Origin of the sequence: Plantactinospora sp. KLBMP9567 (assembly GCF_033446045.1) — a bacterium.
Classification (GTDB): Bacteria; Actinomycetota; Actinomycetes; order Mycobacteriales; family Micromonosporaceae; genus Plantactinospora.
Genome location: NZ_JAWQRR010000063.1, coordinates 1 through 57,671 on the forward strand (window position 1 = coordinate 1; position 57,671 = coordinate 57,671).

Here is a 57,671-nt window from a genome sequence, read left to right on the forward strand (position 1 = left end):
CTGTCATGTCCCGGTAGATGTGTCAAGGGTGTGTCCCGGGACATGTGTCAGTTGATGATGTTCGATATTGGGGTGAGGCGTGTGTAGGTCTTCTTGTCTCGTGGGGCGGTGGTGTGGCCGATGGGGTGGCCGTTGCTGGCGTAGACGGTGATGTGGTTGCCGTCGCGGATGGCGGTGACGGTGTGGCCGCGCCAGATGCAGCCGAGACCGATGCGGGTGTAGCCGACGTTGATTGCGCCGGTGTCGGAGACGGTGGGGTGGTGGACGGTGGCGTCGGTTTGGATGGGTAGGGCTTGTGGTCCGCCGTGGTGGGGTGCGGTGGTCCAGGCGTGGTGTGGGGTGACGCGGCCGGGTAGGGCGCTGTGTCGGCGGTGGTGGTTGTAGTGGTGGCGGTAGGTGTCGAGTAGGCGTTGGAGTTGTCGCAGGGTGTGGGGTTGGTGGGGTTGGGCGGTGAGCCATCTTTTGAGGGTTTGGTGGTGGCGTTCGACTTTGCCGCAGGTTTGTGGGTGGTAGGGGCTGGAGTGGATGAGTCGGGTGCCGTGATGGTGGACGGTTTCGGCGAACGGGGACGGGCCGGCGTTGTCCTTGAGGAGTCGGTGGGTGAAGATCGTGCCGTTGTCGGACAGGACGATCGCGGGTGGGCCGTGGTCGGTGAAGGCCCTGCCGATGGCGGCGATCGCGGCGGTGCTGGTCTCGGCCGGCGCGGCCCGGCAGGCGACGAGCATGCGGGTGCAGTCGTCGAGGACGTCGAAGACCGCGACGAGTTGGCCGTTGGCGAGGCGGATCCTGGTGGCGTCGATCTGGTAGCAGTCGCGGGGCTGGGCGTAGGCGAAGCGGCGCCAGGTGCCGCGGGGTCGTTTCGCGGGGTTGCGGTCGAGCAGGTCGTGGCGGGACAGGACCCGGTTGATCGTCGACCGTGACGGCACCCTCCAGCCAGGGTCGGTGAACGCGTGGATCAGCAACAGCTCGTCACGGATCTGGTCCGCGCCGTTGTCGACACCAAGATCGTTGCGGAGTTTGCAGATCCACGCGTCGAGCTCCGGCGGGGTGATACCAGGACTGTGATGCGGCCGGCGGGATCGCTCCCGCCAGACACCCTCGGCCTGTACCCGGGCGCGGTGCCGGTAGAAGGTGCGTGGGTTGACGTTGTTGTCATCGCACCACTGCTGCACGTTGTCGATCCGCACGCCCGCCGCGAGCAGGGCGTCCATCGCGGTCATGACCTGACGTCGATTCGCCATGCCCAGCAGTCATACCGCCCACCAGACCGATCATGTGACACATGTACCGGGACACAACCTGCGACAGATGTCATGGGACTGAACAATCCACGGCGAACCACAGATCGCCAAGAATCGTGGATTACCCCGCCCCCGTAGCGGCCGTCAGAGGTCGTCCTCGTCGTCGAGTCGGGCCAACCAGGTGGCGAACCGCTCGACCGGCGTCTCGAAGTCGGGGTTCAGGTCGACGAAGTCGCGCAGCCGCGCGCCCAGCCACTCCAGCGTGACCGTCTCGGTGCCCCGGCGCTCGACGAGTTCCTCGATGCCTCGGTCGGTGAAGTACACGACGTCCTCTTTTCTCGTTGCCTGACCCGCGTCCGGCCGCCTGCCCGCCGGCCGGGGCCCGTCCGGAACGAGTCGCGGACGGGCCCTCTGCGGTCGGGGGAGCGGTCAGGGGCGGGGCAGCGCCGCCTCGATCAGCGCGGACTGCTCGACGTCGTGCATCTTCGCCGAACCGACCGCCGGGGCGGCCGCCGCCGGCCGGGAGATCCGGCGCAGGCGTACGCCCTCCAGGTGCTCCAGCAGGTTGAGCGCGACGAACGACCAGGCGCCCTGGTTGGCCGGCTCCTCCTGGACCCAGGCGAAGTCCTCGGCGTTCGGGTACTGCGCCAGCGCGGCCCGGACCTCCTCGACCGGCAGCGGATAGAGCTGCTCCATCCGGACGATCGCGGTGTCGGTGATGCCCCGCTCGGTGCGGGCCTGGAGCAGGTCGTAGTAGACCTTGCCGGAGCAGAGCAGCACCCGCTTGACCGCCTCCGGCGCCACGCCCGAGCTGTCGGTCAGCACCGGCTGGAAGGTGCTGGTGGTGAAGTCTTCCACACTGGACACGCAGAGCTTGTGCCGCAGCAGGGACTTCGGAGTGAAGACCACCAGCGGCTTGCGCTTCGGCGAGAGCGCCTGCCGGCGCAGCAGGTGGAAGTAGTTCGCCGGGGTGCTCGGGATGGCGATCCGCATGTTGTCCTCGGCGCAGAGCTGGAGGAACCGCTCCGGCCGGCCGGAGGTGTGGTCCGGACCCTGGCCCTCGTGCCCGTGCGGCAGCAGCAGGGTCACCGCCGACTGCTGGGCCCACTTCACCTCGCCGGACGAGATGAACTCGTCGACCACGGTCTGCGCGCCGTTGGCGAAGTCGCCGAACTGCGCCTCCCAGAGCACCAGCGCCTCGGTGTTCTCCACCGAGTAGCCGTACTCGAAGCCCATCGCGGCGTACTCGCTGAGCAGCGAGTCGTGTACGAAGAACCGGGCCCGGTCACCGGCCAGGGTGCTCAGTGGGGTGTGCTCGACACCGGTCCGGGAGTCCACGATGACGGCGTGCCGCTGCACGAAGGTGCCACGGCGGGAGTCCTGGCCGGCGAGCCGGACCGTCACTCCGTCCTGGAGCAGCGTGCCGAACGCGATGATCTCGCCGAGGCCCCAGTCGATGTTGCCGGACTCGGTCATCTTGGCCCGCCGGTCCAGTAGCTGCTGGATCCGCTTGTGCGGGGTGAAGCCGTCGGGCAGCGAGGTGTGCGCCGTACCGACCGCGCGGAGCGCGGGGACGGTGGTGGCGGTCTCCACCTGCGGCTCGGGCTCCGGCTGGCGGCGGGGCCGGGTGGCAGGCCGGGCCGACGACGCGGCGTCCCGGGTCGCCTTGAAGACCCGTTCCAACTGGGCCTGGAAGTCGCGCAGCAGCTCCTCCGCGTCCTCCACGGTGATGTCACCGCGCCCGATCAGCTCCTCGGTGTAGAGCTTCCGGACCGACCGCTTCGAGTCAATGATCTTGTACATCAACGGGTTGGACATGGCCGGGTCGTCGCCCTCGTTGTGTCCGCGCCGGCGGTAGCAGACCATGTCGATCACGACGTCCTTGTTGAACGCCTGCCGGTATTCGAAGGCCAGCCGGGCCACCCGGACCACGGCCTCCGGGTCGTCTCCGTTGACGTGGAAGATCGGCGCCTGGATCATCCGGGCCACGTCGGTGCTGTAGAGGCTGGACCGGGAGTATTCCGGCGCGGTGGTGAAGCCGACCTGGTTGTTCACCACCACGTGCACGGTGCCGCCGGTGCGGTAGCCGCGTAGCTGCGACAGGTTGAGCGTCTCGGCGACCACGCCCTGGCCGGCGAAGGCGGCGTCGCCGTGTACCGCCACCGGCAGCACGGTGTAGCCCTCCAGCTTGAGGTCGATCCGGTCCTGCTTGGCCCGGACGATCCCCTCCATGACCGGGTCGACCGCCTCCAGATGGGACGGGTTGGCGGTCACCGACACCTTGATCGAGTGCTCGCCGTCCGGTGTGGTGAACTTGCCGGCCTGCCCGAGGTGGTATTTCACGTCGCCGGAGCCCTGCGTCGAGCGCGGGTCGAGGTGCCCCTCGAACTCCGAGAAGATCTTCTCGTACGGCTTGCCGACGATGTTGGCCAGCACGTTCAGCCGGCCCCGGTGAGCCATGCCGATCACGACCTCGTCGAGGTCGTTCTCGGCGGCCGACTCCAGCACCTCGCCGAGCAGCGGGATCAGCGACTCGCCGCCCTCCAGCGAGAAGCGCTTCTGGCCGACGTACTTGGTCTGGAGGAAGGTCTCGAACGCCTCGGCCGCGTTGAGCCGGTTGAGCACGTGCTTCTGCTCGTCCGGCGCGGGCTTGGTGTATTGCCGCTCGATCCGCTCCTGGATCCAGCGCCGCTCCTCCGGGTCCTGGATGTGCATGTACTCCACGCCGACCCGGCGGCAGTAGGAGTCCCGGAGCACCCCGAGGACCTCGCGCAGCTTCATCTTCTGCTTGCCGGCGAAGCCGCCGACCGGGAAGGTGCGGTCGAGGTCCCACAGCGTCAGACCGTGCTGGAGTACGTCGAGGTCCGGGTGCTTACGGATCTTGAACTCCAGCGGATCGGTGTCCGCCATCAGGTGTCCACGGACCCGGTACGCATGGATGATCTCGATCACCCGGGCGGTCTTGTCGATCTGCCCCTCGGAGCTGACCGCCACGTCCCGCATCCAGCGCACTGGCTCGTAAGGGATGCGCAGCGAGGTGAAGATCTCGTCGTAGAAGCCGTGCTCGCCGAGAACCAGTTCGTGGATGGTCTTGAGGAACTCGCCGGACTGCGCGCCCTGGATGATCCGGTGGTCGTAGGTGCTGGTCAGCGTGATGATCTTGCTGACTGCCAGGTCGGCCAGGGTCTCCTCGGACATCCCCTGGTACGGCGCCGGGTATTCCATCGCGCCGACCCCGATGATGGTGCCCTGGCCGACCATCAGCCTCGGCTGGGAGTGCACGGTGCCGATCCCGCCCGGGTTGGTCAGCGAGATCGTCGTACCGCCGTAGTCCTCCATGGTCAGCTCGTTGCGCCGGGCCCGCCGGATGATCTCCTCGTACGCCTGCCAGAACTGCCGGAAGTCCATCTGCTCGCCGGCCTTGATCGACGGCACCACCAGGGTGCGCGAGCCGTCCGGCTTGGCCAGGTCGATCGCGATGCCCAGGTTGACGTGCTCCGGCTTGACCAGCGACGGCTTGCCGTCGACCTCGGCGAAGGAGTTGTTCATCTCCGGGTGCTCGGCGAGTGCCTTGATCAGCGCCCAGCCGATTAGGTGGGTGAAGCTGACCTTGCCGCCCCGGCCCCGGGCGAGGTGGTTGTTGATGACGATCCGGTTGTCCACCAGCAGCTTGGCCGGGACCGCGCGGACGCTGGTCGCGGTCGGCACCGCCAGCGAGGCGTCCATGTTCTGCACGATCCGGGCGGCCACGCCGCGCAGCGGGGTGGTCTGTGCGCCGGCGGGCTGGGCCGCGCCCTTGCCTGCGGAGCTCGGCGCGGCGGCCTTCGGTGCGCTCGCGGCCGGCTTCGCCGGGGCGGCCTTGCCGTCCGGGGCCGGGGTGCTGCGCTTGGCCGGCGCCGGGGCGCTGGCCGGGGTGGCCGGCGCGGCCTCGGTCTTCGCGGAGGTGCGTGCGGGTGCGGGGGGCTGCTCGACGGCCGTGCCGGAGCCGCCCTTGGCGCCGGTCACCTTGGCGTCACCACCGGCGTCGCCACCGTCCGGGCCGGGCTGCCCGGCCGCGGGTCGGTAGTCGGCGAAGAAGTCGTGCCAGGCTGGATCGACGCTGGCGGGGTCGGCGAGGTAACGCTGGTACATTTCCTCGACGATCCACTCATTGGGGCCGAACCCCGCCAGTGGATTTTCCTGCGAAGTCTGCTGGGTCGACACGGCCGGTAATCGCCTCTTTCACGCGGGTTGTGTGTCACGCGGTCTCCTGCCACCCGGTCCGGGGGGCTGCGTCGAAAGACGGGTCCAAGGCTACGCCGTGCGGTAACCGACAGCATTGTCGCATCGGGCCCGTGTCGCGTTTCACAGGTTTTGCGAGTTGTCGGTCGTTCGGTAACGCCGGAACCCGGCCGGGACCACTGGCCCCGACCGGGTTCCGACGACCCGACGACTCTGCCCGCAAGGGGTCAGGAGACGTCCCGCTTGCGCATGATCAAGGTGCCGATCGTGCCGGTCACCACGGCGTACGCGACCATGACCGCCGCACCCGCCCACCGGGGCGGGCTGCCCGGAAGGTCGGTGCCGGTCGCCATCAACTGCGAGGCGAGCGACGGGACGATCAACTGAAGGTTGTTGATCCAGTCGCCGAACCGCTCGGCCAGGATCGCCAGCACGATGATCGCCCCGATGTAGCCGGCGAGGTAGACCAGCAGCGCCGTGACGGTGGCGCCGATCTGGCTGCGGATCAGCACCCCGAACCCGATCCCGAAGACGGCCCAGAGCAGGTACGCCAGCCCGTTCAGGCCGATCGCCTGCCAGATGGCGCCCTCGCCGAGCTGGCTCGACACGTCCAGGCTGCCCAGGATCAGCGGGGTGAAGATCAGGTTGAGTCCGGTGGTGATCACCCAGAAGATCAGCCCGAGGATGCTGGCGGCGACCAGCTTCGCCACCACCACGGCGGTGCGGTGCGGGGTGGTGAGGAAGGTCGTCGTGGCGGTCTGGTGGAAGAACTCGTTCGTCACCACCAGTACGCCGAGCAGCATCACGATCAGCACGCCGAAGAACTGGCCGTTGGTGTAGAGGTTCGCCGCGATGTTGACGTGCTCCCCGGCCGCCTGGAACTGCGCGTTCTGCTGGTCGGCCTCGGGTACGCCGACGCCGTCCGGGTCGAGCAGCGCCTGGGACTGGAAATAGTTGATCAACAGGGTCAGGGCCCAGAGGGGCAGCGTGATGAGGCCGAAGACCCACCAGGTGTTCGTCGTACGGATCTTCAGCAGCTCGGACCGGACCAGGTTCATCGGATCCCCGCCTTTCCGGCCGTCAGCTCCAGGAAGACCCCTTCGAGGTCGGGTCGCTCCGTGGTCAGTTCGTGCAGCTCGACCTTTGCCGCCAGCGCGGCCCGGCCCACCGCCGGAGCGTCCGTCCCCTCGACCAGCAGCACGCCGTCGTCGCCCCGGGTCACCCGGGCACCGTTGTCGGTCAGCGCCGTGGTCAGCTCGTCACTCTGCGGGGTCCGGACCCGGACCCGGCCCGTCTGCGCCATCGAGCCGACCACCTCGTCGACCCGGCCCTGCCGGATCAGCTTGCCGGCCGCGATGATCACCACGTCGTCGGCGAGTAGCTGCATCTCGGAGAGCAGGTGGCTGGAGACCAGCACCGTACGCCCCTCGGCGGCGAGCGCCTTGAGGAAGCCGCGCATCCACCGGATACCCTCCGGGTCGAGCCCGTTGGCCGGCTCGTCGAGGATCAGCACCCGCGGGTCGCCGAGCATCGCGGCGGCGATGCCGAGCCGCTGCTTCATGCCGAGCGAGTAGCCCTTGAACTTCCGCTTGGCCGCCGGCGTGAGACCCACCAGTGCCAGCGCCTCGTCGGCCCGCTGCTTCGGCAGTCCGGCCGCGGCGCAGGTCACCCGCAGGTGGTTGATCCCGGTGCGGCCCTTGTGCGCGCTCGACGCCTCCAGCACCGCGCCGACGTGCCGGATCGGCTGCGACAGGTCGGCGTAGCGGGCCCCGCCGATCGTCGCGGTGCCCGCCGTCGGAGTAACAAGGTTGAGCAGCATCCGCAGCGTGGTCGTCTTGCCGGCACCGTTGGGCCCCAGGAAGCCGGTCACCCGGCCCGGCTCGACGGTGAACGACAGATCGTCGACCGCTCGGACATTGCGATAGACCTTCGTCAGACCGGAGACCACTATCTGGCCACTTCCGGCTGTTGGGCTTAACCGCCCGTCAGACATCTCTCTCCCCTCCGTGAGGCGCCGCCGTGCCGGCCACGCCGGCACCCAGCGTCGACATTGTGGGCCGCGCGGTCAATCGGGATGATTGCGGAACCCGTTGTCATACCTGGGCAGGAGCCCGTCCTCCTACAGCACGAGCCGCGCGGCATCTGGGGAGGAGGGGGCGAATCTACCAGTTCGGACGAGCTGCCGGGGGGCGGCGCGCGAAGCCGGCCGTGCCGGGCCGATACCACATCCCGTTCACCGGATCGACACGCCGTCGGCCGTCGGTCGACACGTCCAGGGCAGTCCGGGAGCCTACACAGAGACCATGGCCGTTCTGCTCACCGCCCCGGCACAAACCGGGACCAGCGGATACACCCTGCTGATCGCCGACAGCGCGTCGCAGGTAGCCGCCGCACAGCGCCTCCGGCACTCCGTGTTCGTCGAAGAGTTCGGCGCGAACATCCACTCGCCGGTGACCGGACTCGACATCGACGAGTTCGACCCGTACTGCGAGCACCTCATCGTCCGGGAGGACGAGTCGGGTGCGGTCGTCGGCACGTACCGGATGCTGACGCCGGACCGGGCCGCCCGGGCCGGTCGACGGTACGCCGAGGGCGAGTTCGACCTCTCCCCGCTCGCGCCGCTGCGCGACGAGGTCGTCGAGATCGGCCGGTCCTGCGTCGACCCGGCGCACCGGACCGGTGCCGTGATCAACCTGATGTGGGCGGGGATCGCCCGCTACCTCCAACTGCGCGGTCTGCGCTGGCTCGCCGGCTGCACCTCGGTGCCGCTGGACGACGCCGGAGCGACGGCGGTCGGGGTCTGGTCGGAGGTCCGGCGCCGGAACCTGTCGCCGCCGCCGATGCGGGTCCGGCCACACCGGCCCTGGCTGGCCGAGCCGGCCGGCGCGGCCGCGCTGGCGGCCGCCGAGGCGGAGGTACCGCCCGGGGCGCCGGCCGCCGCCCGGGGCCGGGTGGCGATGCCGCCGCTGCTCCGCGGCTACCTGCGGCTGGGCGCCTGGGTCTGCGGGGAGCCGGCGTACGACCCGGAGTTCGACGTGGCCGACTTCTACGTCCTGCTCTCGATGGACCGGATGCCCGACCGGTACCGTCGGCACTTCCTCGGTCCGGACCAATGAACACCCGCACCCGCACCCGCACCCGCACCCGCGTCCGCATCCGCACCCGCGCGGTCCCGGGCCGGTCGCTGCACACCGGCGGGTCGCTCTGGCGGCCGCACTCGACCTGCGGGCCGGACTGCCTGCCTGACCAGGGCAAGCTCCCGAGGGCCTCCGGGCCGCGCCAACTCGGTCGGCTGGTGGCACTGCTCGGGGCCCTGCTCTTCGGCGGGGTGCTGCTGCCGGTACTGCCGGTGCTGCCCCGGTCCGGCCGGGGGGTCGCCGGGCGAGCCTGGGCCCGTACCGTGTTGCGGGCCGGTGGGATCCGGCTCGACGTGCGGGGCCGGCCGCCGCTGCGGCGGGCGCTGCTGGTGGCCAACCACGTCTCCTGGCTCGACGTGGTCACGATCCTCGCGGTGACCCCGGCCCGGCTGCTGGCCAAGCACGAGGTGCGGAGCTGGCCGCTGATCGGGCCGCTGGCGGCGCTCGGCGGCACCATCTTCATCGACCGGACCCGGCCGCGCACCCTTCCGCAGACCGTGGCCGAGGTGGCGGCGGTGCTCCGCGCCGACGGGGTGGTCGCGGTCTTTCCGGAGGGTACGACCTGGTGCGGCGTGCCCCGGGCGGCCGGAAGCTGTGGCTGGGCGGTCCGGTTCCGCCCGGCCATGTTCCAGGCCGCCGTCGACGCGGCGACCCCGGTGGTACCGGTGCATCTCGGCTACCGCATCGAGTTCTCCGCCGGCCGCCCCGCGACCGGCGCACCGGTCGGCCCGACCGGTGCCTCGGCGGCGGCCGGTACGGCGGCGACCGGCCAGGTCCGGGCCGTCGACACCACGGCGGCGTCCTTCCTGGCCGAGGAGAGCCTCTACACCTCGGTACGCCGGGTGCTGGCGCTGCGCGGCCTGGTGGTGACCCTGACCGTGGTCGACGAGCCGTGGTGCGACGGCCCGACGGACCGTCGCCGGCTCGCCACGGCGGCCGAGGCGGCGGTGCGGGCGGCCGGTCCGGCCGGCCCGCCGGAGCGTCCGGCCGGCGGGGCGACGCTGGAGCTGGCGGCCTGACAGCGCTGCCGGGTCGGCCGGGCGGGCGTTCCGGAAACGCGATGTATCGCGTTATCGTGGCAGCACGCACCTCCGCCGTCCGTGCCCGCACCTCCCGCCGGCCGGACCGGCCAGCACCAGGGGAGTCGCCATGCCGAGCTGGACCGTGGACGAACCGCGTCGGCTGACCCTCAGCGAACCGGTCGACCAGCTCGTCGTCCGACTCAGCTCCGGCCGGGTCAACGTGGTCGGCACGGACGGCCCGGCCCGGATCGAAGTCACCCGGATCGACCGGCGGCCCCTGGTCATCGAGCACCGCAACGGCAGGTTGTCCGTCCGGCACCGGACGTTCCGGAGCTGGACCCTCCTGCTGCGCTGGTTCGGGCTGCGCGCCGGACCCGAGATCTCGATCGGGGTACCGGCCCGGGCGCGGGTGGACCTGCGGCTGCACGAGGGCGCGGTGGTCGCGTCCGGACTGGCCGAGGCGACACAGGTAGAGGTGACGGCTGGTCAGGTCACCCTGATGGGGCTGGGCGGCCGGACCAGGGCGCGGCTGGTCTCCGGGCCGGTGGAGGCGCTCGGCGTCTCCGGAGACCTGACCATGGAGACGGTCTCCGGTGAGCTGATCCTGGCCGACGGGACCGCCGAACAGGTCCGGGCCGGTACGGTCTCCGGGGCGATCACCTGTGACCTCGGCAACCCGGGCCGGAGCGACATCCAGCTCGGCGCCACCTCGGGCAGCGTGACGGTACGAATACCCGAGGAGAGCGACCTCGACGTGCACCTGCACACCACCTCGGGGCGGATCAGCACGGACTTCCCCCAGCTCGAGGTGGGCGCCGTGCCGAGCTGGTCCAGCGACCGCCGGGGGACCCTCGGCGCCGGGGGCGGTAGTCTCCGCGCCACCACCATGTCCGGGAGCATCGTGCTGCTGGCCCGGCGGTCGGCGGAGTGAGGGCGAGATGACGACGGTGTTCGGCCACGGCCGGCTCCGGCTCTATCTGCTCAAGCTCCTGGACGACGGGCCGAGGCACGGCTACGAGCTGATCCGGCTGCTGGAGGAGCGCTTCCTCGGCCTGTACGCGCCGAGCGCCGGCACCATCTATCCCCGCCTCGCCCGGTTGGAGGCCGAGGGACTGGTCACGCACGCCGCCGTCGGCGGCCGGAAGGTCTACCAGGTCACCGAGGCGGGCCGGGCCGAGCTGCGGCAGCGCGCCGACGAGGTGGCCAGTCTGGAGTCGGAGATCCGCGCCTCGGTCTCCGACCTGACGAAGCTGGCCGGTGAGATCCGTTCCGAGGTACGCGGCTCGGTGCGCGACCTGAAGCAGGAGCTTCGAGCGGCCGCCCGGGAGACCCGCCGGGGTGACCGGCGGTCCGCTCCGGGTGCGGCGTACCCGGACGCCGCGCCCGGAGCCGCACCGGCCGGCGGTGACTGGTCGGCGGGGCAGCGTGCCGGGGAGTGGATCCCGGGCGGCTGGTCGGCGGGGGCGCGTGCCGGGGAGCAGCCGCCGGGCGGCTGGTCGGCGGCGGAGCAGGGGGACGCCCCGGGCGCCGAGTTCGACCGGCAGTTGCTGCTCTTCGTGACCGAGGTGCGGGCGCTGGCCCGCAGCGGCCGGTTCACCGAGGCCCAGTTGCGTACGGCGGCGCGGGTGCTGCACGGGGCGCTGGACGGGCTGCGCCGGCTGCTCCGCTGACCCCGCCGGCCACCCTGCTGACCCGGGCGGCCGGCCTGTGACCCGGGCGGCCGGCCTGCCGAACCCGGCGGGCGGCGGTCGTCATCCCCGAGCCGAAGTGATCCGGGTCGCTCTCAGAAAGTTTTCAGGGGATGCTCAGCCGAGCCGCAGCGGAGGCGCGGATGATGGCCAGATGGCAGCGACAACGCAGAGCGAGGCACGGCTACTCGTCGTGGAGGACGACCCCAACATTCTCGAGCTGCTCTCCGCCAGTCTGCGATTCGCCGGCTTCGACGTGGCCACCGCCACCAGTGGGAGCGCGGCGGTCAGTGCGGCGAAGGAGCGCCGACCCGACCTGGTCGTGCTCGACGTCATGCTGCCCGACCTCGACGGCTTCGAGGTGATCCGGCTGCTCCGCGAGGGCGGCACCCGTACCCCGGTGGTCTTCCTCACCGCCCGGGACGCGACCGACGACAAGATCCGTGGGCTGACCCTGGGCGGCGACGACTACGTCACCAAGCCGTTCAGCCTGGAGGAGCTGACCGCCCGGATCCGGGCGGTGCTGCGGCGTACCGCCACCGGCGAGCACGCGCCGTCCCGGCTCACCTTCGCCGACCTGGAACTGGACGAGGAGACCCACGAGGTGCACCGGGCCGGCAAGCGGGTGCAGCTCTCGCCGACCGAATTCAAGCTGCTGCGCTACCTGATGCTCAACGCCAACCGGGTGCTGTCCAAGGCGCAGATCCTGGACCACGTCTGGAACTACGACTTCCGGGGCGACGACAACATCGTGGAGTCCTACATCTCCTACCTGCGGCGCAAGATCGACACCACCCAGCCTCGCCTGATCCACACCCTGCGCGGGGTCGGTTACGTGCTCCGCAAGCCGGCGGCGTGAATGTCGCCCTGCCGCTGAAGGGGCGGCTCCGCGCCACGCCGCTACGGGTCAAGCTCGTCGCCGCCGTACTCGTCCTGGTCGCCGCCGCGCTGGTGGTGATCAGCGTGATGACCGCCTTCTTCCTGCGCAGCTACCTGGTCGGCCGGATCGACAACGAACTGGCGAGCTTCGCCCGCGACGCGGACGCGCAGCAGGTCCAGCGGCTCTACGACAACGTGGCGGCCGGCCGCAGCGCGTTGCCGACGGACTACCTGATCGTGCGGGCCGACCGGGAGGCCTGGGTCTTCCAACCGCTCTACGACCGGACGCTCGACCAGAACAACCTGCCGGCCGCGCTCAACGATGCCAACTGGTACGAGCGGCATGCCGGCGGGGACTTCTTCACCATCTCGTCGGCGGACCACCGGTTCCGCTGGCGAATGATGGTGGTGCAGTGGCCGAGCGGCACCTACCTGGCGGTCGGGCAGCACCTCACCGAGGTCGACCTGGCGGTCAAGGAACTGATCTGGATCGACGTACTGGTCGGCGGCTCGGTGTTGATCACGCTCGCCGCCGCGGGGGCGGCGATCGTGCGTACCAGCCTGAAACCACTCGTGGAGATCGAGCGGACCACGGCGGCCATCGCCGGCGGAGACCTGTCCAGACGGGTACCCGATCCGGAGCCGGGCGAGGTCGAGGCGAAAACCGAACTCGGCCGGCTGTCCCGGGCGCTGAACACGATGCTCAGCCAGATCGAGGTGGCCTTCACCGCGCGGGCGGCCTCGGAGTCGGCCGCCCGGGCGGCCGAGGCGAACGCCCGCAGCGCGGCGACCGCGGCCCGCAACGCCGCAATCGCCGCCCAGGCGTCGGAGTCCCGGGCACTGCGCTCCGAGGAGCGGATGCGGCAGTTCATCGCGGACGCCTCGCACGAACTGCGTACCCCGCTGACCACCATCCGGGGCTTCGCCGAGCTGTACCGGCAGGGCGCCGCCGGCTCGGCCGAGGACACCGCCCGGCTGATCCGCCGGATCGAGGACGAGGCGGCCCGGATGGGCCTGCTCGTCGAGGACCTGCTGTTGCTGGCCCGGCTCGACCGGGAACGACCGTTCACCCTGGCGCCGGTGGAGCTGCCGGTGCTGGCCAGCGACGCGGTGCAGGCCGCCAAGGTGGTCGCGCCGGACCGCTCCATCAGCCTGGAGATCGAGCCGGGGGCCGGCTCGCTGGTGGTGCTCGGCGACGACGCCCGGCTGCGGCAGGTGCTCGGCAACCTGATGACCAACGCACTCACCCACACCCCGCCGGAGGCGGCGGTGACGCTGCGGTTACGAGCCGAGCGGGAGGATGCGGTGGTCGAGGTCGCCGACACCGGTCCGGGGCTCTCGGCGGAGCAGGCCGAGCGGGTCTTCGAGCGGTTCTACCGGGCGGACGCCGCACGGACCCGCCAGGCGGGCGGCGGGGTCAGCACGGGGCTCGGCCTGGCCATCGTGGCGGCCCTGGTGGCGGGGCATAACGGCAGCGTCGAGGTGGTTGACACCCCCGGCGGCGGCGCGACCTTCCGGGTCCGGCTGCCGCGCGCACCGGAGGTCGCCGAGGAACCCGAGGCCGCCGAGGAACCGGAAATCGCCGAATCAATCGACGTAGAGTAATTCTCAGCCAATATCCAGGCGGGCTCAAGGTACGTCGCAGAGCGAGGGGGCAAGGTAAGGACATGAGCGACTTCGAGACCGACCCGCAGCGGCGGCCGGTGACCGCCGACCGCGAGCACTCGCACCCCACCGCCGAGCTGCCGCGCGACGACCGCGGGCAGTCCGACTCCGGCGCCTCCACCGCCGACGCGGCCACCCCGGCCGCCGCCAGCCCCGCCGGCTCGACCGACTCGACCGCCAGCTTCGCCGCGACCGGTGCCTCGGACGGCACCCCGTCCGGTGACCGGTCCGAGCCGGCGACCGCCGTACAGCCCGCCGCCGACCCGTACGGCGCCGGGGCGTACGGAGCGACGAGGCCGACCGCCGAGCAGCCCCACAGCGGGGTGCCGGCCTCCGGCCAGCCGTACGCGGGCGCCCCGGCCGCGGGCCAGCCCTACGGTGGCGCCCCAGCCTCCGGACAGCCCTACGGTGGCGCCCCGGCCGCGGGCCAGCCCTACGGTGGCGCCCCAGCCTCCGGACAGCCCTACGGCGGCAATCCCTACGCCGCCGCGCCCGCCTCCGGCCAGCCCTACGGCACCGGCCCGTACGGCCCGGCGCCCGCCTCCGGCCAGCCGTACAGCCTTCCGCCGGCCGGTCGGCCCGGCGGCATTCCGGCGCAGGCCGGCGGCAGCCCGTGGCAGGCGCCGACCACCGGCCAGCCCCACCCGCCATGGTCACCGGGACATCCCGGTGCCGGGGCGCCGCCCCAGCCGCCGCACCTCGGCGGTCCGGTGCCGCCCTGGGCCACCCCGGGCGCTCCCGCACCGGCCTCCTCCGGCCCCGGCCGGGTCGGCAAGGCGGTGGCGGTCGGAGTGGCCGCGCTGGCCCTGATGGTCGGCTCCGGGCTTGCCGGCGGGGCCATCGCGACGGCGCTGGACGACTCGCCGTCGGTGACCAACCGGACCTACTCGGCGGCCCCGGTGATCAACGCGGCCGACCTGCCGAAGATCGCCGCCCAGGTACAGGACAGCGTGGTGTCGATCAGCACCAGCAACACCGAGGGCTCGGGCGTGGTGATGAGCGCCGACGGCTTCGTGCTGACCAACAACCACGTGGTGGCCAGCGCCAACGGCGGCACCGTCAAGGTGTTCTTCGCCGACGGCAAGACCGCCGACGCGGACGTCATCGGCACCGACCCGAAGACGGACCTGGCCGTGGTGAAGGCCAAGGGCGTCGCCGGGCTGTCCCCCGCGAAGTTCGGCGACAGCGACGCGATGCAGATCGGCGACCAGGTCCTGGCGTTGGGCAGCCCGCTCGGCCTGCAGGGCTCGGTGACCGCCGGCATCATCAGCGCCCGGGACCGGACCATCCGGGCCGGTGGCGAGGGCGAGCAGCCGCAGAACCCGTTCGAGCAGCCGCAGCAGCAGGGCGGCGCCAGCTCGATCTCCGGCCTGTTGCAGACCGACGCTCCGATCAACCCGGGCAACTCCGGCGGCGCGCTGGTCAACACCAAGGCGGAGGTGATCGGCATCAACACCGCGATCCTCACCGCCGGGCAGGGCAGCGGCAACATCGGCGTCGGTTTCGCCATCCCGAGCAACAAGGCCACGGCGGTCGCCGAGGCGCTCCAGCGTGGCGAGAAGGTCAGCCACCCGTCCCTCGGGGTCCAGGTCACCCCGGCCGAGAACGGCGGGGCACTGATCAGCGGTGTCGTGCCGGACAGCCCGGCCGCCAAGGCCGGCCTCCAGCAGGGCGACGTGGTCACCCAGTTCGGCGACCGGAAGATCGGTGACGCCGACGATCTGGTCGGTGCCGTACAGGCCGGCAAGGTGGGTGACCAGGTGCAGTTGACGTACACCCGAAACGGGGTCGAAAAGACGGCAACCGTGACGCTCGCCGAAACGTCGTAAGGAAAGAACGCCGTACGCTTTCGAGGTAGACCTTCCGCACGACGGAAGTCAAGCCTCCTCCCCAGAGCGGCGGGCGACGTGACCAAGGGGGTTGGTCAGGTCGCCCGCCGCTCCTCCTTTTCGGGCCCGGAAGGGCGCGTTCGGCCGATGGCGTCCGGGGAAGGAATGTCCGTTCCGGAGCCTGTCGAGCTGGGTGCACGAACGGGGCAACCGGCCGGTGGTTCGGACGGACCGGCCGGTGGTTGGGACGGACCGGCCGCTCCTTCGGCCGGGACTGGCCGGTGGGTGCACAAGCGGGGCAGCTCGACAGTCTGCGCAACGGCTGGTCCCTTCCCTCGGCGAGTGCGCCGGGCGTGGGGTCGGGCGCCGACGTGGACGGCGGCCCAGCACCGAGCGGCCCAGCACCGAGCGCCGGGTCTCGTCCCGCTTCACCCGCTCCGGGTGAGCCCGGCTCACCCGGAGCGGGGCGAATATCGGGGTTGGTCTGGCAGGCACGGACTCGGGTCTCGACCGTGGGTCGGTGACCACGAGGACCCCGGGGAGGAGCGGCGATGAGTACCGCGACCATGGCGCGCAGCGACATCGACATCCAGCGTGACGTGCTGGCCGAGCTGGCCTGGGACGCCCGGGTACGGGCCAGCGAGGTGGGTGTGTCGGTCTCCAGCGGCATCGTGACCCTGACCGGCTGGGTGGACAGCTACGCCAAGAAGTGGGCGGCGGAGCGGATCGCGCACCGGATCCGGGGCAACCGGGCGGTCGCCAACGACATCGAGGTACGCCTGCCGGGCACGGCCGAGCGCACCGACACCGACATCGCGACGGCGGCGAGTCGGGCCCTGGAGTGGGACGCCTTCGTGCCGGTCGACCGGATCCAGGTGACCGCCGCCAACGGCTGGCTGACGCTGCGCGGCGAGGTCGAGCGGGGCTACCAGAAGCGGGCCGCCGAGCGGGCCGTACGCCGGCTGACCGGGGTACGCGGGGTGACGAACCTGATCGCCGTGGCGCCGGCCGGCGACCTGAGCGAGGAGGACCTCAAACGGGACATCCGCAGCGCTCTCGCCCGGCGGATCGACATCGACGCCGTCCTGATCGAGATCGATGTCGACGAGGGGACCGTGGTGCTCACCGGCGAGGTGCGGTCGTGGTTGGAGCGGGAGGAGGCGGAGCGGGTGGCCTGGGCCGCGCCCGGGGTGGGCGAGGTCGAGATGCGGCTCCGCCTCGCGACCTGACCCGTGTCGGCCTCCTCGCGACCTGATCCGGGTCGGCCCGGGCCGACCGCGGCCAGAAGAAGCTTCCACGTCGATCCGCGGCGCCGGACGGCGGAGTCGGTGCCGACCAGCCGACCGGCCGGCCCCGAGGGGAGGACCCCTCCGTGAGCACGAACCCGTCCGAGCGGGCGCAGCCGGAGCGCCGGTTGCGTATCGCGATGGTCGTCCCGCCCTGGTACGAGCTGCCGCCGCCCGGCTACGGCGGGCTGGAACAGGTCTGCTCGGCCCTGGTCGACGGGCTGGCGGCCAAGGGGCACGAGGTGACCCTCTTCGGCGCGGGGACCGGGACGGGTACCGCGGCGCACTTCGTCGGGACCGTCCCGGAGTTGCAGCACCACCGGTTGGGCCAGACCCTGCCGGAGTTGGCCCACCTGACCCGGGTCAACCGGATGATCTCGCCGGAGTCGTTCGACATCGTGCACGACCACACCACCGTCGGCCCGTACGCCACCGACCGGCCGGTGCCGACGATCGCCACCGTGCACGGCAAGCCGACCGGCGAGTTGCGGGAGGTGCTCGCCGACGTCGACCCGAAGGTCGGGCTGGTGGCGATCTCGCACACCCAGCGCCGGCTGGCTCCGGAATTGCCCTGGGCCGCCACCGTGCACAACGGAATCTCGACCGGCAACCTGGTGACCAAGTCGGTGCCGGGGATGGGTCCGGTGCTCTGGCTCGCCCGGTTCAGCGCCGACAAGGGCCCGGACCTGGCCATCGAGGCGTGCCGGGCGGCCGGGCTGCCGCTGGTGCTGGCCGGCAAGTGCGACGAGCGCTCCGAGCGCCGCTATCTCGAACAGGTCGTCGAGCCGATGCTCGGGCCGGACGTGACGGTGCTGCGCAACCCGGACCGGGACGCGACGGTACGGCTGCTGCTCGCCGCCCGCTGCCTGATCATGCCGATCCGCTGGGAGGAGCCGTTCGGCATGGTGATGGTGGAGGCGATGGCCACCGGTACCCCGGTGGTGGCGCTCGACCGGGGAGCCGTGCCGGAGCTGATCCGGCACGGCGAGACCGGGCTGATCTGCGACGACCCGTCAGAGCTGGGGCCCGCGCTGCGGGAGGTGTCCCGGCTGGACCCGGGGGTCTGCGTGGCGCACGTCCGCCGGGAGTTCTCCGCCGAGCGGATGGCCGAGGACTACGAGCGGGTCTACCGGGCCTTCGTCGAGCCGGGCCTCGAACCGCCGGTCCGGCCGGCGTCGGCACCGACCGTCGCCTGGTGACACCGCCGGTCCGGCCGCCGTCGGCCGCGGCCACCGCTTGATTTCGGGTACGACGTGAGCCACGCTCTGCGTCGGGTAGTGGACGCGGGCGCGTCAGGGGTGGCATCGACGCCTTACTCTGCATGCCGCAGCGGGACGCGGAGGGCAGGGGTCGGTGGCTGTCGTCGAGAGCCGGGTGAGCGTCTGGGAGGCTCTGGCCGGCCGTGCCCCGGGCAAACCCCTGGGACCGGCCGACCCGGGGCTGTGGACCGCCGTCGTCGAGCGGCTGAACCCGGCCCGGGCCCGTCCGGTGCTGCGCCCCGGCATCGAGCGCGCCGAACTGGTCTCGGTGCGTGGCGTTTCCTACGTGATGCTCCGCTCGCCGGATTCCCGGGGCGACACCTGCTATCTGCGGCTCTCCCCGGAGGAGTGGCGGCTGGCAGAGCTGATGGACGGGTCGCGCACCGTCGCCCGGCTGGTCGCCGAGTTCGCCCGGATCGCCGGCCGGCTGGCCCCGGACCAGGTCACCCGGGTCGTCGCCGACCTGGCCGGCAACCGGATGCTGGCCGAGCTGCCGGTGGACGCGTTCCGGCCGCTGGACCGGGTGCACCGCCGGCCCTGGCCGCTGCGGCTGGGCCGGGGGCTGCTCGCCGCCGCGAAGGGACAGCGCACGGTGGTGGCCGACGTCGACCGGCTGGTCGAGCTCGCCTACCGGGCCGGCGGGCGGCTGCTCTTCACCCGGGTCGCCGCCGGGCTGCTCGGCGCGGTGGGGCTGGCCGGGCTGCTGCTGTTCGGCTGGACGTGGTGGGCCGGCGACCAGTCGCTGTTCCTCACCGACGGCTCGTACGCGGTCGGCGCGGCGGTGCTGGTCGGGTTGAACGTACTCGCGCTGGCCTGCCACGAGCTGGGTCACGCGCTTGCCACCAAGCACGCCGGACGCCGGGTACCGGCCGCCGGTTTCCTGGTCTACTTCGGCATCCCGTCGGTCTTCGTCGACACCACCGACGTCTGGATGGCCGGTCGCCGCGCCCGGATGCTCACCACGGCGGCGGGCCCGGCGGCCGGGCTGATCCTGGCCGGTCTCGCCCAGCTCGTCGGCCTGCTGGTGCCGGAGTGGGCGCCGTGGACGTTCAAGCTCGCCTTCGCCTGGTATCTGAACGCGCTGTTCAACCTCAACCCGTTCCTTGCGCTGGACGGCTACTACCTGCTGATGGACTGGTTGGAGATTCCCAACCTGCGCGCCCGCGGCCTGTCCTATGTACTGGCCCGGCTGCGCCGCCGGCCGCCGAGCTGGGCCCAACTCGACCGGGAGGGCCGAATCGTCGCCCTGTACGGCACCCTGGCCGTGCTCTGGGTGGTCATCGCGGTGAACCTCGGCTGGCGGATCTGGACCGACCGGGTCGCCGGGCTGGTGCTCGGGCTGTGGCGGTCCGGCTGGCCGGCCCGGCTGCTGCTGGTCGCCGTGATCGCCGGCCTGGCCGCCCCGCTGGTCTACCTGGCCGCCGGCTGGCTCGCCCGGCGGGTCCGGCGGGTCCGCGCCGCCCTGGCGGAGCGGCGGCAGCGGCTGGACCTGCCCCGTCGACTGGACGCGCTGCGGAACTCGCCGCTGGGCCGGCTGCCCGAGGCGACCCTGACCGAGCTGGCCCAGCGGTCCCGTTGGGTACGGCCGCGAAGCGGGTCGCAGCTCGTCTTCGCCGGTGCCGCACAGTCGACGGTCTTCCTGGTGGTCGACGGCGCGATGGAGGGCCGGCGACCCGGCGACCCGGGTGGCCTGGTCCGGCAGCGGCTCGGGCCGGGTGGGGTGATCGGGCTGGCCAGTGCGCTCACCGGGGCGCCGGCAGCCCTCGACTGGCACACCGCCGGGACCGTGCTGCTGGGACTGCCCACCTCGGCGGTGGTCGCCGGGGTCGGGCCGCTGCCCGGCCCGCCACCCGCCGACCGGGCGGAGGCCGAGGCGCTGTTCGCCGAGGCACCGGCGCTGCGCGGGCTGAGTCACGAGGACCGGCTGGGCCTGGTCGCCGGAGCCCGGGTGTCGGCGGTCGCCGCCGGTGACCCGATCGTGCTCGCCGGGCCGAACGACGCGGTGGTGGTCGAGTCCGGGGTGATCGAGCTGCCGGACGGCACACAGCTCCGCCGGGGGACCCTGATCGGCCCCGCCGGGGAGGGCGAGCCGGGCACGGTGGCCACGGCCCGTACGCCGGTCCGGGTCTGGGCCCTGCCGGCCGTCCCCGGCCTGCCGCTGCTCTTCGGCACCTCGGGCGCGACACCTCCGCCGGCCGAGCCCGGTGCGCCGGGCAGCGCGCCCCGGGCCGGCGTACATCCCGACGGGGGCTATCCGCCGCTGGCCGCGCCACCCGGACCGCCGCCGCCCGACGCCGACCCTGACGTCGACCGCCGGTTCGAGCGCAAACTCTGGTGGCTGGTCCTGCTCCTCCTGCTGCTGGCACTGCTCAGCGCGGCGAGCAACCTGATCCCCGGCCCGGCCTGGGCGGAGATGCCCAGCGACCGGGCGCTGCTGCACGCCGACCAGGGTCGGGTCGACGCGACCGTGGACGGCCGGGCCGTGCGGCTGGCCGAGGGGGACCGGCGCTACGTCTCCGAGGGCGACCAGATCCGGGTACCGGTCCGGTCCCGCGCCGTACTCACCTTCCGGGGCGGCGCCACGGCGGTGTTCTGCGCCGGGTCCCGGGCGGTGCTCGGTCCACTGTGGAGCGACGGGGTGCGTACCGTCACCCCGCACGGCCGGCTGACCCTTGACACCGGCCGGATGCTCGCCGACACCGAGAGCCCGAGCAGCGCCTTCGCGCCCCTGTCGCTGCTGGTGGACCGGACCGGCGGTGGGATCGGCAACCGCGGAGCGGCCCGGTACGCGGCCTGGACCCGGGGCATCGAGGTCTCCACCGGCGAGGTACGGGTCACCGGGATACGCCAGCCGGAGAACCGACGCCCGCTGGCCTGCGGTGCCGGTACGACACCGGACGGCACCGGGTCCTCCCCGACCGGTACCCCGGGCGACCCCGGGTCGACGACGCCCGGTACGCCGGTCCCGACCCCCTCGCCGACGCCGTCTCCGACCGCGTCGCCCGGCACTCCCGGGCCGACCCCGACCACTGCCGGCAGCACCCCGACCGAGACCGCCAGCACCCCGGGCAGCACCCCGACCACCACCGGCCCGCCGAGGACCCCACCCCGCACCACACCACCACCCAGCACGGCCGCACCGACCACGCCGCCCGCCAACCGTCCACCCGTGATCAGTTGGCAGCGCGACCCGGGCGGGACGCTGAGCCAGCAGACCGCGACGGGCGGCTGCACCGATCACCCGACCACCACCACGGCCTCGGTGAACGTCTCGGACGACCGGGATTCGGGGCAGTCCCTGGTGGTCACCGTGCACTGGAGCGGCTTCGCGAGTGGCTCGGCCCGGATGTCCCCGGACGGCGCCTACTACGGCACCATCGGTCCGGTGCCGTTCTCGGGGCAGGACAACCGGGGCGGCACGCTCAACGTGTGGGTCACGGCGACGGACAGTCAGAAGGCGGGGTCCACCGTGCAGGGCAGCCCGATCACCGTGGCCGGCTGCACCCAGGTGACCATCAGGTGAGGAGTCGGAGTGCTCTGTTGGTTCTGTCCGAAGGCGGCGCGGGGCGGGTGCCGGTTCTGCGGGCGTGGCGTCTGCGAGGACCATGCCCGGTTCGGCCCGTACCTGTTGCAGGTGCACCGTTCGGAGGCGCGTGGCCGGGCCGAGGGACTGGTGGTGGAGGACGCCCTCCAGTGCGGTACCTGTCGACCCCGTCCGCAACCGGTGCCCATGCCCGAGTTGGACTGACCGTCCATGCCCGCCCACCTGGGCGATGTCCGCCGCTGGCGGTGCACGGCTAGCCTGGGAGCGCCCGGCGTGCTGAGGAGGCGACCGTGAGTGACTTCGACGACGTACTGGAACGGCTGGTCACCGATCCGGCGTTCGCCGCCGCGCTCGGTGTGGATCCGGTCAACGCCCTGGCCGGCTACCGGCTCGACGCCGACGAGCTGGCGCTGCTCCAGCTCCAGCTCGGCGGCGCCGGCGGTCAGCACGGCGTCGAGACCCGGGCCAACCAGTCGAGCCTGTTCGGCATGTTCACCCCGCTCGCCGGGCTGGCCGGCGCGCTGCCCGGAGTCGGGGAGATCGGCACCGCCGGCCCCGGACCGGTCGGGAGTTCCGGTGCCGCCGGATCGGGCCTGACCCAGGGTTTCGGAGCGGCGGCCAACCCCGGCCCCGGAGCACCACCGTTCGCCGAGGCGCCGGGCTGTGCCGCGCCGGTCGGGCAGCGCGGTGCCGGCGTACCGGTGGGTGGGCTGACCGGCCTCGGCGACGAGATCGGTCGGGAGATCGGGTCGGCCACCGACGGGGCGCTGGCGCAGCCGGCGGGCGGGCTGGCCGGCGCACTCGCCGACCCGGACGACGGGCTGGCCGCCGCGCTGGCCGATGCCGAGGTCGGGTTCGGGCCGGCGGCCGAGGTCGGGATCGGGGCCGCCCCGGAGGTGGGACCGCCGGCCGAGGTGGGCTTCGGACCGGCCGGGCCACTCCCCGGTACGGACGCCGAACCGGCCGTACCGGAGGGCTACCGGACCCGGGTCGACGTCGACGGTGACGGCGACTGGGACCGGCACACGTTGCAGGGCCGGGCCGACGGCGGGGTGGACATCCTGGTCGACCTCGACCGGGACGGCCGTACCGACTTCGTCGGGCACGACCTGGACGCCGACGGGTTGGTCGAGATCAGCGAGTACGACAAGAACCGCGACGGCTTCTTCGAGAAGCGGATGTACGACGACGACGGCGACGGCTGGATGGACCGGACGGTACGGGCCGAGCCGCCGCCCGCCGACGGCACCTACTGACCCGCCACCACGGCGCCCCGGTCCGGAAGCCGGTCCCCGACCCACGTCGGGAACCGGTCCCGGTCCGGCCCGGGAGGCCGTCCCCGATCACCTCGGGAGCCGGGGCAGCACGCCGTGCGGTGCCGTGGCATTATGCCGTCCGGCGCATCGGGTCCGGCCGTCCGGCGCAACGGGACTGGCGCGTAGCCCGCCGGCCCGTGACGATGGCGACAGGAGGTGGTCGCCGTGGTCAGCATTGCCACCGACCGGCTGACGAAGGTGTTCCCCGACGGCACGGTCGCGGTGGACGGCGTGAGCATCGAGGTCGGGTCCGGGGAGTTCGTCACCCTGCTCGGTCCGACCGGCTGCGGCAAGTCGACGATCCTGCGGCTGGTGGCCGGGCTGGAAGAGCCGACCAGCGGCCGGGTGCTGATCGACGGGAAGCCGGTGACCGCCGGGCCCGGTCCCAACCGGCAACTGTCGATGGTCTTCCAGGACTACGCGCTCTATCCACATCTGACGGTCGCTGAGAACATCCGCTTCCCGTTGAGCCTCGGCCCGGACTCCCCGGCCGGCGCGTCAGCCCGGGTCGCCGAGATTGCCGACCAGCTCGGCATCACCGGTTTGCTCGACAAGAGGCCGGGGCAGCTCTCCGGCGGGCAGCGGCAGCGGGTGGCGATGGCGCGGGCGATGGCGGGGGAGTCCCGGGCCTTCCTGCTCGACGAGCCGCTTTCCAATGTGGACGCCGGGCTCCGCGCCGAGCTGCGTACCGAGGTGGCCGCCCTCGCCCGTCGACTGGAGATGACCACCCTCTACGTGACGCACGACCAGGTCGAGGCGATGACCATGGCCGACCGGGTCGCGGTGCTGCGCCGGGGCAGACTCCAGCAGATCGGACCGCCGGGCGAGGTCTACCGGGACCCGCACACCCTCTTCGTCGCGGCCTTCCTCGGTACGCCCCGGGCGAACCTGTTGCAGGCCGCCGTCTACGCGCCCGACGGCGGAGTGCTGCTCGACCTCGGATCGCAACTGATCGAGCTGCCACCCGAGGATCCCCGGGTACGCCCACTGCGCGAACGGCACACCGAGCGGGTCACCCTGGCTTTGCGCGCCGACGCGCTCAGCCCGGTGCCGGACCCGTCCAGTCCGGCGCCGGTGCTGCGGGGCGTGGTCCGGGCGGTCGAGAACCTCGGTCACGAGGCGCTGGTGCACGTGACGACCGACACGGTGCCGACCCCGTCGGCACAGGCCACCCTGGACAATCCGACCAGCGGCCAGCACCTGTCCGAGCTGCTCGCCGACGACCTGCCGACCGGGCACCCGGTGCGCGACCGGCTGGCCCGGATGATTCCGCATCCGCGACCCGAGCAGCCGCCCGCCACCGCCCGCACCGAGTACGGCTTCTATCCCGTGTACGACCCGGAGCTTCGCGGCGAACCGGCCGACGCCGGTGAGGTGGTGGTCCGGGTACCCATGCCGGTGCTGCCCCGGGTCGGAGAGTCGATCACGCTCGCGGTCGACCTCGACCAACTGTTGCTCTTCGACAGCTCCGGCGACCGGATCCGGCTGGGTTGACCGTGAGCATGGCGGTGTCGGCGCGGCCGGTCCGGGCGGTGCCGTTCAGCCCGGCGGTGCCGGCGCGGTCGCGGCCGCGAGCTGGTGCCGGGCCCACATCAGCGCGAACCCGAGCAGGTTGAGTCCGCGCCACCGGTCCGGGTCACCGGCCCGGGGATCGTCGGCGGCGAGCCCGATCCCCCAGATCCGGTCGATCGGGCTGGCCTCGACGAGGATCCGGTCGCCGCTGCCGAGCAGATAGTCGCGAAGGTCGGGGTGCCGGCCGAACTTCGCCACGTTGCCCGCCACGACCAGGTCGAACCGGCACTCGTCCCACCGCGCCTGGTCGAAGCCGCGCACCCGCTGGCCGAGCGCCTTGGCCGCGCCCGGGGTCGGTGCCCGGAGGATCTGGTCGACCATCGCGGCGTCGTCGAACAGCCGGGCCTTGCCAGCCATCATGAAGTGCTCGGCGGTGGCGTACCGGACGCCGTCGACCAGGAACGGGGAGGGCCACCACTGGCTCAGACAGCCGGATCCGGTCGCGCCGAGGCGCCCCGGCTGGTGCCCCCAGAAGAAGAGGTACTTCGGCCGCGCGCCGCCGGAGAGCAGCGTACGGAGTTCGTCGACGGTGCGGGGCGGTGTCGTACGGGCGACCATGGTTGGCAGCGTGGCAGACCGTCGGGCCGGCGTACCACCGGTTTCGGCGGCGCGACCGCCGGCTGCCGGGGCCCGCCCGGTTCACACCGCCCTGGCCAGCCGGAGCAGGGCGGCGTCGAGCAGTTCGGCGTACTCGGCTGAGATCGAGCCCTCGTCGCGACGGACCGTGACCTTGTCACGCAGCAGCGACACCTGACCGGCCAGATCCGCCGTCGCGTCGCCGGAGTCGGCCCGGAGGTTGCGGAGCTGGTTGCGCAGGTCCACCCCGGCGTGGCCCCGGATCTCGTTCGTCGCCACCCCGTCGTCGACGATCCGGTAGAGCTGGGCCATGACCTCACTGATCGGCGGCGGCGGGATGTTGGGATTGCCCCCCGTACCCGGTTGCCCGCCCGGGGCCATCGTGGACGGTGGCCCGGCCGTCGATATCCCGGGCGCCGGAGTGCCGGCCGGGGTCGGCGACGGCGTCCCGTCCGGTCCGGCGGTCGTCGCCCCGGTCGTCGGCCGCGACTCCGGCTCGTCCCCGAGTGCGGAGACGAGCACGACGGTGGCGGTGAGCGCGACCAGCACGGCGGCGGCGACCAGCAGGACCCGGCCGGGCCGGGGCGGTTCGCTTACCGGCCCCGTCCTGTCCCGCGGTGCAGCCGTCCGCTGCGGATCCGTCGCGGGCCGATCCTCCGGCGCCGCGTGCGGTCCGGCCGGGTGCACCGGCGAACGCGACTCCGGCGGAGCCGGCGGAGTCTCCTGTCGTGTCACCGGACCGCCCTGGTGCGCCGTCGCATCGTCCCGCCGGGCGGTCACGGGAGTGCTGGGTGGATGCGGGGTCTCCGCCGACAGCGCCGCCCCGTCTCGTCGGGCAGCCGCGGCGTTCGGTGGGCCCGCCGGCCGAGCCACCACCGGAGCCGGATGCGCCGTCCCAGCCACCGGCGGTCCGGCCACCGTCCCATCCACGGCCGTCCCGGCCGCCGCCACCGGCACGGGCGTGCCGGGTGCTGCCGCGTCCACCGGCGTCGCGTCCGCGTCCACCGGCGTCGCGTCCGTCTCCACCGGGGTCGTGTCCGTCTCCACCGGGGTCGTGTGCGCTGCCGTCGCGTCGACCGCCGTCGCGTGCGCTGCCGCATCCGGCGGCGTCGCTCGCGCTGGCGTCGGTGGCGCCGCCGCTGCGGGGACCGACGCCGCCAGCACGCTGGTGGCCGGCGACGGCACGGGTATCGCCGCCGGCACCGTGCCGGGCCGGGTGTGGCCCAGCACCGCACGTCGCGGATCGGCGGCCAGCAGTTGCTGGCGCAGCAACTCGCCGACCTGTGCGGCCGTCGGCCGCTCGACCGGATCGCGGGCCAGACAGCGCAGGCAGACGTCCGCCACCGCCGGCGGCAGATCGGGTACGCCGGCCAGCGTCGGCTCCGTCCCCGCCTCCAGCGCCCGGGTCAGTTCCTCCCAGGTGTCGGCCGGGAAGGGCACCCGGCCGGTCAGGGTCTCGTGGAGCAGCACGCCCAGCGAGTACGTGTCGGTCGCCGGCTGGGCCGGAAGCCCGTCCAGCCGCTCCGGCGCGACGTACGCCGGGGTGCCGAACGTCTCGCCGTCCTCGTCCTCGTCCGGGGCGCCGACCTGGGTGGCGATGCCGAAGTCGAGCACCTTGGCGCCGGTCGCGGTCATCATGATGTTGGCCGGGGTGATGTCCCGGTGCACGATGCCCAGCCGGTGGGCGGCGGCCAGCGCCTCGGCCACCTGGGCGCAGATCTCCACCGCCGTCTGCCAGGGCAGCGGGCCGGCGGTGAGTTCGGCCTTCAACTCCTCGCCGGTCAGCAGTTCCATCACCACGAAGGCGGTGATGCCGCCGTCCGGTCCCAGGGTCTCGCCGTAGTCGTGCACGGCCGTGACGTGCGGATGCACGAGCTGCGCGGCGGCCCGGGCCTCCTCGCGGACCATCTCCCGGAACTTCGCGTCGGCGGCGAGTGACGCGGCGAGTACCTTCACCGCCACCACCCGGTCGAGTACCTCGTCCCGGGCGCGCCAGATCACCGACATACCACCGGCGCCGATCCGGTCGATGAGCCGATACCTGCGGGCGAGCAGGCCGCCCGCCTGCAACGCTGCCATTGTTGGTCGCACCTGCCTGCAAGAGTCGGGGGTCGCATCAGGCTGTGTGGGGGGTCGTATCAGGCTCCGTGACTGGCTACCTCCTGTCAACGGCGGACCAACAGCCGGACACAGCCAGGTTTGTCATGACACGCCAACCGCGGAACGCCACAGCCGGCCGCTTTCACCGACGGCCCGCCGCACGCATCGACGGACGGTAGCTCCGATGCGCCGAACGGTCGATGCAGGTGGGGTCCGGCCGGCCCGGCGCGTCCGGGTGGGCAGCCCGTGCCAGGATGAACGGCATGGTCAGCGGTCCGGTGGCGTTCGTGCTCGGCGGGGGTGGGGTGCTCGGCGCCGTCGAGGTCGGCATGCTGCGGGCGCTGTTCCGGGCCGGCATCCACCCCGATCTGGTGCTCGGCACCTCGATCGGGGCGGTGAACGGCGCACTGGTCGCAGCCGACCCGTCCGAGGCGGTCACCGACCGGCTGGTCCGGCTCTGGGCCTCGCCCGAGGCGAGCGAGGTGTACGGCGACTCGATCGCCCGGCAACTGCGCCGCTTCGCCGCCCGGACCCACCTGCACTCGCCGCGCCCGCTGCGCCGGCTGCTGGAGGCAGAACTCGGCGAGCACACCACCTTCGCTGACCTGAAGGTGCCGTTCCGGTGCTGCGCGGCGAGCATCGAGCGGGCCGCCGAGCACTGGTTCGGCACCGGCCCACTGGTGCCGGCCGTGCTCGCCTCGGCCTCCGTACCCGGGCTGCTGCCACCGGCCCGGATCGACGGTGAGCACTTCGTCGACGGTGGCATCGTCAACTCGATCCCGATCGGCGAGGCGGTGCAGTCGGGTGCCAAGCAGATCTTCGTGCTCCAGGTCGGCCGGATCGAGCGGCCGTTGAGCCCGCCCCGCCGGCCGTGGGAGATCGCCCAGGTGGCCTTCGAGATTGCCCGGCGGCACCGGTTCGCCCGGGAGATGGCGGCGTTGCCGGACGACGTGGACGTACACGTGCTGCCGACCGGGGGGCTGGGGCCCCGGGACGACACCCCGTGGGCGTACCGGGACATGGCGGCGGTTGGCCGGCGGATCAGCCGGGCGTACACGGCATCCCGGCGCTATCTCACCGAACATCTGGACCTCGGCTGATGCCGCTGCCGCCGAGGTGGGTCCGGCGAACCCTGCTCGCTCCCGGTACGGTGCTGCTCGCCGTACTGGTGGTGACGACGCTGCCGGTGTGGCTGATCATCGCCGCGGCGGCCTCGCCGCTGGTCCCCGGCTACCTGCGCCCGCTCCGGGTGCTCTGGGTGGGGATCGTCTACCTGGTCTGGGACGCCACCGCGCTGGTCGCGATGTTCGGGCTCTGGGTCGGCTCGGGCTTCGGCTGGCGCAAGCGGTCGCCGGGCTTCCAGCGCGCGCACTACGTACTCGCCGGGTGGTTTCTCACCGTGCTGTTCTGGCAGGCCCGGTGGACCCTGCGGCTGCGCATCGACGTCGTCGGCACCGACCCCGACACGGCGCTGCCCGGCCGTCCCGAGCTGGTGCTCTGCCGGCACGCCGGGCCGGGTGACTCGTTCATCCTGATCCACGCGCTGGTCAACTGGTTCAAACGGGAACCGAGGATCGTGCTGAAGGACACCCTCCAGTGGGATCCGGCGGTCGACGTACTGCTCAACCGGCTGCCCAACCGGTTCATCGCGCCCTGGCACCGCCGGCAGACCCGGGTCGGCCCGGCCGAGCAGCTCGGCCCGCCGAGGGAGAGCCTGGTCGAGCAGATCGGCCACCTCGCCCGCAACCTCGACGAGAACGACGCCTTCGTGATCTTTCCCGAGGGCGGCAACTTCACGCCCCGGCGGCGGCTTCGCGCCATCGACCTGCTCCGGTCCCGTGGCCTGGAGGACATGGCGGACCGGGCCGAGGCGATGCGGCACGTGCTCGCCCCGCAGCCCGGCGGGGTGCTGGCCGCACTGGACGCCGCACCCGACGCCGGAGTCATCTTCGTCGCGCACACCGGGCTGGACCGGATGCTCACGGTGGCCGACGTGTGGCGGGAACTGCCGATGGACAAGCGGATCGTGATGCGGTTCTGGTCGGTACCGCCGGACGAGGTGCCGAAGGAGCGCCAGGAGCGGATCGACTGGCTCTTCGACTGGTGGGCCCGGATCGACGAATGGGTCGATGCGCATCGGGGCGACACCGATCCGGCGTAGGGTGCCCGGCGTGGACCAGATCTGCATCGTGACGACGGTGGTGGACGCGCGGGCCGTCGCGGATGTGCTCGCCGCCGCTGCGGTCGCCGGTCGGCTGGCGGCGTGCGCGCAGGTGACCGGGCCGGTGGACAGCACCTACTGGTGGGAGTCGCGGATGGAGACCACCCGGGAGTGGACGGTGGTCTTCAAGACTGCCCCGGACCGGGTGGAGGCGCTCATCGACCAGGTACGGGCCGCGCACCCGTACGAGGTGCCGGAGGTGCTGGTGACCTGGGTGGAGGGCGGCAACCCGGACTACTCGACCTGGCTGCACGAGCAGACCCGCCCCTGACCGCGGCCGGACCGACCGGCCGAGTCGACCCGGTCGGGATAGCCGCGCCGGGATAGGTACGCGCACTCTGTGAACCGGCTCGGCGTCGGCCGATCATGGCACCGTGACCGCTCTCGCGAACGCGTACCCCTGCCCGGTCTGCGGTGCCGGTGCCGACCTGGCGACCGGATGTCCGGGCTGCGGCCGGGCACCGGACCCGACCGCCGCCGAGGTGATCCGGCTCGGTGCCGAGATCGCCGCGCTCGGCGGCCGGGTGGAGCGGGCGCGGCAGGCGTACCTCAGTCTCGACGCCGCGCTGTGGCAGCTCCGGCGGCGCCGCGACGTGCTGGCCGAGCAGGTCCGGGCGGCGGCCGCGTCCGCCCGGGTCCCGGCGGCCGGCGCTCCCGGTGCACCGGCCGCCGTCGCCGCCTCCGGGCCAGCGGCACCGCCGGCTCCCGCACCGGTACGCCCGGAAGCCTCCACCCGGACCGTGCAGAACGTGCTCTTCATCCTCGGTGGGCTGCTGGTCGGCACGGCGGCGATCGTCTTCACGGTGGTGGCCTGGGCCACGGTCGGCGTCGGCGGCCGGGCGCTGATCCTCGGCACGCTGACCGGGCTGGCCCTGGCCGCGCCGCTGCTCGCCCAGCGGCGCGGGCTGACCGCCACCGCCGAGACGTTCGCGGCGATCGGCCTGCTTCTGGTGGTGCTCGACGGGTACGCCGGATGGACCGTGGACCTGTTCGGCGTGGCCGGCTGGCCGGCGGTCCGGTACGCGGCACTGGTGCTCGGGGTCGGCGCCCTGGTGGCCGGTGGTTACCACCGACTGACCCGGCTCGCCGCACCCGCGTTCGCCGGCCTGCTGCTGGCCCAGCCGGTGATCCCGCTGCTCGCCTACGACGCGGGATTCGGCGCCGCTGGCTGGACGCTGGCGCTCGCCGGACTGGCAACGGTCAACCTCAGCTTGACCCGGGGGTGGGGTGGGGGGGGGGGGGGGGGGGGGGCGCGCGCCGGCGGGGGCGGGCGGCCGCGGGGGGGCGGCGGGGGGGGGGGGGGGCGCGGCCGGGGGGCCCCGCCCCGGGGGGGCCCCCGGGCCCGCCCCCTGGGCCGGGTACGGGGTGGCCGGGCTCGCCTCGGCGCTGTGCGGGACGCTGGCGGTGGTCACCACGGACGGCCCGCTGGCGGTACTCGCCGGTGGTCCGCTGCTGGTGGCCGCCCTGCTGCCGATCGCCGGAGCCGTCCGGCTGCGCAGCACCGCCGCCGGAGCCGGTGCGGCGGTCGTCTTCGTGGTGGTGCTCGCGGTGGCGCTGGTCCGGGCCGCCGCCGAGACGTCGTGGCCGCTGCTCGGCTCGGCCGCCGGAATCGTCGTGCTGCTTGCCACCGCGATCGCGGCCACCGCCCGGTGGCTGCCGGCGGGAATCCGGGTCGGCCCCCGGGCCGGCGGCCTGGTGGTGGCCGGCGCCCTGGCGGTGCTGACCGGCGCGATGGCGCTGGTGGTCGCGGCGGCCGTGGCGCTGCGCTCGCAGCCGGCGTGGCGGGCGGAGTTGGCCGCGCGGTCGGGGCCGTTCGACTGGCAGCTTCCGGTGGCGCTGGTGCTGGTCGCGGTGGCGCTCGTCCTGCTCGGCCGGCGGCGGGACCGGTCACTGATCCTGCTGGCCGGTGCGGTGTGCACGCTGCTGGCGGCGCCGGCCGCGCTGGCTCTGCCCTGGTGGGTCGTCTCCGCCCTGGACCTGGGGCTGGCGGGCGCCCTCGCGCTGGCCGCCGCAGGGCCCGGCCGGCCGTTCCGCTCGGCGCTGCCGATGGCGGTCGCCGCCGTGCCGCTGGCCGGGCACGCGGTACTGGTCGGACTGGCCCGACCGACCGGTGCCGCCGCGGTCTTCGGCGGTCTCGTCCTGTGCGGCGGGGCGGTCGCGCTGACCGCACTGCGTCGGGCCGCCGCCCCCGCGCCGGGACCGGAGGGTGCTGCCACACCGCCAATCCCGGCGTTCCGGCGGGTGGTGGGCGGCACCGGGCTCGCGGTGGCGGTACTCGCCGTTCCGGGGACCGTCCTACTCGGACTCTTCGCCGCCGACGTGCCGCCGTGGTGGCAGGCCCGGGCGGTACTGGCCAGCGCCGTACTGCTCGCCGCCGGGCTGGTACCGGTGCGTCGGGCGGTCCCGCACTACCAGCCGTACGCCAACGCGGCGCTGGCGACCGTCGCGCTGGCGGTCGGCCTGGCACCCGGGCTGCCCGGCGTCGGCGAGCCGGCCGGCCCGTACGCCGCCGGGGCGCTGCTGCTCAGCCTCGGCGTGTGGCTGTCGGGCCGGGGCCGGCCGGCGGACTCGACCAGCGGAGCCGGACGGCCGATCGGGGGCGTACCGGCACTGGTCTCCGGGGCGGTCCTGTTCGTCCGGGCCGCCGTGGTGGCGGTGCCGGCGGTGCTGACCGTGCTCGTCGCCCCGTACGACTGGCTGGGCCGGATCTGGTCGGGCCCACCGGCCGGGGTGGGGCTGCATCCGGCCGGGATCGGCGTCGCGCCGGCCGGCTGGCGGCTGGACGCCGCCGCCACGCTGACCCTGCTGCTGCTCACCGTGGCGGCGGCGGTCGTCGGCTGGGCCCGGCGGCATACGGTCCGCGCCGCCGCGCTGGTCGCGGCACCGCTCGCGGTCAGCACGGCGCTGGTCGGGCTGGTGGCCGCCGGGGCACCCTGGCCGACCGTGCCCGTGTCGAGCCTGGTCGCCGGAGTCGCCGGCCCGCTCGCCGCGGCGCTCCGGCGCGGCGCCGGCCGCAGGCAACCTGGTCCGGGCGGCCCGGGCCGGCCGGAGGTCTGGCTGGTGCCGGTGGGGGTGGCGTTCGGGGCGGCGGGCTTGGCCGGGCTCTTGCCGACCAGGCCCGGCACGCTCGCCGGGCTGGCCCTGGTCGGCGCGGCGGGGCTGACCGCCGGGGCGCTCGGTCGCACTCCGGCGGCCCGGGTGGCGGGCTGGCTGACCGGTGTTGCCGGCGCGGCGGCGCTGGCCGGCACCGCCACGGTCGCCGCCGACCTGCCGTTGCGGATCACCGCACTGGTGGTGCTCGGCGTCGCCGCGCTGGCCCTGGCCGGCAGCACGCTCCTGGCCGGCTGGCGACCACTCCGGGCCGGGACGGTCGCAGAGGGGCCGCCCGGGGCCGGTTCAGCCGGTTCGGCCGGTTCGGCCGGCAAGGGGGCGCCCCGGGCCAGGTTGGCCGCAGAGGGGCCGCCCGGGGCCGGTTCGGCCGGTTCGGCCGGTTCGGTCGGCGAGGGGGCGCCCTGGGCCAGGTCGGTCGCTGAGGGGCCGCTTGCGGCCGGTTCGGTCGGCGAGGAGTCGTCGGGGGCCGGTTCGGTCGGGGTGGGGGCACCCGGAGTCGGTGCGCGTGCGGTGGGGCCGGCCCGGCGGGCCGAGGCGATCGCCGTCGAGGCGGCCAGCCACACGACCGCCGGAATCGCCCTGCTGCTGACGGCCGGCGAGATCCGGTACGCGGCGGCGGTCTGCACGCTCTGGGGCGTGGCGCTGGGGCTGCGTGCCCTGCGTCCGGCCGAGCCGATGGCGCACCGCTGGGCCCGGGCCGCAGCGGCGGGTGGTGCCGAACTGGTCGCCACCTGGCTGCTGCTCGCCTCGGTCCGGGTGGCGCTGGTCGAGGCGTACACCCTGCCGGCGGCGGTGCTCGGGTTGCTGGCCGGCTGGTTGGCGCTGCGGGCCCGGCCGGCGCTGAACAGTTGGCTGGCGTACGGGCCGGGGCTGGGTGCCGCGCTGTTGCCGAGCCTGGTCTCGGTCATCGTCGCCGCCGACCAGCCGTGGCGGCGGCTGCTGCTCGGTGCCGGTGCACTGCTGGCGGTGCTGGCTGGTGCCCGGTGGCGGCGCCAGGCGCCGGTGCTGCTCGGCGGTGCCGTCCTGGCCGTACTGGCCCTGCGGGAGATGGTCGACGTGTGGGACCGGCTGCCCCGGTGGATCTTTCTGGCCGTGGGCGGTTTCGCCCTGATCGGACTGGCGATGACATACGAGCGGCGGCGTCGCGATCTGCACCGGCTACGCTCGGCCGTCAACCGGATGAACTGACCGGCGCGTCGAGCGGGCGCCCGGGCTCGTGCGGTGGTGCTACCACTACCCCGGATACGGGGGTTTTCGGGGTTACTGAGTGCAAGATTTCCCCGGAGACTGGAGAAGAGCGCTCCGCCGACCGGCGTGGCGAGAAGCGACGTTGGGAGCTTACAAATGGCGGTCCTCGCTGCCGTGCCAGAACCGGAGATGCGTCGAGGCAGTGATTACTCACGGTTATCTCGACGGATCAGTGCGGCCGGCCTGATGGAACGCCGCACCGGCTGGTATGTGGCCCGGATCGCGCTCACCGTCGGGCTCTTCGTCGCCGGCTGGGCCGCCTTCGCCGTCGTCGGCGACTCGTGGTGGCAGATCCTGGTGGCCGTGTTCCTGGCCGGCGCCACCACCCAGGTCGCCTTCCTCGGGCACGACGCCGGGCACCGGCAGATGTTCCGGAACCGGAAGGCCAGCGAGGTGGCCGGGCTGCTGGCCGGCAACCTGGCGGTCGGGCTCAGCTACGGCTGGTGGATCGACAAGCACAATCGGCACCACGCCAACCCGAACCACGAGGACGACGATCCGGACGTCGGGGCGGGCGCGCTGGTCTGGACCGACGAGCAGGCCCGGGCAACCCGGGGCTTCGGCCGGTGGCTGGCGCAGCGGCAGGCGTACCTCTTCTTCCCGATGCTGTTGCTGGAGGGGTTGGCCCTGCACGTCTCCAGCGTCCGGGCGCAGACCGACGGTACGCCGATCCGGCACCGCCGGGCCGAGGCGCTGCTGCTGGCCCTGCACGCGGTCGGCTACCTGGGTGCGCTCTTCACCGTGCTCTCGCCGGGGAAGGCGCTGGTCTTCCTCGCCGTCCACCAGGGGCTGTGGGGGCTTTACATGGGCTGCTCGTTCGCGCCGAACCACAAGGGCATGCCAGTGGTGACCGCCGAGGACGACCTCGACTTCCTGCGTAAGCAGGTGCTCACCTCGCGCAACGTCCGCGGCGGGGTACTGGTCGACTTCGCGCTGGGCGGCCTCAACTACCAGATCGAGCACCACCTGTTTCCGAGTATGCCCCGGGTGAACCTGCGCCGGGCCCAGCCGATCGTCGCCCGGTACTGCGCCGAGCAGGGCATCCCGTACGAGGAGACCGGGCTCTTCGACTCGTACCGGCAGGCGTTGCGGCACCTGCACTCCGTCGGCGCCCCGCTGCGGGCCGAGGTGGCCGCGGCGCGGAAGAACGCCGGATAGTCGGCGGTGGACGGGGGATCGTGGGGCGGCCCTGGGCGGGGCCGCCCCACGCGTGCTGTCTGTCCGGGTACCGGCGTCAGGCGTCCAGCAGGCCGAGTAGTTCCGTCGGCATCTCGACGACGTCCGAGGACTTCGGCGCGGTGATCTCGACCGGCTTGCCGAAGTTGTCGTAGCTGACCTTCATGTCACCGATCAGCGGCGAGACGCTCGCGGTGTCCGCCGCGATCTCGACCAGCCGGCCCTGGCCGTCGAGGGTGGCGGTGAAGGGCACCGCCGTCACCTTGTCGCCGAACATCTTCAGCGACTCCGGGTCGGCGGTCGGCGACTTGGTCAGGTCGAGGGTGCCCTTGAAGCCGCGCTCGCCGTCCCGGGCGACGTCGACGATGCCCTTCATCAGGTTGTTCACCCCCAGCGGGTCGTCCTCCGGCATGATGTCCAGGGTGCTGCCGGCCTTGATCTTCGAGGCGTCGACCCGCATCCATTCCTTGGGCAGCCCTGGCAGGCCGGCGTACTTCACGAAGAGGTCGTCGGCGAGCAGAATGATCTTGAAGTCCATCGACTGTCCAGGGACGTCGAGCTTCATGGCCAGGTTGGCCTTCTTGCCCTTCGGGTCCATCGCGCCCTGCGCCGACATTACCGACATCTTGAGGCTGACCGTGAAGGTGTCCTCGTTCAGCTTCTTCACCGACGCGGCGAGGGCGTCGGCGGCGCTCACCTCCGCAGCCGGGGCGCCGTTCCCGTTGCTTCCCGGCTCGGCGCCGGGCCGGGCGCAGCCCGTGGTGCCGACACCCAGCACGGTGACGAGGGCCAGGCCGGCGATCGCCAGCCGTCGAATCTTCATCTGGTGCTTCCTCCCCGTAACAAAGGCCATGCGCAGTCACCTGCCGTGGCCAGGCGCCGGACAGCGTAGCGCTCGCCCACCAGTGGCGGCGCACCGATTTCCGTCGGCGGTACCAGCCCCAGTGGCTCTGCCGCCGCCGATGCCGCAGACCGCGACCGAGAGGACCGGCCAAGCGGGGAGCCGGCGGCGGGCCGGGTCAGGGGCTCACCGTAAGGGCGTCGATGCGGAGGGCGTTCCAACGGTCGACCAGGGGTGATGGCACCGCCGTACCGATCGAGTTGGACACCACGGGAGGGAATCTCGGCGGTAAGGTCTGGCCATGGCAGAGGTGCTGGACGCTGAGGCGGTGCGGACCGAGCTGGCCGGGCTGGAGGGCTGGGTCGGTGATCCGGCCGGCATCGCCCGTACCGTCGAACTGCCCGCGTTCCGTGACGCGATCGGTGTGGTGGACCGGGTGGCGGTGGTCGCCGAGGAAATCGACCACCATCCCGACATCGACATCCGGTGGCGCACGGTGACCTTCCGCTGCGCGACCCATTCGGTGGGTGGGGTGACCCGACGTGACGTCGAACTGGCGCGGCGTATCGACGAGATAGTGCGGGGAGCGGCGTGAGATTCGAGATAAGCAAGGTCCTCGACGCGATCGAGGACCGGGTCAGCACGGACCCGTCCCTGGTGCGGGCGGTGCTGGACCTGGCCGAGGTGGTCCGCTACCAGGACCTCGACGGCGGCCGGCCGGCCAGCACCATGCGGCTGGGCATGGTCATCGACGCGCTCGGGCGGCACCTGGAGGAGGACAACGTCCCGGTGTACGCGGTGGTGCACCGCGCGCTGCTCAGCGACGCCGACCTCACCTCCAACGAGCGGATGGTGCTCCGGCGGTGGGCCGACAACGGCCTGGTCGAGGTGCTCGTCAACCCCGGCGACCGGGTGTTGGAGGTGGCCGACCTGCTCGGCCTGCCGGTGCTGAGCCGGGGCCGCTTCGACGGCATGTCCGGGCGCTTCCCATGGGTGACCAGCGCGCCGGGCCGACTGCTCGCCCCACTGCCCGGGGCCGGCGGCCCGGTGCTGGCGCAGCGGGTGAAGGGCAACGTGCCGGCCACCGGGCCGTCGCCGACCGGCCGGAAACTGCTCGCCCGCACCTGGCGGTGCAAGGAGCCCGGCTGCGTACTGTTCGGCGGTGGCGGCGGGGGTGGCGCCTTCGCCGACCTCGCCGAGATCGACCGCAAGCCGAGCGGCCAGCCGCCGCCGACGCTGCGTACCGGGATGCCGACCTGTCCCCGGCACGACCAGCGGCTCAGCGACGCCGGGCCGCGGCCGAACGAGGAGGTGCTGTCGATCCGGATCGGCGGCATGGTCCGGCGTCGGTTCGTGGTGACCGCCGAGCGGCCGGTGGTGGTCGGCCGGGCGCCGGACGACTCCGGCGGGATCCGGCTCGGCCAGTGGCTCAACGACGAGGCGCGGCGCTGGATCAGCCGCAGCCACGTCCGGTTCGAGCTGCGCGGCGGCGACCTGGTCGCACAGGACGTCAGCACCAACGGCTCCGGCGTACGGCCGGGTGGGTCGATGGACGAGGCCGAGCGGGTCGCGCTGGCCCGTCAGCAGTCCCGGGTGATGCGCAGCGGCGACATCGTGGAGCTCTATCCCGGGGTGCAGGTGGGGCGGTCGAACACCTGGAACTCCGGCGGCATGACGAACCCGACCTCGGTGATGGCGGAGGCGCCGACCATGGCGATCCGGCTGCCCGACCGGGGCTGACGACCGATCGGGCCGGCCCGTCCGCCATCGGACGGGCCGGCCCGGTGCGGCCGGTTCAGCACAGTACGGCGGCGCTGGTTCAGCGCAGTACGGCGGCGAGCTGCTCCAGCACGTGGTCCAGCTCGGGCGCCTCGACGACGAGCGGCGGCGCGAGCCGGAGCGTCGAGCCGTGCGTGTCCTTGGCCAGTACGCCGCGCTCGGCCAGCCGCTCGCACGCCTGCCGCCCGGTCATCAGCGCCGGGTCGATGTCGATGCCGGCCCAGAGCCCCCGGCCGCGCACCGCGACCAGGCCCTCGCCGACCAGCCCGCGCAACCCGGCGTGCAGCCGCGCGCCCAGCTCCGCCGAGCGGCGCTGGAACTCGCCGGTGGCGAGCAGCCGGACCACCTCGGTGGCGACCGCGCAGGCCAGCGGGTTGCCGCCGAACGTCGAGCCGTGCTCGCCCGGCCGCAGGACGCCGAGCACGTCCGCGTCGGCCGCGACCGCCGAGACCGGCACGATGCCGCCGCCCAGCGCCTTGCCGAGGACGTACATGTCCGGCTTGACGCCCTCGTGGTCGCAGGCGAAGGTCTCGCCGGTGCGGCCCAGCCCGGACTGGATCTCGTCGGCCACGAAGAGCACGTTCCGTTCCGTGCAGAGCCGGCGTACCCCGGGCAGGTAGCCGGGTGGCGGCACCACGACACCCTGCTCGCCCTGGATCGGCTCCAGCAGTACGGCCACGGTGGTCTCGTCGACCGCCTCGGCCAGCGCGGTGAGGTCGCCGTACGGGACGATCCGGAACCCCGGAGTGTACGGCCCGAAGTCGTCCCGGGCCTCCCGGTCGGTGGAGAAGCTGACGATCGTGGTGGTACGCCCGTGGAAGTTGCCGTCCGCGACCACGATCGTGGCCTGCCCGTCCGGTACGCCCTTGACCCGGTAGCCCCACTTCCGGGACACCTTGATCGCGGTCTCCACCGCCTCGGCCCCGGTGTTCATCGGCAGCACCAGGTCCTTGCCACAGAGCTGGGCCAGCTCCCGGCAGAAGTCGGCGAACTGGTCGTGGATGAACGCCCGGCTGGTCAGGGTGAGCCGGTCGAGCTGGGCGTGCGCGGCGGCGACCAGCGTCGGGTGCCGGTGCCCGAAGTTCAGCGCCGAGTAGCCGGCCAGGCAGTCGAGGTAGCGCCGGCCGTCGACGTCGGTCACCCAGGCGCCCTCGGCCGAGGAGATCACCACCGGCAGCGGGTGGTAGTTGTGCGCGGTCCAGCGCTCCGCCTCGCGTACCGCCTCCGGCGTCCGCGGCGCGTCGTCCGCCTCCGGGGTGCGGGGCAGGTCGTCCGCCTCCTGCGAGCGCAGCACGTCGTCCACGATCACTTGGTCGCCTCTCGTTCCCGCAGCACCAGGGTGCAGCACTTCGGTCCGCCGCCAGCCTTGCGCAGCTCGGACAAATCAACACCAATTGTGTCGTACCCGCGTGCGCGCAGCGCCGCCGACAGTCCGGTGGCCTGGGCCGGAAGTACGACGTGCCGGCCGTCGCTGACCGCGTTCAGGCCGAGCACCTCGGCGTCGGCCATGCGCGCCAGCACCGCGTCGGGGAAGAGCCGGCGCAGCACCGCCCGGCTGCCCGGCGAGAACGCCTCCGGCAGGTACGCCACGGTCTCGTCGTCGAGCACGCAGAGCGCGGTGTCCAGGTGGTAGAAGCGCGGGTCGACCAGTTGCAGGGTGATCACCGGGCGCCCGAAGACCTCCTGGAGGTGGGCGTGCGCGGCGTGCGAGGTCCGGAACCCGGTCCCGGCGAGCAGCAGCTCGCCGACCGGCAGGATGTCCCCCTCGCCCTCGTTGACGTGCTTCGCCTCGTGCACCTCGAAGCCGGCCCGGTCCAGCCAGCCGGCGTACGCCGGGGCCTCGTCGGCGCGCTGCGGGTCGCGGAACTGCACCGCCAGCGCCCGGCCGTCGAGCACGGTCGCGCCGTTCGCCGCGAAGACCATGTCGGGCAGCCCGGGCAGCGGCTCGATCTCGTCGACCGTGTGCCCGAGGCCCAGGTACGCCTGCCGCAGCGTCTCCCACTGCCGCAGCGCGAGTGCGGTGTCGATCGGCGCGGCCGGGTCCATCCAGGGGTTGATCGCGTACTCGACGGTGAAGTACGTCGGCCGGCACATCAGGTAGTGCCGGGTCTGCGCCGGGCCGGCCGGGGTACGCCCGCTGGTGGCGATGGCGTCCAACGTCATGGTCCTGCTCCTGGGGTCGGGCGCGCCCGGCCTCCGTACGGCTCACAGGCTGGCGCCGAACCCAACGCTATGCGGGCCCGACCGGCGGGAACCACCGCGGAGGATTGCTTGTCGCGGCTGATCGTTGCGTATCGGAAGGGAGACAGCGGCGAACCGTTGCGTGGGACCCCGTACCCGGCCCCGGACGCACTTCGGGAGCGGCGTCTTCGCCGCCCCCGAACATGTGCGCTCAGGTGGTGAACCACCACCGGCTGGCGGGGCCAGAGCGGTGCACCACCGCTCCGCGCAGGTTCTTACCCGATCAGAACCGGTCGACAAACTGTGAATCAAGCCACTCGCGGAACCGGACGACGGTGTCGCCGTCGGTGTTGGGCCAGTCGAACTGGCCGGTCATCGCCAGCACGGCGACGACGACAGCGCCGACCCCGAGGACGATCCCGATCAGCGCCTCGGTCCGGCCGGCGATGTGCCGGCGGGCGGTCGCGGAGACACCGCCGACGCCGAGCAGCAGGGCGAGGGTGCCGAGCACGATGCCGTACCCGGCGAGGGCGCCGGCCAGCACGAACGCGGCGGCGGCCACCCCGAGGACCAGACTCAGCGTGGCGAGCATGCTGGCCCGGGGACGCGGACCGCGGTCGACCACCACGGGCTCGGTCTCCGGCGTACGCTCGCCGAGCCCGCGCTCCGGTTCGTCCGTGCGATCGGTCTCGCGCCGGGTCTCGGTCTTCGTCGCGACCCGGGGAGTCGGGGCGACCGGCGGAGCCTTCTGGGGCGCCGTGTCGGGCTCGGCGACGGTGGTCCCGGCCCGGTGCTTCGCCGTGTCACCGGTCCGGGCGGCGTCATCGCGCTCCTCGGTCCGGCTGGCCGGTCCGGTATCCGGGCGCGCGGGGTCGGCCACCGTGGCGGTGCCGGTCGGCCGCTCGTTGCGGCCGTCCGGGCGCTCGTCACGGCCGTCGACGCGACCGTCGCGGTTCTCGTCCCGCGCCGGCGCCGGCTCCGATTGGCGCATCAGTGATGGAATCCTGACCACAACACACCTCCTGATCCATGCGTGGAGCCTCGTCGATGGCGTCTACGCAGCATTGGGATCGGTGTACCCCGATGGCCGATCCACCACACCTGCCGAGGGCGGGGCCGGGTGGTGGCGCACGGGCGGGGCGCGGCCCGCGCTGCCGGTTCGGTCGTATCGGACCACCCGGTTGTCCGACCGGGCACGCCGGGGCGGTAGCCTCGCCACGGCAATTCGGAGGAGCGCTGACTCAAGGGTGGGAGCCATGGCGCTGGAACGGGGTAGTTCCGCGATCGGGCAGGCGGGGCAACTCGTCGGGGCCGCCGTCGGTCGGGTCGCTGCGGCACCCGCTCCCGGCGCCTTCTCCGATCTGGACACCAGTGCGCCGGCGACCGGCCCGAGCGGTGGCGCCGGACAGACTCCCGGACCGGGTACGCCCATCGAGGCCGGGCCGGCCACATCGGCCGGTGACGGCTCGGCCGCCCCCGACGGTGGCTCCGGCCCCGGTACGGCACCGGCGAGCTTAGGCGCGGTGTTCACCGCCTTCGTCCTGATCGGAGCCGCCGGGTTCGGCTCCTGGACGATCTGGTCCAGGGGTGGCGGCGCGGAGACGATGCAGCCGCCGGACACCGTCGCCGTCTTCGGCGTACTGATCGTCTTCGCCGCCGCGGTCGAACGGATCCTGGAGCCGTTCTCCCGGTGGCTGCCGGGACGCCGGGTCGAGGGGGCGGCCCAACGGGCCGAGGCCGAACTGGCCAACCTGTCCCGCGAGGCGACCCCGGCCGAGCAGGCGGCGGTGGCCGCACTGCGCGAGCAGGCGGACCGGGGTCGGGGCAACCGCACCGTCGTCGCCTGGGGGATCGCGGTCGCGGTCGCGACGCTCGCCTCCACGGCCGGCGGCTTCTATCTGCTGCACGCGATCGCCGGGCCGGAATGGAAGGGCCTGCCGGTCTGGGTCGACGGCATCGTCACCGGGATCATGGTCGGCAGCGGCACCAAGCCGATGCACGACCTGATCAGCCGGATCCAGCCGGGCGGCGGCGCTCGCCCCTGAGCCCGGTCGCCCCCTCCCATAGTTTGCCGACCGGGATCCCGCGCGGGCGCCGCCGCCTCGGCTGCCGGTGCCACTCGCGCGGAACCGGCCGCCGTCGTGATACGGAAGCGGCGATTGCCGACAGACCGATCACCAGAAAACGGCGTAGAGATGCGTAGTAGGTGGGTCGAAGGCGAGTAGGGGATGCGTGGAAGGCGAGTAGGGAACCACTCTGCTGCTGACATTTCCGCATCCGATGCCGGTCGAGGACCGGCCACCTGGCGAACTACTCAATCCGACTTCATCGTGCGCCGATCGACGAACCCGTCGGCACTCTGCCGGGTTGCCGGCCGGTTTCCGGCCTATGGTGCCGCGGGACGAGCAGCACTTTCGGCTTCTGCGGATGACGACGGACCGGGCGTAGACCGGCGAACTGGACGTAGATCTCACGTCGCTGGACGGCCTCGCCGTATTCGTCGAGCGTGTAGCCGGTGAGCCAGCACCAGCCGGGATAGGTGGGCCTTTCGTCCACCCTGGTCACCCGGAACAGCAGTGCTCGCCGACCACCGAACTGTACGCTCGCAGCCGCCCCGACCTGCACCACCATTCCGGGGCGGGGTGGCTCGTGCATCAGGGCACCGGGATGAGAAAGCCGGGCCCGTTCGGGTCGAGTCGTACCCAGCAGTTGGCGGCATCGCCGCACACGGGGCATCTCCCGAACCGATCGGGGCTGTGCGAGTCGGCCAGCAGATAGCTGTTGACGAGGATGTCGGCCGACGTGTACGGCGGTGGATCCGCAGCCCGGTCGGTCCAGGCGATGAAACGATTGTGTAACCAGCCGGCCGGAACATGCCGCAGATCCTCGGCTGCGTTGACGAGATGATGGGCCAGGTAGTACCTGAGTGAGACGATGCTGCCGGCGAACTCCGCCCGTAGCTGTCGTCTTCGGACCGCACAGGGCCAGTCGTCGCCGCATCCGGTGCAGGTCCACAGCGGAGCGGCAGGATCGTGGTCCCACATTTCCGTTGCCCCCGCCTGGGTCGTCAGAGGTTCGGCTGCCATGCAATCGATGCTTTACTAGAGCGCGAAACAATGCAATATTACGTCTTGGCTGAACGATTTCCCTCTAACGATCTGTAATTACCTGAATCACAGAGAGTACTCAGTGGACATTACATATCGAATGAAAGGTTCACTCGAAAGGTAATACCGGAAGGGGGAGTGTAGTGCAGGCAGGGGTGGACTCCACCGTTCCTCGCAGAGAGCTGGGGCGGCACCTACGCCAGCTCCGCGAGGAGGCCCGGCTCACCATCAAGGTGGTGTCCGAGGCGTTGGAGTGGTCGATGCCGAAAATCTGGCGGATCGAGAGTGGGGCGACCAGCATGCGTTCGCTGGACGTCGAGGCGATGTGCCGCATATACGGTGCGTCACCACAAATGACCGAGGCCCTGACCGGGCTGGCGAAGGAAACCAGGGCACGCGGCTGGTGGCACTGCTACGGCGACGCCATCCCCGGATGGTTCGAGCCGTACGCCGGGCTGGAGGCGGCGGCCAGCCATCTCCGGATGTACGAGCCGCAGTTCGTCCCGGGCCTGTTGCAGACCCCGGCGTACGCCACGGAAGTGCTCCGGATCGCCAGTCCCGAACTCGGGCCGGCCGAACGCGAGCGGGCGGTCGAGGTCGAGCTGGCCCGACAGGAAATCCTCAATAGACGGCGTGGACCGGCTCCGCAGCTCGACGTCGTCCTCGACGAGGCGGTGTTGCGCCGGGCCGCCGGCAGCGGGCAGATGATGGGCGAGCAGCTACGGCACCTGGTGGCCGTCAGCCAGCAACCGAACATCTCGGTCCGGGTGCTGCCGTTCTCGGCCGGGCTCTACCGGGCCGAGTGCGCCAACGGCGGCTTCGCCATCCTGGAGTTCCCGAAGGACGGACTCGGGCGGCGCACCGAGCCGCCGATCGTCTACAGCGGCGGTCTGACCGGTGCGCTCTATCTGGAAAAGCCGCACGAGGTGGACAGCCACGCCGCCGTCTGGCGCGACTTCGAGGAGATCAGCCTCACCGAGGAGCTGTCCCGGAAGCTGATCACGACGGTTGCGGAGGAATACGGCGGGTGATCCTGGAGCACGGCCTGGCCGTGACAGCGGGTCAGTCGTACGGGGGAGGGGAGTAACAGTCGGCAGCCTGCCGTACTCGCCGGTGTGGGGAGACAACGGCGACGGGCAGGTCAGCCCGTGAAGTGTCGGACCGAGCCGTCGGACCAGGTTCGGTAGCCCGCCGTTGCCCGGGACCGGGCCGGCGGGGGTGGAGTGCGGACGGCCGCCTCCACCTCCGCGTCCGCACCCGGCGGGAACCGACGGTCTGTCGGCGCTCGGCACCGCACCCGCGCTGCACAGTGAACTTTTTCCTCCCTTGCGGTCCGGCGGACCGCAAGGTCGGGCGCGGTGTGTGAGCGCCGCGCGGTTCAGGTTGAAAAGGTTCAGTGGTGCCGGCTTGTGCGGGGTCAGGCCCAGGCCCGGTCGAGTGCCAGCGCCAGCCGGTTGGTCCACTGCGATGCGGTGCCGGTGGCGCCGGGGTACTCGTCGACGAAGTTCGCCCAGTCGACGTCCCAGCCGAGCACGGTCTCGGCGGTGAAGGCGTCGGCTTCGGCACCGAGCTCGTCTCGCATGAGCGCGCGGACGAGGTCCCGGTCGACGGTGGTGTGTTCGGCGAGGAGGACGGCGTCGTACAGGTCCTTGCCCTGCGGGTACATGTCGGTGGCCAGCCACAGCAGCTTCCACGCGAGGGAGAGCGGGGCGGACGCGGCCAGCAACGGCTCGTCGACGCCGGGCAGCACCAGCACCTCCGGCGCGAGGGGGAGCTGTTCGCCGAAGACGATGTCGAGCTGCACGTGCCCGTCCGGCGCCCCCGGCGTACTGAACGGGACGACGAGTCGCCGACCGTCGGCGCGTTCGTACGTCCAGATCGCCGACTCGGTGATCCGGTCCGCCCGCAGCCCGGCGTCGGCCGGGATGCCCCGGACGGCGGCCTTGATGTCGGCGAGCAGTGTGCGTGCGTCCGCGCTGTCGCTCTTGATCGTGTGCGGGGTGACGACGAAGTCGAGGTCCCCCGGCTCGCGTGCGGCGCTGCCGACCCAGGCCGCCATCGTGAGACTGCCGCGCAGCACCAGGTGCTCCGCGCCCCAGAGTGTCCCGGCGATCGCCGCGAGGATGCGGTTCATCGCGGTGTGCCGGGCGCTGATCCACCGCTGGCCGGTGGCTGCCACCAGAAAGGCGGGCTCGCCGGCCCGGTACGCGTTCTGGTGGTGCTTCAGCGCCGGGTCGAACGCCGCCCGCTGCCGGACGGTCGGATCGGCGGGCAGCGGCTGGTACGTCGGTGGGTAGTCCGGCGAGCTGGCCGGGGCGGTCCGCATCTTGTCCTCGCGCTCGAGTTCCCAGGCGTTCGCGTCCCAGATCGGGGCCTCCCTGAGCCAGCCCTGGTCGTGCGACAGATGGCTGTCGAACACGACGTACTCCTGCTCGACCGTCACGATCTCGTGGCCGGCCGCCCGGAGAGCCTCGACAAGCGTGTCCAGCCGCTGCCTGGCCGTGCCGATCCCGACGCCGTGGCAGCGCTGGGTGACGAACCGTTCCTGCGTACCGTCCGCGCGTTCCCGGCGCGCGTTGCGGGAGAGCCGGGCGTCGTGCGGCGAGACCACGTCGGTGACGGCCAGCAGGTCCGCGACCGCCGCACTGGGCAGCAGCAGTTTGACGTGGTGCTCGAAGTACCGGCCCGCCGGCTCGGCCGCCGCCTCCTCGTCGGACCGTGGTACACCGACGCACCACGGCGCCGCCTCGATCTTGGAACGAATCGGATGTAGGCCGGCGCTGCGCAGATCGCGCTGCCAACGCTCCACCGCGGCGTGCTGTTCCTTCAGGGTGCCCCGGCCGGTCAGGGTGAGCATCGGTTGAGAGGCGAACACGCCTCGGTCGAGCACGATGTGCAGGAACTTCACCCCGTGCTTCGCCGCGAACGCCGCCAGCTTCTCGCCGTCCTGGGCATGGACCGTAACGTGGATCTCGAAGTCCCCCGACACCTCAGACATCGGCGTAGCGTACGGGGCTGCCACCAAGCCCGGAAACGCGATTTCCCGCCGCGCCGCTTGCCTCGGTCCGCGGACGGTACCGCCGGATGGTGGGCAGGATCCGGGTGGCCCGGTCGACGAGGCGGCCGACGAAGGCGGCGTCGGCGAGGACGAACCGTACCGGTGTGGTCAGGTATGGTGCCTGGCTGCCATGCTGGCTAGTTCAACCGATAGGCATGTCGGAGTTGCGCGATGCGCGTCGGCTGGAAGGCGCGGCAGGTCGCCCCGGCTGTCACCGTCCTGGTGTTGGTCGCCGGCTGCGGGAGCGCGGACGGTGACGATGACACCGCATCTGCGCCGCCAGCGGCCTACAGCGACGAACAGTTGCAACTTCTCTGCGCGGACGAGTCCGTGTCGTACCCCGGCTCGCCCGCCTACGCCGGAGTCGGTCCGCACCCGATCCGCTTCTACGTGGAGTCGCCGACCCCCGACGCGTTTGTCATGCCGTCATTTCCGCTGTCCGGGCTGAGTCGGAAGTGGTCCCCGTCGCCGGGCAGTGCCCAGCTCGTCGGCTGCGCCCGCCGCGACGCTGAGGGACCGGCGTTCCTGTCCTGCGGGCCGTACACGGCGCCTTCGAGCGGTACGCCTGGGCCGGCGGCGAAGGTGGGCAAGCCTGCCGAGGTGACGTACGTTGGCTCCGGCCGTAGTACTTGCGTGCGCAACAAAACTAGACCATGATCAAGGCATCGTCATCGATGCCTTGGAGGTCACTGATGCGGCGAGCACACGTGCGGGTCGGAGCTGGTCTGTTCGCGGCGGTCGGCATGGCTGCCGCGCTCGGCGTCGCGGCGTCGCCCGCCTCGGCGCAGCCGACCGGCCTCACCTTCTACAGCACGCCGTTCAGTGTGGAGGTGCTGCACCTGGCCGCCCCGACCGGCGAGTGTGCGCCGCTGCCGGCGACCGCGGCCGGCCACGTCGGCTGGAGCGGCTTCACCAACGTCGTCCTCTACCGGACCGCCGACTGCACCGGCCAGGCGACCAGCACCGGCACCCTCCGCACCTACGATGCCGGCCGATTCACCAGCTTTGTCGCCTACTGACCATCCTCCGGCGCGGCTGCGGGACCTTCACCAGGACACCAGAGGCGTTACGCCGGCTGGTTAACGCCTCTGGTGTCCAGGTGAGTGCGACGGGGCGGGTGGTGAGGCGTCGAACTGCGAGCCAGGTTGCGGTGCCGTGCGGCGGCGGGGTCGGGCGGCGGGGCATGCGGCGGCGGGGCATGCGGGGCCGGGTCGGCCCGCGTGGCGACGGCGACTTGCACCGCCGCGTACTCCTCGGCGGTCAGGACCACCTCGTCCGCTGACTCGGACGTCCTGCCCTCCTGGCTTCCTCAGGTGGGCAGGGCGATCCAGGTGGCGCGGGCGCGGGCCAACTCGGCGCCGTCCGGGCCGTACAGAGTGGTGTGTACCAGGGCTTTCCGGCCCTCCGACGTGGCGAGGGCGCCGCGTACCACGCACTCGTCGCCGGGGGCGGGCAGCCGGTCCAGGCGTACGGCGATCCGGCCCAGCACGTACGGCCGGCCGGCCCCGATCACCGACCATCCGCCGGGGCAGTCCAGTGCCGCCCAGATCGTCGCGGGCGCGACGTCGTCCGGGACGGTCCACGGGGCGGCGGTGCTGCCGTCGGCGATCCGCCCCGGAAAGATGCCCAACCCGTCGGTGCGGTCCGGGCCGCAGACGTAGCAGGTCGGGAACGGGTGGTCGGCGAATCCCGGGTACCCCTTGGCGGCCTCGACCGCGTCCGCGTACCCGATCGGCGGGACCACGGTGTCGACCTCGACCTCCGACGCGACCTCGGCCACGACGGTGCCGTCGGCGGTGCGGACCTTGCAGTCGAGCAGCGACAGCGGGGTGTCCAGCGGCGGCGGCATCCGGAGCGTGACCTCGCAGTTCTCGCCGTGCGCGAAGAGGCCGGCGGAGTAGCCGCCGTTGCCGGAGCCGGGCGGTCCGTTGAACCGGGCGGGGATCAGCATCGGACGGCCTTCCGCGAGGTCGTGGCCCGGGTCGCGGGCCGGCGTGGCCCGGTGATCGGGCCGGCGAGGAACGACCCCACGGTACGCGGCACGTCGTGCCGGCCAGAGACGGGCGCCCAGGGACAGTGCCCCGGACGCCCGCCCAGGGACGGGTACCCCCGACGCCCGCGCGGCGTGCTACCAGCGGGACGGCGGTGGTGGCGGGACGACCGGCGGGCGGTCGTCGCAGGTGATGGTGTTCGGCAGGAGCCACGGCGCCAGCCACGGGCCGGTGGTGCCGCCGCCGTCGTTGCCGCCGAGGTCGGTGAGCCGGAACTCGGAGCCGGTCGGCGGGAAGTTGAACGAGCCGCAGTTGTTCACCCCGACCGCGCCGACGTTGCGGGCGTCGACGTTGGAGAACGACGCCCCGCCGGCCACCCGGGCGCTGACCACCGAGGTACCGGTGCCGTCGACCCGGATGTCGGTGAACTTCACCCCGTTGATCTGGTGGAGGTCCTTCACCGAAAACTCGCTGACCAGCATGATCGCGTTGTAGGTGCTGTCCAGGTAGTGGTCGCCGGTCACCTGGATGTCCGCGTCGATGTCCCCCTCCAGCGCGTAGATCCAGATGGCGCCGAGCCCGATCTTCCAGTTCAGCTCGTAGGTCCCGGCCCGCACCACGGTGTTGTTCCTGATCCAGGTGGTGCCGGCGAACGGCTCCGCGCCGAACCGGGAGCCGAGCTGGATGCCGCTGCCCTCCCGGATCGGGTCCGCGATCAGGTTGTTCGAGACCGTGTTGCCGGTACCGCCGTAGAGGGCGATTCCGTTGGCCAGGGTCGGGGTCTGGACGGTGTTCCGGTCGAAGGTGTTGCGGGCGTCCGGCACCTTGTCCGACCACATCGCCAGGGCGTCGTCGCCGGTGTTCCGGATGAAGTTGTTCCGGACCACCGAGTCGGTGACCCCGGTGTGGAAGTTCAGCGCGTCGGCGATCTGGTCCACGATGACGTTGTTGGTGACCCGGACGTTCCGCATCGGGCCGTCGAACCAGATGCCGACCTTGGTGTGCCGGATGTGCAGGCCGTCGATGGTCGAGTCGCTCATCGCGCCGCCGATGCCGTTCACCTGGTCGGTGTCGATCCGCTCCCGTACGTCGCCGGAGATCGCGAAGCCGGAGAGGTGCACGTTGCGGCTGCCGCCGTCGGCCGCGTCCCTGCCGTAGAAGCCGACCCCGGTGTGCACCGAGCCGTCCGGCGCCGGCTCCGGCAGGGCCACCTGGCGGCCCTTGATGACCGTGTACCAGTTCCCGGCGCCCTCGATCGTCACGTCGTCGACGATGATGTGCCGGTTCACCTGGTACGTCCCCGGCGGCAGGTAGACCGTCAGTCCGGTCCGCTTCGCGAAGGCGATCGCCCGGTCGATCGCGTCAGCGGAATCCCGCCGGCCGGTCGGGTCGGCACCGAAGGCGAGCACGTTGGCGGCGAACAGCCGTACCGTCGGCGGGCCGACGAGTTCCGAGTCGAGCAGGTCGATCACGGTCCAGGCGGCGTTGCTGCCGGCCGGCGCGGTGAGGCGCACCCTGTCGCCGGCCCGGTAGGTCCGGTCGAGCCGGAGCCGCTGCTCGTCGTAGAAGTGCATCGGCCGGAACGGCTTGCCGATCGTCGGGAACGGCGTGGTGGCCGCCGGTACGCAGGAGCACTCGGTGATCCACCAGTCCGGGTGCAGCAGGTCGGCGTCCGGGTCGTTGCTGAACGGGTACTGGTTGTACAGCCAGGCATACTGCGAGGTCAGCGTCATGGTCTGCCGAGCCTTGCCGTTCACCGTGACGTGCAGCGGTGCGGTGATCCCGCCACCGTCCGGCGCGTCCGGGATGCTGTAGCGCACGGTGATCGCGTTCGCTGCCTTCGGCAGGGTGAACTCGACGTACTGCCCCGGGTGCAGCCGCACCGCCGATCGGCCGGACGCCTCTGCCGGCAGCGTGTACGCCGTCCGGTCCGGGCCGATCACCGCGCCGGTGGTCCGGGCGTGTTCCGCCTCCTGTTCGAGGAAGTCGACGCTGGCGCCCCGGCCGGTCACGAGTGCGGGGTCGAGACCGGCCCGGGTGACGACCGGGGCGGGACCGGTGCGGCCGGTCGGCTGGGCGGCGGTGGCCGGGGTGCCGGCGCCGACGGCCGAGACGCCGATTCCTATGAGGGTCGCTGTGGCGAGCCAGCGGGACGGTCGCCCGGACCGTCGTGCCGGAACTCCGATGGTGCTCCGTGACATCGGGGACTCGTTTCTCTGGGGGTCGTCATGTTATTGCAGAAAACTGTCCACAAACAATCGGCGGTTCGTCGCGTATCGCGCGGCACTTGCGGGGATCAGGATGGTCTCGCCCCGGGTTCGCCCGGCCTCGGCCGTCGCTGGCGTGCCTGACCTGGTGGCGGAGGACCATGCCTCCCGGCTGCTCCGGGAATCCGACGCGCCGCTGGCCGCCATCGCCGCCCGGGGCGGCAACGCCTCGGAGTTCGCCTCCGGCGCTGCCGCCGAAATGAGTGGGTAGGTCTTCGGTCCGTCGGTAGCCTGAGGGCGTGCCCCCGCAGCTCCCGCACCCGGATCCGGGGGTGCCGGACACCCGGGGGCCACTGCGCTACATCTGGTGGCTGGTGCGTAGCCAACCCGTCCGGGTGCTGCGGGGCAGCCTGCTCGGCACGGCCTGGATGGTCGGGCTGTCGCTGCGGCCGTACCTCGTCTCCCGGGCGATCGACGACGGGCTGCGGACGGGTGACACGCATGCCCTGCTGTTCTGGGTCGCCACGATCGTCGTCGCCGGGTTCGGGCTGGCCCAGCTCGGGATCCAGCGGCACCGGACGATGACCTTCATCCGGGAGGACGCGAGCGGGCGCTCCGCCGCCGTACTGCTACGGCAGCTCTCCCGGATCGGTGCGGTACTGCCGCGCAAGCTCGCCGCCGGTGAGGTTGCCACCGTCGGGGGGTCCGACATCGCCAACACCTCGCACGTGTTGACATTGACCGGGCCGGGCGTCGGCGCGATCGTGGCGTACGCGGTCATCGCGGTCGTCCTCTGGTCGGTCTCCCCGCTGCTCGCCATCTGCGTACTGCTGGGCGTGCCGGCGGTCGCGGTCCTGATCGGGCCGCTGCTGCGCCGGTTGGAGCGGGCCGAGTCCCGCTACCGGCAGCGGCAGGGGATCCTCACCACCCGGGCCGGGGACATCGTCGCCGGGCTGCGCGTGCTCGTCGGGGTCGGCGGCCGGGACCTGTTCGCCCACCGGTATGCGGCCCGCTCCGAGGAACTGCGGGACGAGGGCTACCGGGTCGGCGCGGTCGGTAGCTGGCTCGAGGCGCTGACCGCCGCGATCCCGGCCGGCTTCCTCGCCGCCGTGGTCTGGCTGGCGGCCAGGATGGCCGTAGACGGCGACATCACCGTCGGGCAGCTCGTCGCCGTCTACGGGTATGTCGCGGTGCTGGTCGTCCCGGTCTGGTTCCTGATGGAGGGGAGCCGGATGATGATCCGGGGCCGGGTGGCCGCCCGCCGGATCATCGCCCTGCTCCGGCTGACCCCGGACGACGTCACCGGCTCGATCCCGGACGGTGTCGCTGGCGCGGCCTCGGACAACGTCGGTGGCGCGACCCGGGACGGCCTCGGTGGCGCGACGGAGCGGGCCGCCCCGACCGGCCCCGCCGACCTGCACGATCCGGTCACCGGGCTGACCGTGCCGGCCGGGTGGCTGATCGGGGTCGCCGCCGCCGACCCGGCCGAGGCGATAGCCCTGGCCGACCGGCTCGGCCGGTACGTCCCCAGCGAGGTGACCTGGGGCGGCGTGCCGCTGACCGCGATCGCGCTGCCCGAGGTGCGGGCCCGGATCCTGGTCGCCGACCACGACGCCTACCTCTTCGCCGGCACCCTGCGGGAGATCCTGCACAGTGGACGGTGGCATACCGACGCCGGTCTGCGGGCCGGTCTGCGGGTCGCGTCGGCCGAGGACGTGGTGGACGCCCTGCCCGAGGCGCTGGACACCCCCATCGACACCCGGGCCCGCCGGCTCTCCGGCGGCCAGCGCCAGCGGGTACGGCTGGCCCGGGCGCTGCTGGTCGAGCCGGAGGTGCTGATCCTGGTCGACCCGACCTCGGCGGTGGACGCGCACACCGAGGCGCGGATCGCCCAGCGGCTCCGGACGGCCCGGGCCGGTCGCACCACGATCCTGCTCGCCACCTCGCCGCTGCTGCTCGGGCACGCCGAGCGGGTGGCGCACCTGCGCGACGGACGGATCGTCGACGTCGGCAGCCACGCCGAGCTGCTCGACCGCGACCCGGGTTACCGGGCGCTGGTCTCCCGGGACGGCGAGCCGGTCGCGGCCGGCGGGTCCGCCGACGGCGAGGGGGCGCGACGGTGACCGGACTGCCGGTGGCGGACCTGGCCACCGTCCGCCGGGCGGCGGGTGACCTGATCGGCCGGGACCGGCGCGCGGTCGCCGTCATCCTGGTGTTGCACGTCGCGGCCACCGTCGCCGGGCTGGCCGCGCCCTGGCTGCTCGGGATCATCGTCGACAACGTGGTGGCCGGCGCCGGCACCGGCACGATCGACCGGCTGGCGTTGGCGATCGTCGGCTGCGTACTGGTGCAGACCGTGCTCTCCCGGTACGCCCAGTACGCCGGCCACCGGTTCGGTGAGCGCGCGGTGGCCCGGCTGCGCGAGGAGTTCGTCCGGCGGACGCTGGCGCTGCCGGTCTCGGTCGTCGAGCGGGCCGGCACCGGGGACCTCGCGACCCGAAGCTCGGTCGACGTCGCCACAGTCGGGGTCACGGTCCGCCAGGTGGTGCCGGTGGCGGTGATCGCCGTGGCGCAACTGACCCTGCTCTTCGGGGCGATATTCCTGCTGCACCCGGTGCTCGGCGTCGCCGCGCTCGCCGGGCTGCCGTCGATCGTCGCGGTGACCCGCTGGTATCTGCGCCGGGCCTCCACGGCGTACCTCGCCGAGGGCGCCGCCTCGGCGGAGCTGACCGAGACCCTGACCACCACCGCCGAGGGCGCCCGGACGGTCGAGGCGCTCCGGCTCACCGACGAACGGGTGGCACACGGCCGGGAGCGGATCGGGCAGGTCTGGGCGGCCCGGCGGCGTACCCTCCGGCTCCGCTCGGTCTTCTATCCGGTGGTGGAGTCGAGCTATCCGCTGCCGATCGCGGCGGTGCTGCTCGTCGGCGGCCTCTGTCTCGACAACGGACTGGTCACCCTCGGCGAGGTGGTCGCCGCCGCGCTCTACCTGCAACAGGCGATCGGCCCGCTGGACCAGATCCTGCAGTGGATGGAGCAGGCACAGCGCGGCGTCGCCTCGTTCGCCCGGGTGCTCGGCGTCGGCCAGGTGCCGCCGGAGCCGCGTGCGCATGGCGCCACCCCGGGCGGGCGGGAGATCGAGGTCCGGGGCGCGCGGTTCGGTTACGCCGACGGCCCCGACGTGCTGCACGGCATCGACCTGACGGTCCGGCCCGGCGAACGGCTGGCCATCGTCGGCCCGTCCGGGGCCGGAAAATCGACGCTGGCCCGGCTGCTGGCCGGGATCGACCGCCCTCGGCACGGCGAGGTGGATCTCGGCGGCTGCCCGGTCACCGACCTCGACCCGGCGCAGCGGCGTCGCCGGATCGCCCTGGTCACCCAGGAGCACCACGTATTCCTCGGTTCGCTGCGGGACAACCTGGCCTTCGCCGCCCCGGACGCCACCGACGCACAGATGCGGTCCGCGCTGGTCGCGGTCGGTGCCGACTGGTACGCCGAATTGCCCGACGGCCTGGACACCGAACTCGGGGACGGCGCCCGGGAGCTGAGTCCCGCCGACGCGCAGCAGGTCGCGCTGGCCCGGCTGGTTCTCGCCGACCCGCACACGCTGATCCTCGACGAGGCGACCGCCGCGCTCGACCCGACCACAGCCCGGCGAACCGAGCGGGCGCTGGGTGCGGTGCTGGCCGGTCGTACGGTGATCGCGATCGCGCACCGGCTGAACACCGCGCACGACGCGGACCGGGTGGCGGTGATGGCGGACGGCCGGATCACCGAGCTGGGCAGCCACGACGAGCTGCTCCGGGCCGACGGCGCGTACGCCGCCCTCTGGCGCTCCTGGCACGGCTGACCCGTCAGCGGAGCGCCCCGAAGAAGGTCCGTACGTCGGTGACGAAGAGATCCGGCTCCTCCAGCGCGGCGAAGTGCCCGCCCCGGTCGTACTCCGTCCAGTGCACGATGTTGTTGTCCCGCTCGGCGAGCCGGCGTACCGGTGCGGCGACGTCCGCGCCGAAGACCGCGACCCCGGTCGGCACGGTCAGCCGGCGCGGGCCCGGGTCGGCCGCCGGATGCGCGACCTCGTAGTAGTAGTTGGCCGAGGAGCCGGCCGTGCCGGTCAGCCAGTAGAGCATCACGTTGGTGAGCAGCAGGTCCCGGTCGACGGCGTCCTCGGGGACGTCGGCGGAGTCGGTCCACTCCTTGAACTCCTCCACGATCGAGCCGAGCTGCCCGACCGGCGAGTCGGTCAGCGCGTACGCCAGGGTCTGCGGTCGGGTTCGCTGGATCCTGGCGTACCCGGACATCTCCGGTTCGGCCCGGAACAGCCGGTCCAGCCGGGCCCGGTCCGCCTCGGTCAGCGCTGCCTCCTCGGCCGGGTCGCCGGAGGGGAGCGTGAGCAGGGTGTTCAGGTGCACCCCGACGACGTGCGCGGGGTCGAGAATGCCGAGTTCCCGGCTGATCGCGTGGCCCCAGTCGCCGCCCTGCGCGCCGTACCGCCGGTAGCCGAGCCGGCGCGTCAGCTCGGCCCAGGCCCGGGCGACCCGGCCGACATCCCAGCCGGGCTCGGTCAGCGGTCCGGAGAACCCGAAGCCGGGAATCGAGGGTACGACCAGGTGGAAGGCGTCGGCCGGGTCGCCACCGTACCGGCGGGGATCGTGCAGCGGCCCGAGCACGTCGAGGAACTCCACGATCGACCCCGGCCAGCCGTGCGTGACCACCAGCGGCAGCGCGCCGGGCTCCGGCGAGCGTACGTGCAGGAAGTGCACGGTGGCCCCGTCGATGCTGGTGGTGAACTGCGGTATTTCGTTGAGCCGGGCCTCCTGCCGGCGCCAGTCGTAGCCGGTTCGCCAGTACTCGACGAGTCCCTTGAGATAGCGCAGTGGCACCCCGCGCCGCCACGGGGTGTCCGGGACCTCGACCAGCCAGCGGGTCTCGGCCAGCCGACGGCGCAGGTCGGCCAGGTCGGCATCGGCCACCCGCAGCCGGTACGGCCGCACGGCCGTGTCGACCCGGACCCTCGGGTCGCCGCCGCGGCTCACGACCGCTCTGCGTCGGTGCGCGCGGGTTCGGCGATCGCGGCCTCCTGCTCGCCGAGCCAGCGGGCGTGGGTCTCCCAGGCCGACTGCTTGCTGGTGGCGAGGGCGGCGCCGACCTGCGTCCAGGAGGCGCCGGTCGCCCGGGCCGTCCGGACCGTCAACTGCCGGCCGTAGCTCGCCTTGCGCATGATCACCTCGCCGAGGGCGAGCAACTCCAACGCCTCCTCCCGGCTCAGCGGCCTGGCGTCCGGGTCGGCTGTGGTGTCGTCGTCCGGGTCGCCGGTCGCCGGAGCGAGCGCGTCCCGGAGCCGGAGCTGGTCGTATCGGGCGGCGGCGGTCAGCAGGGTGAACCGCTGTTCCAACTCGTCGGGAGTGGTCATGGGATCCACCCTGCCGTCAGATCACCTTGACGTCAAGTTGACTTGACGATGGTGACGCTGCCTCTGCCGCGACTGGAACCCGAGAACCCGTTCTGTCGTTAGTCCCCGACGACGGTTCTTCCGCGCGACCAAGGAGCATCCGGTGCCGACTCGACTCAACCCGTACCTCAGCTTCAGCGGCAACGCCCGGGAAGCGATGGAGTTCTACCAGCGTGTCTTCGGCGGCATGCTGGCGCTCAACACGTTCGGCGAGTTCGGCACCGAGGGCGAGCAGGCCGACCAGGTGATGCACGCCATGCTCGAGACGGACAGCGGGTTCACCCTGATGGGATCGGATGTGCCACCCGAGATGGACTACATCCCGGGCAACACCATCACGGTGAGCCTGAGCGGGGACGACGGCGACGAGTTGCGCGGCTACTGGACCGCGCTCTCCGACGGCGGCATCGTCTCGGTGCCGCTGGAACGGCAGATGTGGGGCGACGAGTTCGGCGCCTGCGTCGACCGGTTCGGCATCTCCTGGATGGTCAACATCTCCCCGCCGCGCGGCTGAGCCGGACGGGCGGCTGTCTATGCTTGGCAACCATGCCCGAGGGTCACACCATCCACCGGCTGGCAGCTCGGCACCAGGAGCTGTTCGGCGGGGAGAAGGTGCTGGCCAGCAGCCCGCAGGGGCGGTTCGCCGAGGGAGCCGCGCTGCTCTCCGGGGCCGTACTCGAGCAGACCGAGGCGTACGGCAAGCACCTGCTGCACCACTACGGCGGCGGGGAGGCGCTGCACGTACATCTCGGGCTCTACGGGAAGTTCGCCGACGGGGAGGGTGAGCCGCCGGCGCCGGTCGGCCAGGTCCGGTTGCGGCTGAGCACGGACCTGTACTGGCTGGACCTGCGCGGCCCGACCGCCTGCGAGTTGCTGTCCCCGCCCGAGGTCGAGGCGCTGCGGGCCCGGCTCGGCGCCGACCCGCTGCGCACCGACGCCGACCCGGAGGCGCCGTACGCCCGGATCCGTCGCAGTCCCACCCCGCTGTTCGCGCTGCTGCTCGACCAGTCGATCGTGGCCGGTACCGGGTTGATCTTCGTCACCGAGGCGCTGTTCCGGGCCGGCCTGCCACCCACCACCCCCGGGCGGGACCTCACCCCGGACGGCTGGCGGAAGATCTGGGCCGACCTGGTGGAGTTGATGTCGGCCGCCGTCGAGACGGGCCGGATCGACACCGTGCACCCCCAGCATCTGCCCGAGGCGATGGGCCGGCCACCGCGGGTCGACCGGCACGGCGGCGAGGTGTACGTCTACCGCCGCGCCGGACTGCCCTGCCATCTCTGCGGCACCGCGGTCCTCCGGGCGGACCAGGCCGGCCGCAACTCGTACTGGTGTCCCCGCTGCCAGCGGGCACCGCGCCGGTCCCGGGCCAAGCGCTGAACCGGGCCCCTGCGTGGCAGAGGCCCGGTGTTCCGCCGGCCGGTCAGGGCGTGACGCGGCGGATGGTCAGGGCGTGACCCGGCGGATGGTCAGGTAGCCGGCCCCGGCGAGCAGGGCGGCCAGCAGCGCCGGCCAGCCGACGAACCAGGCCGCCATCGGCTGGTCGGTCAGCCAGCCTCCGATGCCGGACCAGAGGTCGAGCCAGGTGAGCAGCACGGCGAGGCTGGCGAGCACGAGCAGGGTGGCGGTGCTCAGCAGCCACATCCCGGTCAACCCGAACCGCTTGTAGAAGACCGCGACGAAGATGCCGAGGAAGCCGAGCAGGATGAACGGCATGGTGTAGATCGCGATCTGGAGCAGCGGGTTCTGCTGGTCGATGAAGTTGAGGCCGAAGAAGCGCAGGTTGATCCCCCAGCCCCCGGTGGCGTTCTCGAGCAGTTGGCAGAGGAAGAGCAGGACGCCGAAGGCGACGGACTGGACCACCAGGAAGAGCGCGGTGGCCAGGTAGAAGGTCCGCCGGATCACGCTCAGCGCCATGCTGAACGGCAGTAGCTGGGTGATCCAGTTGATGCTGGTGACGAAGA

At 72.7% G+C, this 57,671-nt stretch carries 48 protein-coding genes (1 of these 48 running past the window's edge); 28 read left to right on the forward strand and 20 right to left on the reverse strand.

The genetic code is table 11. The features are described from left to right. Positions 1-47: 47 nt before the first annotated feature. From R6Y94_RS42665 to R6Y94_RS42685, 5 genes are all read right to left on the reverse strand, one after another. Positions 48-1,241, reverse strand: coding sequence for a DDE-type integrase/transposase/recombinase (locus R6Y94_RS42665; protein WP_318398518.1), 1,194 nt, complete (start codon positions 1,239-1,241; stop codon positions 48-50). 144 nt (positions 1,242-1,385) lie between these two features. Then, complete coding sequence (locus R6Y94_RS42670; RefSeq protein ID WP_203859024.1) at positions 1,386-1,565, reverse strand: DUF6104 family protein; 180 nt, start codon at positions 1,563-1,565, stop codon at positions 1,386-1,388. A 105-nt stretch (positions 1,566-1,670) separates the two neighbouring features. Beyond that, on the reverse strand, positions 1,671-5,444 hold the full coding sequence (locus R6Y94_RS42675; RefSeq protein WP_318402902.1) for a multifunctional oxoglutarate decarboxylase/oxoglutarate dehydrogenase thiamine pyrophosphate-binding subunit/dihydrolipoyllysine-residue succinyltransferase subunit: 3,774 nt from the start codon (positions 5,442-5,444) through the stop codon (positions 1,671-1,673). Positions 5,445-5,689: 245 nt separating this feature from the next. Beyond that, positions 5,690-6,520 carry an ABC transporter permease subunit gene (locus R6Y94_RS42680; protein ID WP_318402904.1) on the reverse strand — a complete coding sequence of 277 codons (831 nt, stop codon included), beginning with the start codon at positions 6,518-6,520 and terminating at the stop codon, positions 5,690-5,692. Next, a complete protein-coding gene (locus R6Y94_RS42685) occupies positions 6,517-7,455 on the reverse strand; it encodes an ABC transporter ATP-binding protein (protein ID WP_318402905.1) in 939 nt (312 codons plus the stop codon). The genes R6Y94_RS42680 and R6Y94_RS42685 overlap by 4 nt, the downstream gene beginning before the upstream one ends. A 310-nt stretch (positions 7,456-7,765) precedes the next feature. Here R6Y94_RS42685 and R6Y94_RS42690 point away from each other — a divergent pair, with 310 nt between their 5' ends. The 12 genes from R6Y94_RS42690 (at position 7,766) to R6Y94_RS42745 (ending at position 24,581) form a co-directional block, all read left to right on the forward strand. Next, on the forward strand, positions 7,766-8,578 hold the full coding sequence (locus R6Y94_RS42690) for a GNAT family N-acetyltransferase (protein WP_318402907.1): 813 nt from the start codon (positions 7,766-7,768) through the stop codon (positions 8,576-8,578). Continuing rightward, positions 8,575-9,618: a lysophospholipid acyltransferase family protein gene (locus R6Y94_RS42695; RefSeq protein ID WP_318402908.1), complete on the forward strand. Its 1,044-nt coding sequence runs from the start codon at positions 8,575-8,577 to the stop codon at positions 9,616-9,618. The genes R6Y94_RS42690 and R6Y94_RS42695 overlap by 4 nt, the downstream gene beginning before the upstream one ends. 130 nt (positions 9,619-9,748) lie before the next feature. Continuing rightward, a complete protein-coding gene (locus R6Y94_RS42700) occupies positions 9,749-10,552 on the forward strand; it encodes a DUF4097 family beta strand repeat-containing protein (RefSeq protein ID WP_318402910.1) in 804 nt (267 codons plus the stop codon). A gap of 7 nt (positions 10,553-10,559) precedes the next feature. Beyond that, on the forward strand, positions 10,560-11,291 hold the full coding sequence (locus tag R6Y94_RS42705) for a PadR family transcriptional regulator (protein WP_318402911.1): 732 nt from the start codon (positions 10,560-10,562) through the stop codon (positions 11,289-11,291). 172 nt (positions 11,292-11,463) lie between these two features. Further along, positions 11,464-12,168 (forward strand): response regulator transcription factor, encoded by a 705-nt coding sequence (locus R6Y94_RS42710; RefSeq protein WP_101369786.1) that lies wholly within the window; start codon positions 11,464-11,466, stop codon positions 12,166-12,168. Beyond that, a complete protein-coding gene (locus R6Y94_RS42715; protein WP_318402913.1) occupies positions 12,165-13,793 on the forward strand; it encodes an ATP-binding protein in 1,629 nt (542 codons plus the stop codon). Before R6Y94_RS42710 ends, R6Y94_RS42715 begins: the two co-directional genes overlap by 4 nt. A gap of 62 nt (positions 13,794-13,855) precedes the next feature. Continuing rightward, entirely contained in the window at positions 13,856-15,682 is a 1,827-nt protein-coding gene (locus tag R6Y94_RS42720) for a trypsin-like peptidase domain-containing protein (protein ID WP_318402914.1), read from the forward strand. Positions 15,683-16,233: 551 nt separating this feature from the next. Next, positions 16,234-16,911 (forward strand): BON domain-containing protein, encoded by a 678-nt coding sequence (locus R6Y94_RS42725; protein ID WP_318402916.1) that lies wholly within the window; start codon positions 16,234-16,236, stop codon positions 16,909-16,911. Positions 16,912-17,054: 143 nt separating this feature from the next. Beyond that, a complete protein-coding gene (locus R6Y94_RS42730) occupies positions 17,055-18,167 on the forward strand; it encodes a glycosyltransferase family 4 protein (protein WP_412103007.1) in 1,113 nt (370 codons plus the stop codon). A gap of 154 nt (positions 18,168-18,321) precedes the next feature. After that, entirely contained in the window at positions 18,322-21,750 is a 3,429-nt protein-coding gene (locus tag R6Y94_RS42735) for a cyclic nucleotide-binding protein (protein ID WP_318402918.1), read from the forward strand. A 311-nt stretch (positions 21,751-22,061) separates the two neighbouring features. Then, positions 22,062-23,027, forward strand: coding sequence for a hypothetical protein (locus tag R6Y94_RS42740; protein WP_318402920.1), 966 nt, complete (start codon positions 22,062-22,064; stop codon positions 23,025-23,027). A 225-nt stretch (positions 23,028-23,252) separates the two neighbouring features. Then, positions 23,253-24,581 (forward strand): ABC transporter ATP-binding protein, encoded by a 1,329-nt coding sequence (locus R6Y94_RS42745; RefSeq protein ID WP_318402922.1) that lies wholly within the window; start codon positions 23,253-23,255, stop codon positions 24,579-24,581. Positions 24,582-24,626: 45 nt separating this feature from the next. Here R6Y94_RS42745 and R6Y94_RS42750 read toward each other — a convergent pair whose 3' ends face one another. Beyond that, complete coding sequence (locus R6Y94_RS42750) at positions 24,627-25,217, reverse strand: NADAR family protein (protein ID WP_318402923.1); 591 nt, start codon at positions 25,215-25,217, stop codon at positions 24,627-24,629. A gap of 81 nt (positions 25,218-25,298) precedes the next feature. After that, positions 25,299-27,314 (reverse strand): serine/threonine-protein kinase, encoded by a 2,016-nt coding sequence (locus tag R6Y94_RS42755; protein WP_318402925.1) that lies wholly within the window; start codon positions 27,312-27,314, stop codon positions 25,299-25,301. Positions 27,315-27,598: 284 nt separating this feature from the next. On the opposite strand from R6Y94_RS42755, the gene R6Y94_RS42760 reads away from it, so the two are divergent. Genes R6Y94_RS42760 through cutA form a run of 3 tightly spaced genes read left to right on the forward strand, consistent with a single transcriptional unit; the run spans position 27,599 to position 29,827 of the window. Next, positions 27,599-28,435, forward strand: coding sequence for a patatin-like phospholipase family protein (locus R6Y94_RS42760; protein WP_318402927.1), 837 nt, complete (start codon positions 27,599-27,601; stop codon positions 28,433-28,435). Then, positions 28,435-29,496: a 1-acyl-sn-glycerol-3-phosphate acyltransferase gene (locus R6Y94_RS42765; RefSeq protein WP_318402929.1), complete on the forward strand. Its 1,062-nt coding sequence runs from the start codon at positions 28,435-28,437 to the stop codon at positions 29,494-29,496. The genes R6Y94_RS42760 and R6Y94_RS42765 overlap by 1 nt, the downstream gene beginning before the upstream one ends. A 10-nt stretch (positions 29,497-29,506) precedes the next feature. Further along, entirely contained in the window at positions 29,507-29,827 is a 321-nt protein-coding gene (gene cutA, locus R6Y94_RS42770; protein WP_318402931.1) for a divalent-cation tolerance protein CutA, read from the forward strand. Positions 29,828-29,920: 93 nt separating this feature from the next. On the opposite strand, the gene R6Y94_RS42775 is transcribed toward cutA, so the two are convergent. After that, positions 29,921-30,472: a hypothetical protein gene (locus R6Y94_RS42775; RefSeq protein WP_318402933.1), complete on the reverse strand. Its 552-nt coding sequence runs from the start codon at positions 30,470-30,472 to the stop codon at positions 29,921-29,923. A gap of 449 nt (positions 30,473-30,921) precedes the next feature. Between R6Y94_RS42775 and R6Y94_RS42780 the strand changes: the two genes are divergently transcribed. Both R6Y94_RS42780 and R6Y94_RS42785 read left to right on the forward strand, forming a co-directional pair. Then, a complete protein-coding gene (locus R6Y94_RS42780; protein WP_318402935.1) occupies positions 30,922-33,855 on the forward strand; it encodes an SCO7613 C-terminal domain-containing membrane protein in 2,934 nt (977 codons plus the stop codon). A gap of 156 nt (positions 33,856-34,011) precedes the next feature. After that, entirely contained in the window at positions 34,012-35,073 is a 1,062-nt protein-coding gene (locus tag R6Y94_RS42785; RefSeq protein ID WP_318402936.1) for an acyl-CoA desaturase, read from the forward strand. 76 nt (positions 35,074-35,149) lie between these two features. Here the strand turns inward: R6Y94_RS42785 and R6Y94_RS42790 are convergent, their stop codons facing one another. Then, a complete protein-coding gene (locus tag R6Y94_RS42790) occupies positions 35,150-35,914 on the reverse strand; it encodes a hypothetical protein (protein ID WP_318402938.1) in 765 nt (254 codons plus the stop codon). Positions 35,915-36,233: 319 nt separating this feature from the next. On the opposite strand from R6Y94_RS42790, the gene R6Y94_RS42795 reads away from it, so the two are divergent. After that, positions 36,234-36,527 (forward strand): 4a-hydroxytetrahydrobiopterin dehydratase, encoded by a 294-nt coding sequence (locus tag R6Y94_RS42795; RefSeq protein ID WP_318402939.1) that lies wholly within the window; start codon positions 36,234-36,236, stop codon positions 36,525-36,527. Then, positions 36,524-37,672 carry an FHA domain-containing protein gene (locus R6Y94_RS42800; protein WP_318402941.1) on the forward strand — a complete coding sequence of 383 codons (1,149 nt, stop codon included), beginning with the start codon at positions 36,524-36,526 and terminating at the stop codon, positions 37,670-37,672. Before R6Y94_RS42795 ends, R6Y94_RS42800 begins: the two co-directional genes overlap by 4 nt. Positions 37,673-37,751: 79 nt before the next feature. On the opposite strand, the gene rocD is transcribed toward R6Y94_RS42800, so the two are convergent. The 3 genes from rocD to R6Y94_RS42815 form a co-directional block, all read right to left on the reverse strand. After that, positions 37,752-38,978, reverse strand: coding sequence for an ornithine--oxo-acid transaminase (rocD, locus tag R6Y94_RS42805; RefSeq protein ID WP_318403000.1), 1,227 nt, complete (start codon positions 38,976-38,978; stop codon positions 37,752-37,754). Positions 38,979-39,016: 38 nt separating this feature from the next. Next, on the reverse strand, positions 39,017-39,874 hold the full coding sequence (gene ddaH, locus R6Y94_RS42810; RefSeq protein ID WP_318402943.1) for a dimethylargininase: 858 nt from the start codon (positions 39,872-39,874) through the stop codon (positions 39,017-39,019). 301 nt (positions 39,875-40,175) lie between these two features. After that, complete coding sequence (locus R6Y94_RS42815) at positions 40,176-40,883, reverse strand: thrombospondin (protein WP_318402945.1); 708 nt, start codon at positions 40,881-40,883, stop codon at positions 40,176-40,178. Between the two features lie 265 nt (positions 40,884-41,148). On the opposite strand from R6Y94_RS42815, the gene R6Y94_RS42820 reads away from it, so the two are divergent. After that, the gene (locus tag R6Y94_RS42820; RefSeq protein WP_318402947.1) at positions 41,149-41,937 is read left to right on the forward strand and encodes a hypothetical protein; all 789 of its coding nucleotides are present in this window, start codon (positions 41,149-41,151) and stop codon (positions 41,935-41,937) included. A gap of 280 nt (positions 41,938-42,217) precedes the next feature. On the opposite strand, the gene R6Y94_RS42825 is transcribed toward R6Y94_RS42820, so the two are convergent. Further along, the gene (locus tag R6Y94_RS42825) at positions 42,218-42,523 is read right to left on the reverse strand and encodes a hypothetical protein (RefSeq protein ID WP_412103008.1); all 306 of its coding nucleotides are present in this window, start codon (positions 42,521-42,523) and stop codon (positions 42,218-42,220) included. A gap of 23 nt (positions 42,524-42,546) precedes the next feature. Next, positions 42,547-42,978: a hypothetical protein gene (locus R6Y94_RS45515; RefSeq protein ID WP_412103009.1), complete on the reverse strand. Its 432-nt coding sequence runs from the start codon at positions 42,976-42,978 to the stop codon at positions 42,547-42,549. 164 nt (positions 42,979-43,142) lie between these two features. Between R6Y94_RS45515 and R6Y94_RS42835 the strand changes: the two genes are divergently transcribed. Continuing rightward, positions 43,143-44,030 carry a helix-turn-helix transcriptional regulator gene (locus tag R6Y94_RS42835; protein ID WP_318402949.1) on the forward strand — a complete coding sequence of 296 codons (888 nt, stop codon included), beginning with the start codon at positions 43,143-43,145 and terminating at the stop codon, positions 44,028-44,030. A gap of 386 nt (positions 44,031-44,416) precedes the next feature. On the opposite strand, the gene R6Y94_RS42840 is transcribed toward R6Y94_RS42835, so the two are convergent. Next, the gene (locus tag R6Y94_RS42840) at positions 44,417-45,997 is read right to left on the reverse strand and encodes a nucleotidyl transferase AbiEii/AbiGii toxin family protein (RefSeq protein ID WP_318402951.1); all 1,581 of its coding nucleotides are present in this window, start codon (positions 45,995-45,997) and stop codon (positions 44,417-44,419) included. A gap of 231 nt (positions 45,998-46,228) precedes the next feature. Here R6Y94_RS42840 and R6Y94_RS42845 point away from each other — a divergent pair, with 231 nt between their 5' ends. Further along, positions 46,229-46,714 (forward strand): hypothetical protein, encoded by a 486-nt coding sequence (locus tag R6Y94_RS42845; protein WP_318402953.1) that lies wholly within the window; start codon positions 46,229-46,231, stop codon positions 46,712-46,714. A 35-nt stretch (positions 46,715-46,749) separates the two neighbouring features. Further along, positions 46,750-47,076 carry a hypothetical protein gene (locus R6Y94_RS42850; RefSeq protein WP_318402955.1) on the forward strand — a complete coding sequence of 109 codons (327 nt, stop codon included), beginning with the start codon at positions 46,750-46,752 and terminating at the stop codon, positions 47,074-47,076. A 290-nt stretch (positions 47,077-47,366) separates the two neighbouring features. Here R6Y94_RS42850 and R6Y94_RS42855 read toward each other — a convergent pair whose 3' ends face one another. Both R6Y94_RS42855 and R6Y94_RS42860 read right to left on the reverse strand, forming a co-directional pair. Next, on the reverse strand, positions 47,367-48,008 hold the full coding sequence (locus R6Y94_RS42855) for a hypothetical protein (RefSeq protein WP_318402957.1): 642 nt from the start codon (positions 48,006-48,008) through the stop codon (positions 47,367-47,369). Positions 48,009-48,185: 177 nt separating this feature from the next. Beyond that, positions 48,186-50,249, reverse strand: coding sequence for a glycosyl hydrolase family 28-related protein (locus R6Y94_RS42860; protein WP_318402958.1), 2,064 nt, complete (start codon positions 50,247-50,249; stop codon positions 48,186-48,188). 142 nt (positions 50,250-50,391) lie between these two features. Here R6Y94_RS42860 and R6Y94_RS42865 point away from each other — a divergent pair, with 142 nt between their 5' ends. Genes R6Y94_RS42865 through R6Y94_RS42875 form a run of 3 tightly spaced genes read left to right on the forward strand, consistent with a single transcriptional unit; the run spans position 50,392 to position 54,105 of the window. Continuing rightward, a complete protein-coding gene (locus R6Y94_RS42865; RefSeq protein WP_318402960.1) occupies positions 50,392-50,526 on the forward strand; it encodes a hypothetical protein in 135 nt (44 codons plus the stop codon). 28 nt (positions 50,527-50,554) lie between these two features. Next, a complete protein-coding gene (locus R6Y94_RS42870; protein ID WP_412103010.1) occupies positions 50,555-52,378 on the forward strand; it encodes an ABC transporter ATP-binding protein in 1,824 nt (607 codons plus the stop codon). After that, positions 52,375-54,105, forward strand: coding sequence for an ABC transporter ATP-binding protein (locus tag R6Y94_RS42875; RefSeq protein WP_318402962.1), 1,731 nt, complete (start codon positions 52,375-52,377; stop codon positions 54,103-54,105). Before R6Y94_RS42870 ends, R6Y94_RS42875 begins: the two co-directional genes overlap by 4 nt. A 4-nt stretch (positions 54,106-54,109) precedes the next feature. Here R6Y94_RS42875 and R6Y94_RS42880 read toward each other — a convergent pair whose 3' ends face one another. Both R6Y94_RS42880 and R6Y94_RS42885 read right to left on the reverse strand, forming a co-directional pair. After that, positions 54,110-55,249, reverse strand: coding sequence for an epoxide hydrolase (locus R6Y94_RS42880; RefSeq protein ID WP_318403003.1), 1,140 nt, complete (start codon positions 55,247-55,249; stop codon positions 54,110-54,112). A gap of 38 nt (positions 55,250-55,287) precedes the next feature. Next, entirely contained in the window at positions 55,288-55,668 is a 381-nt protein-coding gene (locus tag R6Y94_RS42885) for a hypothetical protein (RefSeq protein ID WP_318402964.1), read from the reverse strand. A gap of 142 nt (positions 55,669-55,810) precedes the next feature. Here R6Y94_RS42885 and R6Y94_RS42890 point away from each other — a divergent pair, with 142 nt between their 5' ends. Together R6Y94_RS42890 and R6Y94_RS42895 are read left to right on the forward strand one after the other, a co-directional pair. Next, a complete protein-coding gene (locus R6Y94_RS42890) occupies positions 55,811-56,221 on the forward strand; it encodes a VOC family protein (RefSeq protein WP_318402966.1) in 411 nt (136 codons plus the stop codon). Between the two features lie 32 nt (positions 56,222-56,253). Then, positions 56,254-57,087, forward strand: a complete 834-nt coding sequence (locus R6Y94_RS42895; protein ID WP_318402968.1) for an Fpg/Nei family DNA glycosylase — start codon at positions 56,254-56,256, stop codon at positions 57,085-57,087. 66 nt (positions 57,088-57,153) lie between these two features. On the opposite strand, the gene R6Y94_RS42900 is transcribed toward R6Y94_RS42895, so the two are convergent. Then, on the reverse strand, positions 57,154-57,671 hold the 3' portion of the coding sequence (locus tag R6Y94_RS42900; protein ID WP_318402970.1) for an ABC transporter permease. The gene runs 175 nt beyond the window's last position; only the last 518 of its 693 coding nucleotides appear in the window; its start codon lies off the right edge, out of view; it ends in the stop codon at positions 57,154-57,156.

What these genes read in the sequence shown, in the direction of transcription:
- R6Y94_RS42665 (WP_318398518.1), bottom strand. Translation starts at nt 1,241, where the DNA reads ATGGCGAATCGACGTCAGGTCATGACCGCGATGGACGCCCTGCTCGCG.
- R6Y94_RS42680 (WP_318402904.1), bottom strand. Translation starts at nt 6,520, where the DNA reads ATGAACCTGGTCCGGTCCGAGCTGCTGAAGATCCGTACGACGAACACC.
- R6Y94_RS42685 (WP_318402905.1), bottom strand. Translation starts at nt 7,455, where the DNA reads ATGTCTGACGGGCGGTTAAGCCCAACAGCCGGAAGTGGCCAGATAGTG.
- R6Y94_RS42690 (WP_318402907.1), top strand. Translation starts at nt 7,766, where the DNA reads ATGGCCGTTCTGCTCACCGCCCCGGCACAAACCGGGACCAGCGGATAC.
- R6Y94_RS42695 (WP_318402908.1), top strand. Translation starts at nt 8,575, where the DNA reads ATGAACACCCGCACCCGCACCCGCACCCGCACCCGCGTCCGCATCCGC.
- R6Y94_RS42700 (WP_318402910.1), top strand. Translation starts at nt 9,749, where the DNA reads ATGCCGAGCTGGACCGTGGACGAACCGCGTCGGCTGACCCTCAGCGAA.
- R6Y94_RS42705 (WP_318402911.1), top strand. Translation starts at nt 10,560, where the DNA reads ATGACGACGGTGTTCGGCCACGGCCGGCTCCGGCTCTATCTGCTCAAG.
- R6Y94_RS42710 (WP_101369786.1), top strand. Translation starts at nt 11,464, where the DNA reads ATGGCAGCGACAACGCAGAGCGAGGCACGGCTACTCGTCGTGGAGGAC.
- R6Y94_RS42720 (WP_318402914.1), top strand. Translation starts at nt 13,856, where the DNA reads ATGAGCGACTTCGAGACCGACCCGCAGCGGCGGCCGGTGACCGCCGAC.
- R6Y94_RS42725 (WP_318402916.1), top strand. Translation starts at nt 16,234, where the DNA reads ATGAGTACCGCGACCATGGCGCGCAGCGACATCGACATCCAGCGTGAC.
- R6Y94_RS42750 (WP_318402923.1), bottom strand. Translation starts at nt 25,217, where the DNA reads ATGGTCGCCCGTACGACACCGCCCCGCACCGTCGACGAACTCCGTACG.
- R6Y94_RS42755 (WP_318402925.1), bottom strand. Translation starts at nt 27,314, where the DNA reads ATGGCAGCGTTGCAGGCGGGCGGCCTGCTCGCCCGCAGGTATCGGCTC.
- R6Y94_RS42760 (WP_318402927.1), top strand. Translation starts at nt 27,599, where the DNA reads ATGGTCAGCGGTCCGGTGGCGTTCGTGCTCGGCGGGGGTGGGGTGCTC.
- R6Y94_RS42765 (WP_318402929.1), top strand. Translation starts at nt 28,435, where the DNA reads ATGCCGCTGCCGCCGAGGTGGGTCCGGCGAACCCTGCTCGCTCCCGGT.
- R6Y94_RS42785 (WP_318402936.1), top strand. Translation starts at nt 34,012, where the DNA reads ATGGCGGTCCTCGCTGCCGTGCCAGAACCGGAGATGCGTCGAGGCAGT.
- R6Y94_RS42790 (WP_318402938.1), bottom strand. Translation starts at nt 35,914, where the DNA reads ATGAAGATTCGACGGCTGGCGATCGCCGGCCTGGCCCTCGTCACCGTG.
- R6Y94_RS42795 (WP_318402939.1), top strand. Translation starts at nt 36,234, where the DNA reads ATGGCAGAGGTGCTGGACGCTGAGGCGGTGCGGACCGAGCTGGCCGGG.
- ddaH (WP_318402943.1), bottom strand. Translation starts at nt 39,874, where the DNA reads ATGACGTTGGACGCCATCGCCACCAGCGGGCGTACCCCGGCCGGCCCG.
- R6Y94_RS42815 (WP_318402945.1), bottom strand. Translation starts at nt 40,883, where the DNA reads ATGCGCCAATCGGAGCCGGCGCCGGCGCGGGACGAGAACCGCGACGGT.
- R6Y94_RS42820 (WP_318402947.1), top strand. Translation starts at nt 41,149, where the DNA reads ATGGCGCTGGAACGGGGTAGTTCCGCGATCGGGCAGGCGGGGCAACTC.
- R6Y94_RS42825 (WP_412103008.1), bottom strand. Translation starts at nt 42,523, where the DNA reads ATGGTGGTGCAGGTCGGGGCGGCTGCGAGCGTACAGTTCGGTGGTCGG.
- R6Y94_RS45515 (WP_412103009.1), bottom strand. Translation starts at nt 42,978, where the DNA reads ATGGCAGCCGAACCTCTGACGACCCAGGCGGGGGCAACGGAAATGTGG.
- R6Y94_RS42840 (WP_318402951.1), bottom strand. Translation starts at nt 45,997, where the DNA reads ATGTCTGAGGTGTCGGGGGACTTCGAGATCCACGTTACGGTCCATGCC.
- R6Y94_RS42845 (WP_318402953.1), top strand. Translation starts at nt 46,229, where the DNA reads ATGCGCGTCGGCTGGAAGGCGCGGCAGGTCGCCCCGGCTGTCACCGTC.
- R6Y94_RS42850 (WP_318402955.1), top strand. Translation starts at nt 46,750, where the DNA reads ATGCGGCGAGCACACGTGCGGGTCGGAGCTGGTCTGTTCGCGGCGGTC.
- R6Y94_RS42855 (WP_318402957.1), bottom strand. Translation starts at nt 48,008, where the DNA reads ATGCTGATCCCCGCCCGGTTCAACGGACCGCCCGGCTCCGGCAACGGC.
- R6Y94_RS42860 (WP_318402958.1), bottom strand. Translation starts at nt 50,249, where the DNA reads ATGTCACGGAGCACCATCGGAGTTCCGGCACGACGGTCCGGGCGACCG.
- R6Y94_RS42885 (WP_318402964.1), bottom strand. Translation starts at nt 55,668, where the DNA reads ATGACCACTCCCGACGAGTTGGAACAGCGGTTCACCCTGCTGACCGCC.
- R6Y94_RS42895 (WP_318402968.1), top strand. Translation starts at nt 56,254, where the DNA reads ATGCCCGAGGGTCACACCATCCACCGGCTGGCAGCTCGGCACCAGGAG.